59 protein-coding genes, 1 tRNA gene and 1 pseudogene (2 of these 61 only partly in view) are annotated in these 55,450 nt (G+C 64.1%); 26 read left to right on the top strand and 35 right to left on the bottom strand.

All coding sequences use genetic code 11. The annotated features are described in order from the left end of the window. The 3 genes in view from V5F68_RS02375 to V5F68_RS02365 are tightly spaced (at most 9 nt apart) and all read right to left on the bottom strand, a layout consistent with a single transcriptional unit that may run on beyond the window. Positions 1-506: the 5' portion of an ABC transporter permease gene (locus tag V5F68_RS02375; RefSeq protein WP_394014644.1), read on the bottom strand. It extends 337 nt beyond the left edge of the window; only the first 506 of its 843 coding nucleotides appear in the window; it begins with the start codon at positions 504-506; its stop codon lies beyond the left edge, outside the window. Continuing rightward, positions 503-1,294, bottom strand: coding sequence for an ABC transporter permease (locus V5F68_RS02370; protein WP_394014645.1), 792 nt, complete (start codon positions 1,292-1,294; stop codon positions 503-505). Before V5F68_RS02370 ends, V5F68_RS02375 begins: the two co-directional genes overlap by 4 nt. Before the next feature lie 9 nt (positions 1,295-1,303). After that, entirely contained in the window at positions 1,304-2,362 is a 1,059-nt protein-coding gene (locus V5F68_RS02365) for a carbon-nitrogen hydrolase family protein (protein ID WP_394014646.1), read from the bottom strand. 124 nt (positions 2,363-2,486) lie between these two features. On the opposite strand from V5F68_RS02365, the gene V5F68_RS02360 reads away from it, so the two are divergent. After that, entirely contained in the window at positions 2,487-3,428 is a 942-nt protein-coding gene (locus V5F68_RS02360) for a LysR family transcriptional regulator (RefSeq protein WP_394014647.1), read from the top strand. 2 nt (positions 3,429-3,430) lie between these two features. On the opposite strand, the gene V5F68_RS02355 is transcribed toward V5F68_RS02360, so the two are convergent. After that, positions 3,431-3,724 carry a glutathione S-transferase family protein gene (locus tag V5F68_RS02355; protein WP_394014648.1) on the bottom strand — a complete coding sequence of 98 codons (294 nt, stop codon included), beginning with the start codon at positions 3,722-3,724 and terminating at the stop codon, positions 3,431-3,433. Positions 3,725-3,743: 19 nt separating this feature from the next. Here V5F68_RS02355 and V5F68_RS02350 point away from each other — a divergent pair, with 19 nt between their 5' ends. Continuing rightward, positions 3,744-4,025, top strand: a complete 282-nt coding sequence (locus tag V5F68_RS02350; protein ID WP_394014649.1) for a hypothetical protein — start codon at positions 3,744-3,746, stop codon at positions 4,023-4,025. 21 nt (positions 4,026-4,046) lie between these two features. Here V5F68_RS02350 and V5F68_RS02345 read toward each other — a convergent pair whose 3' ends face one another. After that, on the bottom strand, positions 4,047-5,588 hold the full coding sequence (locus tag V5F68_RS02345) for a DUF1254 domain-containing protein (RefSeq protein WP_394014650.1): 1,542 nt from the start codon (positions 5,586-5,588) through the stop codon (positions 4,047-4,049). Positions 5,589-5,926: 338 nt separating this feature from the next. Here V5F68_RS02345 and V5F68_RS02340 point away from each other — a divergent pair, with 338 nt between their 5' ends. Beyond that, positions 5,927-6,109 (top strand): EthD domain-containing protein, encoded by a 183-nt coding sequence (locus V5F68_RS02340; RefSeq protein ID WP_394100481.1) that lies wholly within the window; start codon positions 5,927-5,929, stop codon positions 6,107-6,109. 75 nt (positions 6,110-6,184) lie between these two features. On the opposite strand, the gene V5F68_RS02335 is transcribed toward V5F68_RS02340, so the two are convergent. Together V5F68_RS02335 and V5F68_RS02330 are read right to left on the bottom strand one after the other, a co-directional pair. Beyond that, positions 6,185-6,496, bottom strand: a complete 312-nt coding sequence (locus V5F68_RS02335) for a hypothetical protein (RefSeq protein WP_394014651.1) — start codon at positions 6,494-6,496, stop codon at positions 6,185-6,187. Between the two features lie 280 nt (positions 6,497-6,776). Beyond that, positions 6,777-7,742: pseudogene (locus V5F68_RS02330) on the bottom strand (aldo/keto reductase); the annotation flags it as partial. A 92-nt stretch (positions 7,743-7,834) separates the two neighbouring features. Between V5F68_RS02330 and V5F68_RS02325 the strand changes: the two are divergent. After that, complete coding sequence (locus tag V5F68_RS02325) at positions 7,835-8,446, top strand: TetR/AcrR family transcriptional regulator (RefSeq protein WP_394014621.1); 612 nt, start codon at positions 7,835-7,837, stop codon at positions 8,444-8,446. Between the two features lie 399 nt (positions 8,447-8,845). After that, entirely contained in the window at positions 8,846-9,058 is a 213-nt protein-coding gene (locus V5F68_RS02320; protein WP_509274657.1) for a helix-turn-helix domain-containing protein, read from the top strand. A 52-nt stretch (positions 9,059-9,110) separates the two neighbouring features. Here the strand turns inward: V5F68_RS02320 and V5F68_RS02315 are convergent, their stop codons facing one another. Together V5F68_RS02315 and V5F68_RS02310 are read right to left on the bottom strand one after the other, a co-directional pair. Next, the gene (locus V5F68_RS02315) at positions 9,111-10,325 is read right to left on the bottom strand and encodes an efflux RND transporter periplasmic adaptor subunit (protein WP_394014653.1); all 1,215 of its coding nucleotides are present in this window, start codon (positions 10,323-10,325) and stop codon (positions 9,111-9,113) included. 84 nt (positions 10,326-10,409) lie between these two features. Next, positions 10,410-13,589 (bottom strand): efflux RND transporter permease subunit, encoded by a 3,180-nt coding sequence (locus V5F68_RS02310; protein WP_394014654.1) that lies wholly within the window; start codon positions 13,587-13,589, stop codon positions 10,410-10,412. A gap of 454 nt (positions 13,590-14,043) precedes the next feature. On the opposite strand from V5F68_RS02310, the gene V5F68_RS02305 reads away from it, so the two are divergent. From V5F68_RS02305 to V5F68_RS02285, 5 genes are read left to right on the top strand one after another with little or no spacing between them, the layout of a single operon-like run. After that, a complete protein-coding gene (locus V5F68_RS02305) occupies positions 14,044-14,931 on the top strand; it encodes a DUF6282 family protein (RefSeq protein ID WP_394014655.1) in 888 nt (295 codons plus the stop codon). A gap of 35 nt (positions 14,932-14,966) precedes the next feature. After that, positions 14,967-15,884, top strand: coding sequence for an ABC transporter permease subunit (locus V5F68_RS02300; RefSeq protein WP_509274656.1), 918 nt, complete (start codon positions 14,967-14,969; stop codon positions 15,882-15,884). A gap of 3 nt (positions 15,885-15,887) precedes the next feature. Continuing rightward, on the top strand, positions 15,888-16,736 hold the full coding sequence (locus tag V5F68_RS02295) for an ABC transporter permease (protein ID WP_394014656.1): 849 nt from the start codon (positions 15,888-15,890) through the stop codon (positions 16,734-16,736). A gap of 27 nt (positions 16,737-16,763) precedes the next feature. After that, entirely contained in the window at positions 16,764-17,891 is a 1,128-nt protein-coding gene (locus V5F68_RS02290; protein ID WP_348846595.1) for an ABC transporter substrate-binding protein, read from the top strand. Next, positions 17,888-19,024, top strand: coding sequence for an ABC transporter ATP-binding protein (locus V5F68_RS02285; RefSeq protein WP_394014657.1), 1,137 nt, complete (start codon positions 17,888-17,890; stop codon positions 19,022-19,024). Before V5F68_RS02290 ends, V5F68_RS02285 begins: the two co-directional genes overlap by 4 nt. Positions 19,025-19,034: 10 nt before the next feature. Here the strand turns inward: V5F68_RS02285 and V5F68_RS02280 are convergent, their stop codons facing one another. Then, positions 19,035-19,844, bottom strand: a complete 810-nt coding sequence (locus tag V5F68_RS02280; protein ID WP_394014658.1) for an aldolase — start codon at positions 19,842-19,844, stop codon at positions 19,035-19,037. Positions 19,845-20,111: 267 nt separating this feature from the next. On the opposite strand from V5F68_RS02280, the gene V5F68_RS02275 reads away from it, so the two are divergent. Both V5F68_RS02275 and V5F68_RS02270 read left to right on the top strand, forming a co-directional pair. Next, a complete protein-coding gene (locus tag V5F68_RS02275) occupies positions 20,112-20,798 on the top strand; it encodes a GntR family transcriptional regulator (protein WP_394014659.1) in 687 nt (228 codons plus the stop codon). 375 nt (positions 20,799-21,173) lie between these two features. Continuing rightward, positions 21,174-22,154 carry an aldo/keto reductase gene (locus V5F68_RS02270; RefSeq protein ID WP_394014660.1) on the top strand — a complete coding sequence of 327 codons (981 nt, stop codon included), beginning with the start codon at positions 21,174-21,176 and terminating at the stop codon, positions 22,152-22,154. A gap of 45 nt (positions 22,155-22,199) precedes the next feature. Here V5F68_RS02270 and wrbA read toward each other — a convergent pair whose 3' ends face one another. Beyond that, the gene (gene wrbA / locus V5F68_RS02265) at positions 22,200-22,799 is read right to left on the bottom strand and encodes an NAD(P)H:quinone oxidoreductase (RefSeq protein WP_394014661.1); all 600 of its coding nucleotides are present in this window, start codon (positions 22,797-22,799) and stop codon (positions 22,200-22,202) included. Positions 22,800-22,988: 189 nt separating this feature from the next. Between wrbA and V5F68_RS02260 the strand changes: the two genes are divergently transcribed. Beyond that, positions 22,989-23,885 carry a LysR family transcriptional regulator gene (locus tag V5F68_RS02260; RefSeq protein ID WP_394014662.1) on the top strand — a complete coding sequence of 299 codons (897 nt, stop codon included), beginning with the start codon at positions 22,989-22,991 and terminating at the stop codon, positions 23,883-23,885. A gap of 59 nt (positions 23,886-23,944) precedes the next feature. Here V5F68_RS02260 and V5F68_RS02255 read toward each other — a convergent pair whose 3' ends face one another. After that, complete coding sequence (locus tag V5F68_RS02255; protein WP_394014663.1) at positions 23,945-25,636, bottom strand: SulP family inorganic anion transporter; 1,692 nt, start codon at positions 25,634-25,636, stop codon at positions 23,945-23,947. 409 nt (positions 25,637-26,045) lie between these two features. On the opposite strand from V5F68_RS02255, the gene V5F68_RS02250 reads away from it, so the two are divergent. Beyond that, the gene (locus V5F68_RS02250; RefSeq protein WP_394014807.1) at positions 26,046-26,729 is read left to right on the top strand and encodes a cold-shock protein; all 684 of its coding nucleotides are present in this window, start codon (positions 26,046-26,048) and stop codon (positions 26,727-26,729) included. 47 nt (positions 26,730-26,776) lie between these two features. After that, the gene (locus tag V5F68_RS02245; protein WP_394014664.1) at positions 26,777-27,022 is read left to right on the top strand and encodes a hypothetical protein; all 246 of its coding nucleotides are present in this window, start codon (positions 26,777-26,779) and stop codon (positions 27,020-27,022) included. Between the two features lie 246 nt (positions 27,023-27,268). Here V5F68_RS02245 and yihA read toward each other — a convergent pair whose 3' ends face one another. The 12 genes from yihA to V5F68_RS02185 form a co-directional block, all read right to left on the bottom strand. Continuing rightward, entirely contained in the window at positions 27,269-27,925 is a 657-nt protein-coding gene (gene yihA, locus V5F68_RS02240) for a ribosome biogenesis GTP-binding protein YihA/YsxC (RefSeq protein ID WP_394014665.1), read from the bottom strand. A gap of 54 nt (positions 27,926-27,979) precedes the next feature. Beyond that, positions 27,980-28,498, bottom strand: coding sequence for a cytochrome b/b6 domain-containing protein (locus tag V5F68_RS02235; protein ID WP_509274655.1), 519 nt, complete (start codon positions 28,496-28,498; stop codon positions 27,980-27,982). Positions 28,499-28,545: 47 nt separating this feature from the next. After that, entirely contained in the window at positions 28,546-29,043 is a 498-nt protein-coding gene (locus V5F68_RS02230) for a YceI family protein (protein WP_394014667.1), read from the bottom strand. Between the two features lie 227 nt (positions 29,044-29,270). Then, positions 29,271-31,112 (bottom strand): membrane protein insertase YidC, encoded by a 1,842-nt coding sequence (gene yidC, locus V5F68_RS02225; protein WP_394014668.1) that lies wholly within the window; start codon positions 31,110-31,112, stop codon positions 29,271-29,273. Beyond that, positions 31,109-31,489, bottom strand: coding sequence for a ribonuclease P protein component (gene rnpA / locus V5F68_RS02220; RefSeq protein WP_394014669.1), 381 nt, complete (start codon positions 31,487-31,489; stop codon positions 31,109-31,111). Before rnpA ends, yidC begins: the two co-directional genes overlap by 4 nt. Before the next feature lie 24 nt (positions 31,490-31,513). Beyond that, positions 31,514-31,648 (bottom strand): 50S ribosomal protein L34, encoded by a 135-nt coding sequence (rpmH, locus tag V5F68_RS02215; protein WP_348846609.1) that lies wholly within the window; start codon positions 31,646-31,648, stop codon positions 31,514-31,516. Between the two features lie 165 nt (positions 31,649-31,813). Then, the gene (ybaL, locus tag V5F68_RS02210) at positions 31,814-33,721 is read right to left on the bottom strand and encodes a YbaL family putative K(+) efflux transporter (RefSeq protein ID WP_394014670.1); all 1,908 of its coding nucleotides are present in this window, start codon (positions 33,719-33,721) and stop codon (positions 31,814-31,816) included. Between the two features lie 197 nt (positions 33,722-33,918). Then, positions 33,919-34,524 carry a 3-isopropylmalate dehydratase small subunit gene (gene leuD, locus V5F68_RS02205; protein WP_394014671.1) on the bottom strand — a complete coding sequence of 202 codons (606 nt, stop codon included), beginning with the start codon at positions 34,522-34,524 and terminating at the stop codon, positions 33,919-33,921. 76 nt (positions 34,525-34,600) lie between these two features. After that, positions 34,601-35,158: a cytochrome b gene (locus V5F68_RS02200; RefSeq protein WP_394014672.1), complete on the bottom strand. Its 558-nt coding sequence runs from the start codon at positions 35,156-35,158 to the stop codon at positions 34,601-34,603. A gap of 64 nt (positions 35,159-35,222) precedes the next feature. After that, the gene (locus V5F68_RS02195; protein ID WP_394014673.1) at positions 35,223-35,663 is read right to left on the bottom strand and encodes a metallopeptidase family protein; all 441 of its coding nucleotides are present in this window, start codon (positions 35,661-35,663) and stop codon (positions 35,223-35,225) included. 338 nt (positions 35,664-36,001) lie between these two features. Then, a complete protein-coding gene (gene leuC, locus V5F68_RS02190) occupies positions 36,002-37,426 on the bottom strand; it encodes a 3-isopropylmalate dehydratase large subunit (RefSeq protein WP_394014674.1) in 1,425 nt (474 codons plus the stop codon). A gap of 72 nt (positions 37,427-37,498) precedes the next feature. Beyond that, positions 37,499-37,669 carry a hypothetical protein gene (locus tag V5F68_RS02185; RefSeq protein ID WP_348846615.1) on the bottom strand — a complete coding sequence of 57 codons (171 nt, stop codon included), beginning with the start codon at positions 37,667-37,669 and terminating at the stop codon, positions 37,499-37,501. A 218-nt stretch (positions 37,670-37,887) separates the two neighbouring features. Here V5F68_RS02185 and V5F68_RS02180 point away from each other — a divergent pair, with 218 nt between their 5' ends. Next, positions 37,888-38,139 (top strand): hypothetical protein, encoded by a 252-nt coding sequence (locus tag V5F68_RS02180; protein WP_394014675.1) that lies wholly within the window; start codon positions 37,888-37,890, stop codon positions 38,137-38,139. On the opposite strand, the gene V5F68_RS02175 is transcribed toward V5F68_RS02180, so the two are convergent. The 3 genes from V5F68_RS02175 to V5F68_RS02165 all read right to left on the bottom strand — a co-directional run bounded on the left by V5F68_RS02175 (position 38,100) and on the right by V5F68_RS02165 (position 42,060). Further along, positions 38,100-39,386 (bottom strand): MFS transporter, encoded by a 1,287-nt coding sequence (locus V5F68_RS02175; RefSeq protein WP_394014676.1) that lies wholly within the window; start codon positions 39,384-39,386, stop codon positions 38,100-38,102. The genes V5F68_RS02180 and V5F68_RS02175 overlap by 40 nt on opposite strands. 203 nt (positions 39,387-39,589) lie before the next feature. After that, positions 39,590-41,227: a phosphoenolpyruvate carboxykinase gene (locus V5F68_RS02170; RefSeq protein WP_394014677.1), complete on the bottom strand. Its 1,638-nt coding sequence runs from the start codon at positions 41,225-41,227 to the stop codon at positions 39,590-39,592. Between the two features lie 113 nt (positions 41,228-41,340). Next, entirely contained in the window at positions 41,341-42,060 is a 720-nt protein-coding gene (locus tag V5F68_RS02165) for a HugZ family pyridoxamine 5'-phosphate oxidase (RefSeq protein WP_394014678.1), read from the bottom strand. A 226-nt stretch (positions 42,061-42,286) separates the two neighbouring features. Between V5F68_RS02165 and V5F68_RS02160 the strand changes: the two genes are divergently transcribed. The 7 genes from V5F68_RS02160 to V5F68_RS02130 all read left to right on the top strand — a co-directional run bounded on the left by V5F68_RS02160 (position 42,287) and on the right by V5F68_RS02130 (position 48,256). Beyond that, complete coding sequence (locus V5F68_RS02160) at positions 42,287-42,988, top strand: response regulator transcription factor (protein WP_348846619.1); 702 nt, start codon at positions 42,287-42,289, stop codon at positions 42,986-42,988. A gap of 107 nt (positions 42,989-43,095) precedes the next feature. Next, entirely contained in the window at positions 43,096-44,901 is a 1,806-nt protein-coding gene (locus tag V5F68_RS02155; RefSeq protein WP_394014808.1) for a sensor histidine kinase, read from the top strand. 3 nt (positions 44,902-44,904) lie between these two features. Continuing rightward, a complete protein-coding gene (locus V5F68_RS02150) occupies positions 44,905-45,345 on the top strand; it encodes an HPr kinase/phosphorylase (protein ID WP_394014679.1) in 441 nt (146 codons plus the stop codon). A gap of 115 nt (positions 45,346-45,460) precedes the next feature. Further along, positions 45,461-45,862 (top strand): PTS sugar transporter subunit IIA, encoded by a 402-nt coding sequence (locus tag V5F68_RS02145; RefSeq protein ID WP_348846622.1) that lies wholly within the window; start codon positions 45,461-45,463, stop codon positions 45,860-45,862. Continuing rightward, complete coding sequence (locus tag V5F68_RS02140; RefSeq protein WP_394014680.1) at positions 45,849-46,187, top strand: HPr family phosphocarrier protein; 339 nt, start codon at positions 45,849-45,851, stop codon at positions 46,185-46,187. The genes V5F68_RS02145 and V5F68_RS02140 overlap by 14 nt, the downstream gene beginning before the upstream one ends. A 185-nt stretch (positions 46,188-46,372) precedes the next feature. Beyond that, on the top strand, positions 46,373-47,791 hold the full coding sequence (locus V5F68_RS02135) for a sensor histidine kinase (protein ID WP_394014681.1): 1,419 nt from the start codon (positions 46,373-46,375) through the stop codon (positions 47,789-47,791). A gap of 388 nt (positions 47,792-48,179) precedes the next feature. Beyond that, positions 48,180-48,256 (top strand) — tRNA-Arg (locus V5F68_RS02130). 250 nt (positions 48,257-48,506) lie between these two features. On the opposite strand, the gene V5F68_RS02125 is transcribed toward V5F68_RS02130, so the two are convergent. From V5F68_RS02125 to V5F68_RS02110, 4 genes are all read right to left on the bottom strand, one after another. Further along, the gene (locus tag V5F68_RS02125; protein WP_394014682.1) at positions 48,507-48,725 is read right to left on the bottom strand and encodes a hypothetical protein; all 219 of its coding nucleotides are present in this window, start codon (positions 48,723-48,725) and stop codon (positions 48,507-48,509) included. Positions 48,726-48,828: 103 nt separating this feature from the next. Continuing rightward, on the bottom strand, positions 48,829-49,065 hold the full coding sequence (locus V5F68_RS02120; RefSeq protein ID WP_394014683.1) for a hypothetical protein: 237 nt from the start codon (positions 49,063-49,065) through the stop codon (positions 48,829-48,831). A gap of 128 nt (positions 49,066-49,193) precedes the next feature. Beyond that, positions 49,194-49,394, bottom strand: coding sequence for a hypothetical protein (locus V5F68_RS02115; RefSeq protein WP_394014684.1), 201 nt, complete (start codon positions 49,392-49,394; stop codon positions 49,194-49,196). 155 nt (positions 49,395-49,549) lie between these two features. Next, entirely contained in the window at positions 49,550-49,819 is a 270-nt protein-coding gene (locus V5F68_RS02110) for a CsbD family protein (protein ID WP_348846632.1), read from the bottom strand. Positions 49,820-49,986: 167 nt separating this feature from the next. Here V5F68_RS02110 and V5F68_RS02105 point away from each other — a divergent pair, with 167 nt between their 5' ends. Further along, complete coding sequence (locus tag V5F68_RS02105) at positions 49,987-50,703, top strand: Crp/Fnr family transcriptional regulator (RefSeq protein ID WP_394014685.1); 717 nt, start codon at positions 49,987-49,989, stop codon at positions 50,701-50,703. Positions 50,704-50,829: 126 nt separating this feature from the next. After that, positions 50,830-51,213, top strand: a complete 384-nt coding sequence (locus V5F68_RS02100) for a response regulator (protein WP_394014686.1) — start codon at positions 50,830-50,832, stop codon at positions 51,211-51,213. Here the strand turns inward: V5F68_RS02100 and V5F68_RS02095 are convergent. From V5F68_RS02095 to V5F68_RS02080, 4 genes are all read right to left on the bottom strand, one after another. Further along, positions 51,210-51,950, bottom strand: coding sequence for a FadR/GntR family transcriptional regulator (locus V5F68_RS02095; RefSeq protein ID WP_394014687.1), 741 nt, complete (start codon positions 51,948-51,950; stop codon positions 51,210-51,212). The genes V5F68_RS02100 and V5F68_RS02095 overlap by 4 nt on opposite strands. A 191-nt stretch (positions 51,951-52,141) precedes the next feature. Further along, the gene (locus tag V5F68_RS02090; RefSeq protein WP_394014688.1) at positions 52,142-52,882 is read right to left on the bottom strand and encodes an SDR family NAD(P)-dependent oxidoreductase; all 741 of its coding nucleotides are present in this window, start codon (positions 52,880-52,882) and stop codon (positions 52,142-52,144) included. Between the two features lie 26 nt (positions 52,883-52,908). After that, positions 52,909-53,691, bottom strand: coding sequence for an SDR family oxidoreductase (locus V5F68_RS02085; RefSeq protein ID WP_394014689.1), 783 nt, complete (start codon positions 53,689-53,691; stop codon positions 52,909-52,911). Next, positions 53,688-54,692, bottom strand: a complete 1,005-nt coding sequence (locus V5F68_RS02080; protein ID WP_394014690.1) for an NAD(P)H-quinone oxidoreductase — start codon at positions 54,690-54,692, stop codon at positions 53,688-53,690. Before V5F68_RS02080 ends, V5F68_RS02085 begins: the two co-directional genes overlap by 4 nt. A 167-nt stretch (positions 54,693-54,859) precedes the next feature. Between V5F68_RS02080 and V5F68_RS02075 the strand changes: the two genes are divergently transcribed. Next, positions 54,860-55,450, top strand: the 5' end (the start) of a protein-coding gene (locus tag V5F68_RS02075; RefSeq protein ID WP_394014691.1) for an ABC transporter substrate-binding protein. 642 nt of this gene lie beyond the right edge of the window; the window shows 591 of its 1,233 coding nt (coding positions 1-591); it begins with the start codon at positions 54,860-54,862; the stop codon falls past the right edge of the window.

The following is a 55,450-nucleotide window of genomic DNA, read 5'->3' as shown; positions in this document are numbered from 1 at the left end:
CCGCGGAACGTGTTGATGACACAGGCCGCGAAGGCGCCGGAGAAGACGATCAGGATCGGCCCGCCGACGCCGGTACCGAACCACAGGGCCGCGAACGGCACCCAGGCGAGCGGGGCGATGAAACGGAACGTTTCGAAAAACGGCGTGATGGCGAAGCGGAACGGCGCGAACCAACCCATCAGAAGGCCCACCGGCACGCCCAGCGCCACGGCGAGGGCGAAGCCGGAGAAGAACCGCCCGAGGCTCGCCAGAAGATGCTGCTGGAGCGTTGCTCCGGCGAACGGCACGCCCATATTCCTGACCAGCGCTTGCGCCACGTCCCAGGGCGAGGGTAGCAGCATCTTGGGCAGGAGGCCCGACCCGGCGAGGCCAAACCACAGGCCGAGCGCGACAGTGATGCTGGCGGCGGACAGAAGCGTGAGGCGGATGCCCGCGCCCATTGCCCGGCGCGGCGGCTGCCTGCGCGCGGAGCGCGCTTCGGACTTGGCGAGGACTTCCATGGTCATGGCGTCACCTTCAGCCAGGGCATCACGCGTTGCTCAACAACGCCAAGGAGCCAGGTCATGGTCGCGCCGCAGGCCGCCACCGCCGCCATGGCCACCACGATCATGCCCGGGAAGATGTCCTGCGCTGCGGTCATCAACACCCGGCCGAGACCGAAGAAGGCGCCGATCAGCTCCGCTGCCACCAGCGCCATCCAGGAGGCCTGGAGCGACACGCGCAAACCCGAGAAAATGAGCGGCGCGGCGCCCGGAAGGATCACGTCCAGCAACAGATGGCGCGGGCCGGCGCCATGCACCCGGGCGGCGGCGATGATGGTGGGATCGACGTTACGCACGCCGGTGAAGGTATTGATGAGCGTCGGCACGAAGGCGGTGAACCAGATGACGAAGATCTTCGCCCCATCGCCGAGCCCGAACCAGATGATGGCCAGCGGGATCCAGGCGAGCGGCGGGATCGGCCGGATGAAGGCAACGATGGGCCCGAACACAGCCTCCGCGCTGCGGCTCATGCCCATGGCAAGACCCACGGGCAGCGCAGTGCCGGCGGCCACCGCAAAGCCCATGAACGCGAGCATCACCGAATGCAGGGTGTGCTCGACGAGCGTGCCGCCCGCATAGCCGGTGGTGGCGAGCTGCACGGCGGCATCCCATACGTCGCCCGGCTGCGGGATACGCATGGGGTCGAACGTGCTTGCCGATACCCACCAGGCGGCAAGAAATGCGAGCACCGCCGCGCCGCCGATGGCGGGTGCGCTGAGCCACATACGGCGGAGGGGAGTCGAGGCAGCCATGGCTTCCCCTTATTCCGCCGCCGCGCCGAAGGGCGCCGGCTGATCCATGTCCCCGTCGAAGCTGGACGGCTCGTCGCTCACGCTCTCCAGCAGGCGGGGGCGCTCGCGGCGCACGCGCAGGGAGAACAGCTCGTGCCGGTTGTAATACCCGGCCATGTCGTGGTGCTGCTTCAGCTCGACCAACATGGAAAGGTCAATCTCGGCCAGCACCAGCCCCTCCCCCTCGGGCGGCCGGTCTGCGAGAAGCTCGCCGGTGGGGCCGACGATCATGGAAGAGGCGCGCGGGCACGCCCGCATCATCTGCTCCACCTCCTCGTCGCCCTCGCTGGTGGCGGCGATGGTGGCCTCGTCGAGTACCCCCGCGGCAACCACGCAATAGACCTTGGCCTCGAAGGCATGGGCAGCGGTGCGGAAGCGGATGGCGTCCTTCAGGTTGTAGGGCGCGCCGGCCAATGGATTGCGGAACGGCCAGATGGCTGGATAGCAGGAGCAGTGGATCTCCTCGCCCTCGCTCATGAGCACATAGCGGGCGAGCGGGTTGTTGTTCTCGCCGCAGATGAGCCCGCCGATGCGAGCGAGCGAGGTCTGCACCACCCGCAGGCCCGCGGCGTCCCCCCGGTTCCAGGACAATTGCTCGTAGAAAGTGGGAACCAGCTTCCTGTGCAGGTTCACCACCTCGCCGGTGTCGGATATCAGCGCCTGCGAATTCCACATGCAGCCGGGGCTGGTGGGCGAGACCTCGCAGAAGCCAAGGCTAACGAAGATGCGGTGACGTGCCGCAGCGGCAGCGATCTCCCCAATGGAGCCGCGATCGGAAAGCAGAGCGTTCTCCGCGAAGCGGCGGAAGAAGCGGTGGGCGTCGATGGGCCTATAGAGGCCGGCCCAGATGGGGAAGCCGGGAATGAAGGATTCTGGGAACACGACCAGCCGTGCGCCGGCCCGCGCGGCCTCGGCGATGACCTCCACCGCCTTTGCCACCCCAGCGCGCAGATCGAAAGGCGGCGCTGCCACGTGCGCTGCAGCAACCACCGCTTTGCGACTGCCGGAGGACCCCGAAATGCCTTCCATACTATAGCTTCCTTCGAATAGCGCGGGGTGCGCCGCGCGCCGCGCTCTGGACCACTTGCAAGCATCGTATCGCGGGAGCAGCATTCGAAAAGACATAAGAAATAGAATAAGAGGTTCGGAATAAATGAACTGCTTTACGCTGCGTGCCCTGCGCACATTCGTGACGGTGGCCGAGTGCGGCACCATCTCAGCCGCGGCGGAGCGGCTGGGCCGCAGCCAGGGCTCGGTGTCGACCACCGTCAGCGAGTTCGAGGCACATGTCGGGCTGCAATTGTTCGTGCGGAAGCCGGCGAAGGGGCTCGCGCTCACACCTTCGGGCGAGCTGGTGGCATTGGAAGCGCGCGGGCTGCTCGCCCATGCAGACGAATTCGAGAGCATTGCCGGGGCGCTCGGTAACGCAGTGGAGGGCGAACTCACGGTCGGCTGCTTCACCAACCTCGCCCCGGTGGTGTTCGCCAACATCATGGGCTCGTTCTCGGCGCGCTATCCGAGCATCCGCATCCATATCGAGATCGGCGATCAGGAGGAGATCCTCCAAGGCCTCAAGAGCGGACGCATCGAGACCGCGCTCACCTTCGACCTCGGCCTCTCGGACCAGTTCCAAGCGGTGCCTATGGCATCGCTGCCGGCCTTCGCGGTGCTGCCGGAGAACCATCCTCTCGCCGGCCGGCAGAGCGTGCGGCTCGGTGAACTTGCCCCCGAGCCCATGATCCTCATGGATCTGCCGCACACCCGCGAGTATTTCCTTTCGCTGTTTTACGCCCACGGACTCGAGCCCAACATCCGCTTCCGCTCCTCCTCCTTCGAGGCGGTGCGGACCCTGGTCGGCAACGGGCTCGGCTACTCGATCCTGAACCTCAAGCCTGCACTTTCGACCACCTACGACGGCACGCGCATCGTCAACGTGCCGTTGGAGGATGGGGTTCGCCCACTCAAGGTGGTGCTGGTGACGCTAAAGCGCATCGCCAAGCGCCGCCTGACCATGACGTTCCAAGATTTCGTGCGCGGCTTCCTGGTGAACTGGAGCAAGGGCCAAACCGCTGCGCCCGGGGAGGGACCGAGCTGAGATCAGGGCACCGCCCCTTGTGCTGATCGCCTGCGATGCACGTCGGACCGGATGATCGGATACCAAAGCAGCGCCTTCGGCGGAGCGGGCTGGCGCAAGCTCGTATGGGGCTTAGAAGCCGAGGCGACCCGCCCATTCGGGCTCTTGAAGGCCTGCAACTCCGCCCCGAGGCCGGGCGTCGCATGTTGGAAATAATCGCCGACCGCATCGAGAAGCTCGGCTTCCGCCCGTTTCTGCACCATTGTTGACTGGATTATGCAGGTGCTGGCGCGGGCAAAGCCGGCCGAACCGGACATGGATTGACGGGAACGCGCAATGGCAATCTTCGCCTCTATCGAGGGAGCTCAGCTCGTTGCGGGCGGCTGCCAGGGCATCGGCATCTACGATCGGACAGTGAAAATTTATCGCACGACGGGCAATTTCCCTAAGGGGTCCTATTTTCGCGGAGCCATGAGCGCCGCCGCAAATACCGTTCGTGTTGGGCTCGGCACATCGCGCGCGGACCTGTCGGCGCAAGACCCCGCGCAAGCAGTCTTTCGTTTCGAGATCTTAGAGAAGCAAGACCGGAAGCCTGAACGGCGACCGACCTTGCTTTAGATGGATGTCGATAGAGAAGACCTAATCCACCCGGACAATGTCGCCGGGCTTCCAGCTCTTATCGAACCAGGGCTCCAGCGGGCCATAGAGGCGCAGCAGCGTGCTCCATCCCTTGCCCGGCATGGTCTGCACCCAGTTGTTCTCCTGGCCTGCCGGCGCCTTGGGGCTGAACCACACGGTAACGGAGCCATCCGCATTCGCCTTAAGGCCCGCGTGATTGCTGTCGACGCCGGCCGTGCGCTGGTCGGTCTCGAGCAGGGAGCGCGTCTGGCTATCGTAGACCACGAAGGACCAGAAATCCTTGGCGGGCACGGGGCCGGGCAACGTCACCTTGTATGTCTTCCCACCGTCGAGATACTTCCCGTCGGAATCGCGCAGCGCGACGGCATAGGCCGAGCCGGATCCGACCTTGGCCATCGACATGGCCGGTGTGATGCCGGTCGCGTAGTAGAAGAACATGGTCTGCGCGTCGAGCAGCCGCTCCGCGCCGTCGAGGAACTGGTAGCTGCCGCCGATGAACGGCGTGAACCACTGCCGGTCGGGATAGAATTTCGCCCGAGGGTCGCGGCTGTCGAACAGGATCGTTCGCGCCGTCGCGTTCCCAACCGCCACCGCGTCGGTGAGGATTGCCTTCATCCGGGCGTCCGGGGCGAAGGGCCGGCCCTTGCTGATGCCGATCGAGGCGAAGAGGCCGACTTTGTCCGGATCGAGGAAGTCGGCCGGCTCGGTCTGGATGACCTGGTTCAACTCGTCGTAGAAATGATCGTCATTGGCGCTGATCGTGTTGAACTTCAGGCCCGAGACGTCGACAAAATGGGTCTTTGGCTCGCCGCTTCCAGGCGGTCGCGGCGCATAGACCTTGGTCCCGCCCTTGGCACGCGCGACGGAACCGGCGAGATCGCCGTCCTGGACGAACACGCGGAAGAAAATCAGCAGAGTGTTCGTGCGCGGCTTCTGCACGAAATAGCCCTCGGACGGCACATCCCCCGCGAAGCCCGGCGGCACGAAAAGGTATTTCCCGCCGCGCCCCGCATCCGGCCCGGTGAGGCCAATATCCGTGACCCAGCGGAAATAGGCGTCATCGACAGGGCCCAGAACGCCGGGGGGAACCTCCAGCACCATCGGGCCTTCGCGCAGGTCCAGGCAGGCAACCGCATAAACAGTCGTGGTGTTGGGCGTCAGGAACAGCGAGCGGGCATCCATCAGTTGCTCGGTGATGGCGACGCCCCCGTTCGCCTTGGCGCCGACACCCCCGATGCCGTTACAGATCGCGCGCACGGAGGTCGCTGGCATCCCTTGCAAGAACGCCTCGACGCCCCGCGAAAAGTCGAGATTGTCGTAGACGAGCTTCGCCGTCGCCTCGTCTGGTGCGCCGTTGTGGAAGCGCAGCGTGCCAAGCCGGGTCGTGACGGCGTCTGGCGTCGTGATCTTGGACGGTACGTCCGCCGAATATCTCGGCGCTGCGGTCTCGGCCCAGACGGGGCGGACGCACAAGCCCAGAAGCGTTGAGACCGCTAGAGCGAACAGAGTCGCGCTGCGGCCAGGCCGAGCATTCGTAACCATTAAAAGGCTCCTGATCCTATTTCCCCAAGGCGAGACTGTTTTCGTGCCCCCGCGCACATCATCCCGCCTTCCGACGGCATTATTCTGAGCTTGCGAAAATATGAAAGCCACCGACCGCGTTGTCCCTTGCCATTTCATGACAAAATTCACCGGATTTCGCGGCATATCGCGAGGCCTGAATGGAGGTATCAACTTGCAACACCAGACGCCATACAGAAAAATAAATCACAGATAAAATATAAATTATTATTATTTTAGATATTACAGATAAAACTATTAAACTCGTTCTATATTGTTATATTTTGAAAGTATTTTCAAATATAAGTGAATGAAATATTTTGATAAAGCACATCCGTTTGATAAACGGGCATCCGAACCAGACGTTCGATGAATTCCGGGGCTATTGGATCAATGCGCACTCGGAACTGGTAAAAGGTGTGCTGCTGGGCCTACACAAATATGTTGCCAATTTTCCTGCCCGTTTGGGCGAGCCCAGCCCCCGGGGAGCGGCGGATATCTGACGTGTGACGCAATCGTCGAACTCCACTTCGATTCCCTCGAAGCGCTCCAGTCCGCGATGCGGTCCGAAGGATGGCTCAGCGAGCGGCGTCGGGCGAGCAGCGCCAGGCTGATGGTTCTCGAAAAAAAGCCTGCTCCTCATTGCCGATAAGGTGGTGGTCGAGCTCGACGCATGATCCGTTCCGCCACGAGCCGTTGGAGGCGGCTGGATTACCACAGCTTGAGGACGGGCTTAAAATCGTGGCGCTGGCGCTCGGGCTTTTTGGCATCGCCGAGTTCTTGAAGAGCGTCAACGCCGGCGGGAGGCGCTCGATGCCGACAATCATCTTCAGATCGGCGACCCGATCAAGCTCGCCGCCGCCATCGGCACGCTGGTCGCGGCCGAGCACCCGCCCGTCTGGTTCGGCGCGGGCTCGGACGCCTACGCGGTGTTCACCGCCAAGGCCGATGCGCTGTGCAAGAATGTGGAGGACTGGAAAGCGCTCATGGTCTCGACGGACTTCACCAGCTCCAGCTGAGATCGGAACGGCGGGCTGCAGGACCGGGTGCCGGTCCCAATGCCCGCCGCGTCCGAGGGAGGCCTCAGGATCACGCGGTCTTGAAGCCGGGGATCTGCGCCATGATGCGCTGAAGCTCGCGATCGTCCGAGATACCCTGGAAGTCGTATCGTGGGGTGTAAGGGGCTTCGAGAAGGCGAACCTCCTCATCGCTGAGCGTGATCGATAGCGAGGCGACCGCATCGTCGATCTGGCTCGCTGCGCTGGCGCCGACGATGGGGGCGCAGACGACCGGATTCGTCCTCAACCAGGCCAAGGCAACTTGTGCACGCGAAACGCCACGTCCCTCGGCCACATTGCCGACGGCCTCGACGATCGCTTTGTCGCTTTCGGCGGTTGCAGCCGTGTAGAGCATGTCCGCGAACGGATCACTGCCCGCACGTGCGGTCGCTTTCGCATCGCCCCACGCACGCGCCAGCCGACCGCGGGCGAGCGGGCTCCAGACCATGGTGCCGACGCCCTCGTCCTGGCAGAGCGGCAGCATCTCGCGCTCTTCCTCGCGGGCGATCAGATTGTAGTGGTTCTGCAGCGTGACGAAGCGCGCCCAGCCATTGGCTTTCTGCATGTGCAGGGCCTTGGAAAATTCCCAGGCACGCATGGACGAGGCGCCGATATAGCGGGCCTTCCCGGCCTTGACGACATCGTGCAGCGCTTCAAGCGTCTCCTCCAGCGGCGTGGCGGGGTCGTTGCGATGGGTCATGTAGACATCGACGTAATCGGTGCCGAGCCGGCGCAGGCTGTGGTCGATTTCGGCCATGATGGCCTTGCGGGACAAGCCCTTGCCGTTCGGCCCCGGCCGCATGGGATGGCGCACCTTGGTGACGATCACGACGTCGTCGCGGTTGGCAAAATCCTTCAGCGCGCGACCCAGGATTTCCTCGCTGGAGCCTTGAGAATAGAGATTGGCGGTATCGAAGAAATTGATGCCCTGCTCGATCGCGTGCCGGATCAGCGGCCGGCTGTCTTCCTCCCCCAGCGACCAGACCGGGTGGCCGCGTTTGGGATCGCCATAGGTCATTGCTCCAATGGCGATGGGCGAGATGTCCAGCCCCGTGTTTCCGAGCTTGATATAGTTCATGGTGGTCCCTATCGTTCGCGTATCGGAGAACTCTCCACTTTGATCGGATGGGCTTAACGGAGAATTCTCCGCTTATCAAGAGCCCATTGCCGATGCCATTCGAGGACGAGGTCGTGTCAGAAGGTCCCCCGACGGCGAAGCGCGCCGATGCGTTGAAAAACCGTGAGCATATTCTCGAGGTCGCCCACGACGCGTTCGCGGAGTCCGGGCTGATGTCGCTGAACGAGATCGCCAAGCGTGCAGGCGTCGGCGCCGGCACGCTCTATCGCCATTTTCCGACGCGGGAGGCGCTGATCCTCGCGGTCTACCAGCATGACATCGAGCGGCTGGTGGACTCCGTCCCGAGGCTGCTCGCGGCGCATCCGCCGCTAGAGGCCTTCCGCACGTGGTTCCTCACGCTCGCAGACTATATCCGCGTGAAGCACGGCCTGGGGGAGGCCCTGCACAGTCCGGCGGCACAGGATGCCATCCGCGGCACCTATGCGCCCGTCACGGCGGCGGTGGACGCGCTGCTGCGGGCCTGCGTTGCGCAGGGCAGCCTGCGCCCCGGCCTGCAGCCGTCCGACGTGCTCCTGCTCATGGGCTTTCTCTGGCGCATTCCACCCGGTGCGGAGGGCCAAACGCAGGCCCAGCGGATGATGGATCTGGTCCTTGCGGGTCTCGCAGGGGCAGCCAGCCTGCCAAAGAAGGGCGCCGATCGATAGGAATAGGCAATTATTCCAGCGGATTGGGCTAGCCGACGCAAGGCGCCGCTCCTATTTTCCGGGAAACTCAGCCTAATTCTCTATCAGTCCTGACGAGCACCATCGGGGCCCGTCTTCGTCAGGCGGTGCAGGTGGGGACGCGCACGAACAGGGTCGCGGCAGTGATCAAGCAGATGCGCCGGATGGGTGCCATGGCCCGCCGCGTGCTGATGGAGGCGGCAGCCAGGGAATGGGCGGTGCCGATCGAGGAAATCCGCACCGCCGACGGTGTGCTGCTGCACTCGCCTTCCGGGAGGGTGGCACGCTACGGAGCCCTTGCGGCTTTGGCTAGCACATTGGCCGCACGGGACCGGCATAGGGGTTTCGACGCTGCACCGCCATTTTCACGAGCTCACGGGCATGAGCCAGATCCAGTATCAAAAGCATTTCCGGCTACATGAAGCACGGCGACATTTGCTCGATGACGACGCCGATGTCGGCACCACAGCTTTCGGCGTCGGTAATGACAGCGCCACGCAGTTCATTCGCAAATACCGGCGCCTATTCGGCAAGCCGTCGTTGCGGGACGTCAAGGCGCTGCGCGCCGGAGGCGGGAACCCGTCCTTGGCCTAGGCTCGACCAGACCCGCGGTCCATCTTGAGGCCCGCGGGCGAGCCGGGCACGATCAATTCGGCTGGGTCTTCTTGTCCGCCTCGACAAGCGCGGGCCGCGGGTCCTGTTTGTCGGCGACACGCACCTTGTCGCCCGTGGTCAAGGTTTCCAGCGGCCCGTCCACCAGCCGGTCTGATGCCGTAACCCCGGAAAGCACTTCCACATCGCTGCCGATATCGTGCCCGATCTGCACGCGTTTCAGAGTGATCGTGTCATTCCCGTCCACAGTGGCCACCTGAATGCCCTTCTCGCCGAAAATCAGAGCGGTCGTCGGAATCCGCAGCACACTGTCGCTCGGATTCAGGTGGAAATGGACTTCGGCATAGGTGCCGGGCCAGAGCTTGCCGTCGGGATTGTCCGCCTGCAATTGTACCAATGCGGTGCGTGATTCCTGCGTGATGGCATTGGCCGTGCTCACCAAGGTCGCATCGAAATGCTGGCCGGGATACTGGATCAATTCGAGGGTCGCCTTCGATCCTGGCTTCAGGTCCGCAATGAAGGCCTGCGGCACGCGCACATAAACGCGCACCTTGCGCAGGTCTGAGATCTGGAACAGTGCGGTGCCGGTGTTGCCACCCGCATTGACCAATGCACCGACATCCAGCGTGCGCGCCGTCACGATACCGTCGAATGGCGCAACCAGAGACTTGAACGTCACCAGCGCTTCCACGCGGGCAAGATTGGCGCGGGCGGAATCGAGCGTCGCCTGCTTGGCGCGCGCATCGCCGGTTTTCTCGTCGTCGCTCTGCTGCGAAACCACCTGCTTGCCGACAAGCGTGTGGTAGCGCTTGGCAGTGGCATCGGCGAGCACCCAATTGGCTTCCGAAGTGGCGACGTCGAACTTGGCTTGGGCGTATTGCTGGTCGAGTTCCGGCGTGTCGATTTCCGCCAACACGTCGCCCTTCTTCACGTGAGCGCCGATGTCCTGGTAGAAATTCTTCACGTAACCGCTGGCGCGGGCGTAGATCGGCGCAGCTGCGAACGCCTGGATATCGCCCGGCAGCACCAGTTCTTCAGCACCCTTACCGCGCTGGGGCGTCACCACGGCGACGGACGGCAGGGATTGCTCCTTGGTCCAGCCCGCCAATTCCTCCTCCGTTTTCGCACGGCTGCGAACGCCACCGATCGCGACCGCGCCAGCAACGACCAGAATGCCAAGACCAATGAGCAGGAGCAGCCGCGGCTTCGGCTCGCGAATATCTTCCGGTTTGAAATCATCAGAGGACATTGGCAACTCCGTCGAATCTAAGAAACAGGTGCCCGACAACGGGGCGGACAGACAGGCGCGGGCAACGCCGCCGGGCGCGGCGCGTCATGGCAGTGCCCCTTCGGTCAGCGTGGGATGCGCGACTTCCTTGCGGACGTGGTCGCGCGCGTGAACAAGGCTGAACAAGGCGGGGACAAAGAACAGGGTGGCAAATGTCGCGAAGATGAGGCCACCGATTACGGCACGGCCAAGAGGTGCGTTCTGGCCCGGCTCGATGGCCATCGGCGCCATGCCGATGATCATTGCGAGGGCGGTCATGAGCACCGGGCGAAACCGCGTCGCTCCCGCCGCAAGCGCGGCCTTAAAGGCATCGGCGCCCGTCGCCAGTTGTTCCCGGGCGAAGCTGATGACGAGGATCGAGTTGGCTGTGGCGACGCCCATGCACATGATCGCGCCGGTCAACGCGGGAACCGAGAGCGTGGTGCCAGTGGCAAACAACATCCACACGATGCCCGCGAGTGCGGTCGGCAACGCCAGCACGATGATGAACGGGTCCAGCCAGGACTGGAAGTTCACGACGATCAGCAGATAGATCAGCACGATGGCGAACGCGATGCCGATGAACAATTGCTGGTAGGCGGAGAGCATGGTGGCGACCTGCCCGCGCAGTACCATCTGCGAGCCACGGGGAAGCTGCGGCGACATCTCCGTCATGATCTTGCGGATGTCCGAGGCCACCGCTCCGAGATCGCGGATTGTCGGTGTACCGTAGATGTCGACCACGGGCTGGATATTGTAATGGCTCACGACGGCATGGCTCGCCGTGGGCTCGAACGAGGCCAAACCGCCCAGCAATTGGGTATTGCCGTTGGACGACAGGGGCAGGTTGCGCAGCCCCTCCAGGCGGTCCATCGCATATTGCGGCGTCTGGATGGAGACCGGATAGGAGACCTGGTTGTCGGGATTGAGCCAGTAGATCGGATTGGTCTGGCTGCTGCCGGCCAGAGTCTGCAACATGCTCGTGGCCGCGCTCTGTTCGGTGAGCCCGACAAGCCCGGCAAGCGTCCGGTTGAAACCGACATTCAACGTGGGTTGAAGGAACGCCTGCTGCACGCGCACGTCAGCCAGTCCGGTCACCGTCCGCAGACGGCTTGCCAAGGCGTTGGCAAAGGCCCGGTTGGCGTCGATATTCGGGCCGACGATCTGAAGATCGATCGGTGCCGGCGATCCGAAATTGAGGATCTGCGAAACGATGTCCGCCGGCAGGAAGGAGAACACGGTGCCTGGGAATTTGCGCGGCAGGGTCTCGCGCAAGGTGCGCACGTAATCGGCCGTGGGGCCATGATCCTCGTTCATGCTGATGAGGATGTCCGCGTCCTCCACGCCTATGGTGCCGGAATTTCCATAGGCCACGTTGATGCCGCTGATCGGCAGGCCGATGTTGGCCACCACGCTGCGCAGTTCATTGGGGGGGATGACCTCGCGGATTGCCCCTTCGATGCGGTTGGTCAGCAAGGTCGTGCTTTCCAGCCGCAAGCCGGTCTGCCCGCGCACGTGCAGTTTGATCTCACCGGAATCAATGTCCGGAAAGAAGTTCGACCCCAGAAAGAATGTCAGACCGAACGAGGCGAAGGTAACACACAGAAACCCCGAGATCAGCCAGACCCGCTTGCGCAAGCCCAAGTGCAGCAGCCCCACATAGCGGCTGCGCACCGCCTCGAAGCCGCGTTCGAAGCCGGCCTGAAAGCGTGAGAACACGCCGCCCTTGCCACCAGAATTCCCGCCCTCCGCGCCATGGTGGGTTTGATGGCGCAGCAGGAAATTGGCCATGGTCGGCACCAGCGTGCGCGACAGGATGTAGGACGCGATCATCGCGAACACGACCGCCTCCGCAAGCGGCCGGAACAGATAGCCAGCCACTCCGCCGAGACCGAACATCGGCACGAAGGCAATGCAGATGCAGAGGAGAGACACCGTCGCCGGCACGACGATCTGCTGCGCACCGTCGAGAATGGCCGTCTCCACCGGCTTGCCCTGCTCGAGATGCCAATTGATGTTCTCGATGGTCACGGTGGCGTCGTCCACCAGGATGCCCACGGCAAGCGCCAAACCGCCCAGCGTCATCACATTGATGGTCTCGCCGAGCAACGAAAGGACGGTAATGGACGTGAGGATGGCGAGCGGGATCGACACCGTAATGATGAGCGTGGAGCGCCAGCTTCCAAGGAAGATCAGGATCATCAAGCCGGTCAGAGCGGCCGCGATGATGCCTTCCCGGATCACGCCCGATACGGCTTCCTGCACGAACAGCGATTGGTCGCCCACCAGGCGAAGATCGAGACCCGGCGGCAGGGTGTCCTGGATGGTCGGCAGGCGGGCCTTGATGCCGGCAATGATGTCCAGAGTGGAGGCCGATCCGGTCTTGAGGATCGACATAAGCACGCCCTTCTGGCCGTCCAGCTCGACGACATTCATTTGCGGCGGGCTTGCATCATGCACGTTCGCCACATCACGCATGTAGACGATCGTGCCGTTCACCGCCTTGATCGGCAGATCCTTGAACTCATTGAGACGCTTCGGTGCGTCATTCAGGCTGATGGTGTATTCGAATTTACCGATCTTTTGCGTCCCGACGGGCGTGATGAGGTTCTGCACCGTCAGGGCGGAGACCACATCCTGAGCCGAGAGGCCGTAAGAGCGCAGCGCCCGCTGATCCAGGTCGATCTGCATCTGCCGCGATTTGCCGCCATAAGGGTAAGGAATGGCGGCGCCAGGAACGGTCACGAGCGGCGGACGGATAACATTGAGCGCAGTATCGGCAAGCTTCTGCTCAGACAGGGTCTTGCTGGACAGCGCCACTTGAAGGATGGGCACGCTGGATGCGCTGAAGTTAAGAATGATCGGCGGCGTGATGCCCGCCGGCATCTGCTTGAGCACGGTTTGCGAGATGGCCGTGACCTGAGCATTCGCCGTGTTGATGTTCACGTTTGGCTGGAAGAAGATCTTGACGATGCCGTAACCTGCCAGCGACTGGGACTCGATATGCTCGATATCGTTTACCGTGGTCGTCAGCGAGCGTTCGTAAACCGAGATTATGCGTCCCGCCATTTCGTCGGGCGGCAGACCGCTGTAGCTCCACACGGCAGCGATCACCGGGATGCGGATGTCCGGGAAAATGTCTGTCGGCGTACGCAGGGCCGACATGACACCGAAGATCAAGATCAGCAGCGCCATCACCACGAAGGTGTAAGGGCGCGCGAGCGCCAGCCGGACAATTCCCACCATTGACGATTAGTCTCCGCCCATCCTGGCACGGATCAAGCGAATAAATCGCCGCCCCGCCGCCGGCCCCCGCAGGCGATGTGCATATTATCTATCCTCGGGACGATACCGAATAACATCTCGGTCATCTCGGCGGAATGGCCTTGTTCATCCCCAGTTCATATTTCCCCGTGACTTCAGGCTCCCACCCTTAGTAAAGCCACCCGCAACACCTTTCCTAACGTAAGCAACTTGCCGGAACGCACGTGCGGTGCGCGACGCCTGCCGAGCGGGCCTCGTGAGCCAGCACGACCCCTCCCGCTAGTTTTTAGGCGACGCGGCTTAAAACCGATCATGCACACCGATGGTGCATGGCGCAATTATGGGCACCCATCACATTGACAGGGTTAGATTGATTGCCGACAATCGACAATAATTCCAATCACGGCGATACGCCTTCCCCCCGAGGACCCTTCGGATGCTGAGCGTTAAAGGATTTTACGACCTTCACCTTCACTCGGCTCCGGCGCCTTTCGTGCGCCTTGGGGACAGCGCCGAGGTCGCTCTTTGGTGTGCCGAGGCCGGCATGGCCGGCATCGTCATCAAGAGCCATTTCGAAAGTACTGTCTCGAAGGTTCATCACGCGCGCACGGCGGTGAGGGACGCTTATCCCGATTTCAAGGTGTTCTCCGCCATCGCGCTCAATCGCGGCGTAGGAGGCGTCAATCCCGGCGCTGTGGAACTTGCCCTTCAGCAGGGCGCCAAGATCGTCTGGCTGCCCACCCTCGACGCCGTCAATCATGTGGCTGCGTTCGGCGCCGCTGGGACCTACGGCTTCGCCGGCATGACGCTGACGTCCAAACGCGCGGCCAAGCCGCAGCTCTACACTGTGGTGGACGCGAACGGGAAGCTGACGGCCGAGACCAAGGAGGTCATCGAGCTGGTGATCGCCTATGACGCGGTCCTGGCGACCGGCCACATCTCAAAAAGCGAGATCCTGGAAACCGTCGACTATGCGCTCGCCGCAGGCGCGAAGCGGGTTGTCATTACCCATCCGGAACTCGCCGCACCGAAGCTCGATCTGCCAACCATGGTGGATCTCGCGAAGGCTGGCTGCTTCATGGAATTCTGCGCCGTCGACCTGTTCCCGATGTTCCACTGCATTTCGCTGAACGGCCTCATTGAAGCGATCGAGGCGGTCACGCCCGAGCGCACCATCCTTTCCAGCGATGGCGGCCAGCCCTTCCATCCAAAGCCGCACGAATGCCTGCGCGTCATCGCCCACGGCATGCTGGAAAAGGGCGTTCCGATGGAAACAATTCAGAAGATCTGCATCGAAAATCACAAATACCTTCTGGGACTCTGACCTCTTCTTCCCGTCAACCGTGAGGATGTTCCCGCATGAGCAACGCACGGAATGTCCCGCAGACGGCACAAGCGGCGGTGCGGCGAAAGATGGCCGGGGGCGCCTCGCCCTGGCGGGGGGTGCTTTTGGCGACCCCCGCCCTGCTGTGGCTCTGCGTGTTCGCGGTGGCGCCGCTCGCGATCCTGGCCTTGATGTCGTTCTGGACCTCGACCATCTTTGGTCTGTCCACCGACTTTACCTTGGATAATTATCGTACACTCGTCGCTGATCCGGTCTATCTTCTAGTGTTGCTGCAGACGTTGCGCATCGCGCTGATGGTTACGCTGATCTCGCTGGTGCTGTCTTATCCGGTGGCGTTCTTCATCGCCAAGGCGCGAGGTGGACGGCGCACGGCGCTCCTCCTGCTCCTGTTCGTGCCGTTCTGGTCGAGCTATGTGGTGCGGACCTTCGTTTGGCTGCCGATGCTCGGCCGAAGCGGATTGGTAAACAACGTCCTGGTCCACCTTGGCTTGATCAGCGAGCCGCTGGACTGGCTGCTCTATAATGAAGGCGCGACGCAGATCGGCTTGATCTACGTTTACACGCTGTTCATGACCCTGCCGATCTACCTTTCGCTGGATCGGATCGACCCACAATTGATCGAGGCGGCATCCGATCTCGGCGCCGGCCCCGTGCGCAGCTTTCTTCGGGTCGTGCTGCCGCTGAGCATGCCGGGCGTGATTTCGGGTTGCGTCATGGTCTTCCTGCTGACCTGCGGCGCGTATGTCACTCCTCAGCTGCTCGGCGGCACGTCCGGCGTGATGATCGGCAATATCATTGCGGTTCAATATACCAACACAAACAATTGGGCACTCGGCGCCACGCTCTCGATCGCGCTCATCTGCGTCGTCCTCCTCATTCTCGTCCTGTTCGGCCGTCGCGTACGGCTGAACGATGTATTCCTGAAAGGGTGAGGCATGACTCTGGTTTGGACAGAAGCCCGCCCGATCAAAAAAACAAAGACGGCAAGCAGATTGCGATCCTATCTGCTGACGGCTTACGTCACGTTTTTTTTCTGCTTTCTCTACCTACCAATTTTGCTGCTCATTGCACTATCGGTGAACGATTCTCAAGTCATGACCGCCACGTTCCATGGTTTTACGTGGCGCTGGTATGAAACCGTCGTGGCCACCGAAGGTCTGGTGCGCTCAATCTTCAGCTCTTTGGTGCTCGGACTGGTCAGTTCCAGCATCGCGACCGGACTGGCAGTGCTGATGGCGCTTGGTTTCCGGCATGATTTCCCGCTGAAGCCGCTGATGATGAAGATCATCCTGCTGCCCATCCTCATTCCGGGCGTGGTGTCCGGTGTCGTTTTTCTCATGTTCTTTGGCTACGGCGGCATTCCCCAGGGACTTTGGACCACGGTGCTTCCCGCCCACGTCACCTGGGTCCTTCCGTTCGCCTTTCTCACCGTATTCCCGCGCATCAACGGGCTCGATCGGAGCCTGGAGGAAGCGGCGATGGATCTGGGCGCGACGCGGCCCATGGTGTTCCGGCGGGTGATCCTGCCGCAGATTCAGCCGGCGATCGTGGCGACCATCCTGTTCGGCTTCACCCTCTCGTTCGATGAATTCATCCGGACGTTCTTCATCTCCGGCCGCGACCGCACCGTGCCGGTCTATCTCTGGGAATTGCTGTCCGATCAGATGGCACCCTTCCTCCCGGCGGTCGGGGTCGTGGTCACAGCCATTTCGGTCTTCGCTTCGCTGCTCGGCTTCGTGGTCAGCGCCTGGGCCGGACGCAAGGGTGCCAACGCTTCTCACTAAAAACCAACCTAACCAGGGGATCTCCAAATGACCGATCACGGCAAGACTTCCGAACCGCCGGCCTATGCCCTGGCGCGGCGAGAAATTCTCAAGGGTGCCGGCGCGCTGGGGGCACTCGGCGTGCTCGGGATTCCGGGTGCGGCCCTGGCGCAGAGCGCGGCGAAGCCGATTGAGACTTTGGGGATCGGCGCGCTGTTCACGCCCGCTCTGAAGCCAATCGTCGAGAAAGAGGCCAACGTCAGCCTCTCGAACGGGGCGTTTCAATCTTCAGTCGATGCGGTTTCGCGCCTGACTGCCCCCGGCGGGACCCAATATGATCTCATCATCTCGTCCTTCGACTTTTCCCAGCCCGTGGTCATGGGGTTGAAAGCCGGCGACGAGCGAACCCAGCCGATCAAGACGGAGCTGGTTCCGAACATCAAGAACATCAATGAAGTGTCGCAATATGCCCTCAGCCCGAGGGACGGCAAATATTACATCGTCCCAATCTGCTGGGGCTTCGACACGGTGCTCTACAATAAGGATCACGTGCCGGAGAACGATCCCTACACTCAATCCTGGAGCCTCTTGTTCGAGGACAAATACGCTGGCCGCATCGCTTGGTGGGATACCTCGCTGAACATGCTGCTGGCGGCCGGTCTCTATCTGGGCCACGCCAAGCCCGACCTGATGGACCGCAAGGACCTGGACGAGGTGGCGAAGTTCCTCATCTCGAAAAAGAAGAATGTGCGCACCATCTTCACCACGTTCGCGCAGGGCACCAACCTGCTGGCGAGCGGCGAAGTGGTCGTCGCCTACGGCCTCGTGACCATGCGCGTGGAACTGGAGCAGAAGGGCGTCAACATCGCCGGCTCCTGGGCCAAGGAGGGCGTCCTCTCGCTGATCCAGAGCGGCTACATCCCGAAAAGCTCCACCCGCGCCGACACCGCCAACACGGTGATCAACACCATGCTGGACACCACCTATGCCGGCGCCCTCACCCGCGCCTGCGGCTATCTTTCGACCTCCAAGCTTGCCCAGCAGGAGTTCACGCCCGAAGAGCGCAAGCGCTACGGCTTCGGCATGTTCGACGGCACGGTGAAGCATTATCCGCAGAAGATGCCGCCCAACATGAACATGTGGATCGAAACCTGGTCGCGGGTGAAAAGCGCATGACCATCGCCATGGCCACCACCAGCCGCGCCAGCCCGACCGCTCCCCCGCCCGGCACGGAGGGGAGCCCTTGTGCTGTCTCGATCAAGGGCATTGCCCGGGTGTTCGCGGGAATTAAAGCGCTCGATCACGTTTCCCTGGATATCCGGCAGGGAGAATTCTTTTCCCTGCTCGGCCCCTCCGGCTGCGGCAAGACCACGTTGCTGCGGATTATCGCAGGATTCGAGATGCCCACCGACGGCGACCTGCACATCAATGGCCGCAGCGTGCTCGCCCTGGAGCCGTACGACCGTCGCACCAATATGGTGTTTCAACATGGCGCTCTGTTTCCGCACCTCAATGTGGCGCAGAACATCGCCTTCGGCCTCGAGATGAAGCGGGTCGCGGTGGCCGAGGTCCGCAAACGCGTGAACGAGGCCCTGGAACTGGTGCGCCTCGGCGGCTACGGCCAGCGGCGCATCGAGCAGCTCTCCGGCGGCCAGCGCCAACGCATCGCCCTGGCGCGCGCACTGGTCAACAAGCCGGAAGTGCTGTTGCTGGACGAGCCGCTCAGCGCCCTCGACCTGCAATTGCGCCTGCAGATGCAGGACGAACTGCGCCGCCTCCAGCGTGAAACCGGCGGCACTTTCGTGTTCGTTACCCATGACCAGGGCGAGGCGATCACCATGTCGGACCGCCTCGCTGTCATGCAGAGCGGCCAAGTGCTCCAGGTGGGAACTCCGCGCGAGGTCTACGAACGTCCCGCCCGGCGTTTCGTCGCCGAATTCATGGGCCATTCCAACTTCTTCCACGGCAGGGTGACACGCGCCCATACCGGTCGCGCGGACGTCTCGTGCGGCGGCTTCGGCATCGGGGGGCGCGCCCCGCAGGATATCCAGGCCGGCGACGAAGTGCTGGTCGCCCTGCGCTTCGAAAAGGTGGAACTCACCCCATCAAGCGGCCCGGCCACCCTCCACGATGGCACAGTCGTCGAGGAAATCTACATGGGCGCAACGGTGAGGCGCAGCGTCCGGATCGGCGATGGCCTCATCCTGGTGTCGGAGGCTTCCAATACTCAAGCCGCGCCAGACCTCGGCGTCGGGTGCCGGGTGCACGTCGGCTGGGCGGCCGATGCACCGAGCGTGCTCAAGGATTGAGACGAACGGCTCAGGTCCGGTAGGCTACTTCCTCGCGGTCCAGGGTGCGCTTGATGCTTTCGAGATGAAGCCGTCCAGATTCCGCATCGCCCGCCCGCATCTGCCGGGCGGCCGCCTCGGCGATCTCGGGCACCACCGGCAGCAGCTTGCGACCAGTGGAGAGCGCAAGGCACTGCACCTGGCAGGCCCGCTCCAGATAATAAAGATCGTCCCACGCCTCCGCGATGGTGCGGCCGAGAACCATGACGCCGTGGTTGCGCATGAAGATGATGTCGGCATCCCCGGTCGCGCCGGCGATGCGGTCGCCTTCTGCATTGTCGAGCGCGAGGCCGTTGTAATGCTCGTCGACCTTGGTGCGGCCGTAGAATTTCAGGGCCGTCTGGCCGGCGAATACCAGCGGGTCACCCTCGGTCATGCTAAGCGCCGTGGCATAGGGCATGTGGGTATGGAAGGCGGCGCGGGCGCGCGGCACCTTCAGGTGCATACGGGCATGGATAAAGAAGGCCGTTGCCTCAGGCGTACCTTCGCCCGAAATCACGTTGCCCTCGAAATCGCAGATCAGCAGGTGTGATGCGGTGAGCTCGCTGAAAGCAAAGCCATAGGGGTTAACGATGAAAAGATCGTCATATCCCGGCACCACACAGGAGAAATGGTTGCAGATGCCCTCTTCCATGCCCAGCCGCGCGGCGAAACGGAAGCATGCGGCGAGATCGACTTTCGCATTCCACACCTCGGCGCTATCCAATGCCGGACGATGGAGAGATCGTGCCTCAGCTGCGAGACATGCCGGTGCGGGGGTGGAACCGAGCGAATGGGCCATAGGCACTCCTGGCGACGCCGTTCCAAGATTGATGTGGAACGCAAGGGCGGGAACAGCGGTCAAATATCAAACGCACCTGAAATCCGGCATGCCAAGGTTGAACGGCGCCGCTCTCGCTGGCGCTGCCGACCCAAGGCCTCGAACCGAAGATATTGTCGATTGTCGGCAATCGATTGATTGTTGTCAATTGTGGCAAGTGGAATCACACGCTATTTTCACGTCGCAATGAAAGCTGCCGGCAGGTCTGGCGGCAGGGGAGATGCTTCGATGGCGGTTGCGCGCAAAGCGATTGTAAAGATGCCCGTCGAAGCCCAGGCGACAGAAGCACTGCGCCAGGACATCGTTTCTGGCGCCCTCAAGGCCGGCGAGCGGCTCACGGAAATGAAGCTGGCTGCGGATCTCGGGCTATCCCGCGCGACCATCCGCACCGCGCTGCATCAACTCGCGAAGGAAGGCCTCATCGTCCAAACGCCATATACCGGCTGGGCTGTGGTTAGCCTCACCGCGCAAAATGCATGGGAATTGTACACGCTGCGTTCGGCGCTTGAGGGGCTCGCGGCACGGCTCGCCAACGAAGCCATGAATGCAGCGGGCCGCAAAACCCTCGCGAGCGCCTTCTCCCGCCTTACCGAAGCCTGCGGGCGGGGGGATGCAGATGCCATCGCGGACGCCGACTTCTCGCTTCACAAGACCATCATTTCCCTCGCCGGCCATTCGCGGCTTGAGTTGCAATACCGCATCGTCGAGCAGCAGGTGAAAATGTACATCCGCTGCAGCGACGAACTGGTCACGCACCCGGCGGAGATCGTCGAGCAGCACCGCTCGATCGTGGAGTCCATTCTCAGCGGGACACCGGACGAGGCTGCCCGCGCATCCGAGAATCACAATCTCCAGGAAGGCAAAATCCTGGTCGGCCGCATCGAGCAATCGGTGGATTTCCCCCAGGCTGTGTGAGGCCATTTCCAGCGCTCCGCGGTCACGCTAACGCCCGATGCGGCCCGTTGGATCGCGCTGTGATCTGGAAGAGGATCTCCCTGCACCGGGTCGAGCGAGGCTGACCTTGCGCGAAGCGAGATACCGGGCGAAGCATTCACCGTAGTCGTTGCTCCTTTTGGGAGGAGCGATTAATACCGCCATTGCGATCTTGGATCATCCGCGCAGTCGGCCATGCTTTTTAGAAGCCCCTCCCCTCCCCCGATCTCGGCAAGCCCCCGGTGCGCGGACGCTCGAACGGCGGGCCTTTCACGATGATCCCGAACTCGCGGCCAATCTATTCGCATCACCGCCCATAGGGTTTGGAAACGCCTTGTGGCGCATAGGAGCGGCACCATGGACTATGTAAAACTCGGACGCACGGGGCTTGAAGTCTCGCGGCTGGCCCTCGGCTGCATGACCTACGGTGCGCCCGATCGCGGCAACCACGCCTGGACGATGAACGAGGAGCAGAGCCGCCCGCTGATCAAGCAGGCGCTGGAACTCGGCATTACATTCCTCGACACGGCGAACACCTATTCCGACGGCCATTCGGAAGAGATCGTAGGGCGCGCGATCAAGGACTTCACGCGCCGCGAAGACGTGGTGCTCGCCACCAAGGTCTATAACCGCATGCGGCCCGGGCCCAATGGTGCCGGCCTCTCACGTAAGGCGATCTTCGACGAGATCGATTCCAGCCTGCGCCGCCTCGGCACGGATTATGTGGATCTCTACCAGATCCACCGCTGGGACTACACGACACCCATCGAGGAGACCTTGGAGGCGCTGCACGACATCGTGAAAGCGGGCAAGGCGCGCTATATCGGCGCCTCGTCGATGCATGCCTGGCAATTCTCGAAAGCACTCTACACCTCCCGGGCGAACGGTTGGACGCAGTTCGTCAGCATGCAGGACCATTTGAACCTGCTGTATCGGGAAGAAGAGCGGGAAATGCTGCCGCTGTGCGCGGATCAGGGCATCGCTGTCATTCCCTGGAGCCCGCTGGCGCGCGGCCGGCTGACTCGCTCATGGGACGAAACCAGCGAGCGCCAGGAAAGTGACGCGGTGGGCAAGAATCTCTATGCCCACACCGCCCAGGCCGACAAACAGGTGGTCGAAGCGGTCGAAGCCATCGCGGAGGCGCGCGGCGTTCCCCGCGCCCAGATCGCGCTCGCCTGGCTCGCGCAAAAGAAGGGCGTGACCGCGCCCATCATCGGCGCGTCCAAGCCGAACCATCTCACGGACGCGGTGGCGGCACTGTCGCTCGCTCTCACCGACGCAGAAATCGCGGCGCTCGAAGCGCCCTACGTGCCCCACCGGGTGGCCGGGTTCCAATAGTCTGCCAATAGAGGGAGCGGCCGGTTCGGCCGCCCCCTCAGTGTGTCAGCCGAACAGCTTGGCCGCGGTCTTGGCGACGATCTCGCCCTGGTGGCGGGCGCCGGCAAGGTCGATCTCGGAGGGCTGGCGCGAGCCGTCCCCGGCCGCGATCGTGGTCGCACCATAGGGCGCGCCGCCGACGATCTCGTCGACGCTCATCTGGCCCTGGTGGCTATAGGGCAGACCGACCACCACCATACCGAAATGCAGAAGATTGGTGATGATGGAGAACAAGGTGGTTTCCTGGCCGCCATGCTGGGTCGCGGTGGAAACGAAGGCAGCGCCCACCTTGCCGTTCAGCGCACCGCGCATCCATAGGCCGCCGGCTTGATCCAGGAACGCCGCAAGCTGCGACGACATGCGGCCGAAACGCGTGCCCGTGCCGATAATGATCGCGTCATAATGCTCGAGATCGGCGATGCTGGCGACCGGGGCTGCCTGATCGAGCTTGAAATGCGCGCCCTTAGCGATCTCTTCCGGCACGGTCTCGGGAACGCGCTTCACGTCCACTTGGGCGCCCGCGGCGCGAGCCCCTTCGGCCACGGCGTTGGCCATGGTCTCGATATGGCCGTATGACGAATAATACAGAACCAGAACCTTAGCCATTTCGGCCTCCGAAAGCGCACATGCGGCCATCGCCGCGGAAAGAGGCCGCACATTCGCACCTCAAAACATCTGGATCTAGCCGAATAATCTGAACGATAATGATCGAAATTTTCGAATAGTTCGCATTCTGACCGCCACGGCCCAGGCCGCCATCTGCCAACGTCTCTTCCGGATTCCTGGACGCCGCCCATGGCCGACCCCGGCACCCCCACTTTCGATCAACTGGCGGTGTTCCTTGCCGTGGTGGAAACCGGCAGCTTCGCCGGCGCTGCGCGCAAGCTCGGCAGGGCCACGTCGGTCATCAGCTATTCCATCGCCAATCTGGAAGCCCAACTCGGCGTCTCGCTGTTCGACCGCGACACGACCAAGAAGCCGAGGCTCACGGACGCCGGCCGCACCGTGCTCGGCGAAGCACGCTCGCTGGCCAATGGCGTGCATGCGCTCCGCGCCAAGGTGAAGGGCCTGCTGCACGGGCTGGAGCCCGAAATTCATCTCGCGCTTGACGTGATGCTGCCTGCCGCGCGGGTGGTGGATGCGCTGAAGGCATTCAACGAGGCTTTCCCTACGGTCACGCTGCGCCTTTATGTGGAAGCGCTCGGCGCCGTGACACAGATGGTCCTCAATCGACAGGCGAGCATCGGCGTGAGCGGCCCACTCGACTTCGGTCTCGACGGGCTTGAGCGCATCGGCATCGGCGCGGTTGAACTTGTGCCCGTCGCGGCCCCGGGTCACCCTTTGGCGCGGGAAGCGCCAAACCCGCCCGGCGCGGGGCGAGACCATGTTCAACTCGTGCTGACCGACCGCTCCCCTTTCACAGAGGGCATGGACCTCGGCGTCATCGGCACTCGCACGTGGCGCCTGGCCGATCTCGGCGCGAAGCACACCTTGCTGCGCGAGGGTATCGGCTGGGGGAACATGCCCCTACCCCTCGTGCAGGAAGATCTGGACTCGGGCCGGTTGGTGAAGCTGGACATGCCGGACGCACAGGGCGCGCCCTATGCGCTCCAGGCAATCTATCGCAGCGACACACCGCCGGGCCCCGCGGGCGCCTGGCTCATCGCCCGGTTTGAAAACCAGCCGAAGTGATTTCGCGCGCAACCTGCTCGTCGCAATGATAGTGCGCGGCGCGTATCTTCAGCCCGGCATCACGCGGCGGCCGCCAGCGGCTGCGACAGGGCAAGCGCCGTCTCGAAATCCTTTGCCCAGCGCACGGCTTCGCCATCCGGCGCAAGACCCATGCGACGCAACACCTGTTCGGTCTGTGGCGCCAGCCCGCACAGGATCACCTGCGTTCCGCTGTGTCGGCAGCGCCGGACAAACTCGACAACCGCACCGACGCCCGTGGCGTCGATCATCGGGACCTCTTCCATACCCAGGATAAAGACGCGCGGCATCTGGCCGATCTGGTCCAGCACCTCGGAAAGGTGCGCCGCAGCGCCGAAAAACAGCGGGCCGCTGACATCGAACGCCTCAACGCCCGGCGGCAGCAGCGCCCGCACGTCGTCCTCGCCCTCGTCCCCGTTGGAGACCACCTCGACGCGGGTCATTGCCGCCATGCGATGCATGAAGATGACCGCCGCCAGCACCACGCCCACCGCGATCGCCACCGTGAGATCCACCGCCACCGTCAGCGTCAGGGTGGAGAGCAGCAGCAGACGGTCGCCGATGGGGGCGCTCATGAGATGGCGGATCTTGCCGATCTCGCTCATGTTCCAGGCCACCACCATGAGGATCGCGGCCAGGCTCGCCAAGGGCACGTAAACCGCGAGCGGCGCGAGCAGCAGCATGACCGCCAGCACGAACACCGCGTGCATCACGCCCGAAACCGGCGTGCGTGCGCCGGCGCGGATATTTGTGGCCGTGCGCGCGATGGCTCCCGTCGCCGGCAGGCCGCCGAATAAAGCGGAGGCGGTATTGGCGAGCCCCTGCGCCACCAGTTCCGCATTGGGACGGTGGCGCCCACCGGTCATCCCGTCCGCCACCACGGCGGAGAGCAGACTCTCGACCCCTGCGAGGAAGGCGATGGTCAAGGAACTCGGCAGCAGATCGCGAATGCGGTCAAATGTGATCGCCGGGAAGCTCGGAGCCGGCAGTGCGCCGGAGATCCCGCCGAAGCGGGAGCCGATGGTATCCACCGGCAAATGAAGAAACATCACCGCGAGCGAGCCCAGCAGCACCACGATCAGGAAGCCCGGAGCCTTGGGCGCCACGCGCCGCAGCACCAGGATAAGGGCGAGTGCGCCAATGGACAGGACGGCGGTGGCGAGCGAGACGGTGGGCGCCGCCGCAATCAGCGCTTCCCACTGGCCGATAAACTCCGCCGGCAGATGGGCAATGGTGAGCCCGAAGAAATCCTTCACCTGGCTGGAGAAGATGATCACCGCGATGCCGGCGGTGAATCCCGTCACCACCGGCTCGGGGATATAGCGCATGAAATTGCCGAGCCGGGCGAAGCCCGCCACCATCAGAATAATGCCGGCCATGAGCGTCGCGATGATGAGCCCGTCATAGCCGTGGGCGGCGATCACATTTGCCACCACCACCACGAACGCACCGGTGGGGCCGCCGATCTGGTAGCGACTGCCGCCAAAGGCCGAGATAATGAAGCCCGCAACGACGACGGTGATGAGGCCCTTGTCCGGGCTAGCTCCGGAGGCGATGGCGAGCGCCATCGCCAGCGGCAGCGCAACGATCGCCACTGTGAGGCCCGAAACCGCATCGGCTCGCAGGTCGCTAAATCGGTATCCCTGAGCCAGGGCGGTGAAGATCTTGGGAACGAAGCCCTGTCTCTGGGATCGCCGTCCCTGGCCGGGAACGGGCCCTGCCATATCGGTCATCTCGTCTTCCCCATATCGGCCCCGGTGCCGGCATGCGGAAAAACAAGCGCACGCGCAGCGTGGAATCAGGGCAAAAGCCGAACCCGTCTCGGCCTGCGAACGTGAGCCAGACAGGAACACGGCTCCCTAGCACTAAGTTTGCGCGCTGTGGGGTAAACATTCATGTACCAAATCGTCACAGAAGTGTGTTAGTGTTTAGAATGCCGATTTGTAGCGCGCATCTAGAACGGTTCGTGAAGCAATTTGGCTGTGTCCATTAGGCTGCGAGGCGAGAAACGGGTAGCGGACTTGAGGGTGTTTTGAAACTTCTTTTGAGTTGTTCCAAAACGTGTTCAGCACGCATCAGCAAGTTTAGCAATGGTGGATGGCCCTAGCCAGTATTGGCGACCTGACCTCAACGGAAATACACATGAGCCGTAACCGAGACTTCCGAGAGCCGCGCCGTCGTGGCTTTGATGACGACTTCGCCGCCCCGCCGCGCAGCAGTTTTGGAGGGGGCGACCGCCCCTTTTCTTCGCCGAGCAGCAGCTTCAGTGCTCCGGCTCCGTCTGGTCCGCCAATCGACGCCACCGTCAAGTGGTTCAACCCTGAGAAGGGCTTCGGCTTCGTCGAGCTCTCCGACGGTTCCGGCGACGTGTTCCTGCATGCCCGGGCCCTTGAGGCCGCGGGCCAGGAAAGCGTTCCTCCGGGTTCCAAGCTGAGCGTTCGCGTCGGCCAGGGCCAGAAGGGCCGTCAGGTCACGGAAGTGCTCGAAGTCGACACCTCGACCGCCGAGGCAGCCCCTCCCCGCCGTGAACGCACGGGCGGTTTTGGTGGCGCGCCCCGTTCGGGCGGCTTCGGCGCTGGCGCCGGCGCTGGCCCGCGTGCGGCTTCCGGCCCGACCGAAGAGCGTGTCGGCACCGTGAAGTGGTACAATCCCGATAAGGGCTTCGGCTTCATCGCCGTCGAAGGCGGCGGCAAGGACGTGTTCGTCCACGTCACCGTCGTGTCCCGCTCCGGCCTTGCCGATCTGGCCGAAGGCCAGCGCGTCGTGGTGCAGGTGGGTCAGGGCCCCAAGGGTCCTGAAGCCCGCGGCATCGAAGTCGCCGATTAATCACAGAATTTGGGGCGGGATTTCCCGCCTCGCTTCTCGAGACGGGCGTGGCCTCTGAGGTCGCGCCCGTTGTCGCTTATGACAAGGGATATAGCGTTAAAATGGCGCAGCAAGCCGAGGCAGACCTCCAGGGCCTCCTCGATAAATTGAAGACAGCCCAGCGCGAGCTTCTCCTCAATGCCGCTCGGTCCTCAACTTTTCCCTCGGATGGAGCGCTTCGCAAAATTTCCGAGATGGAAGGCGCAATCGCCGCGACCGAAGCACTTCTGCAGGAAACCGCGCCCAGGCGTTGATTGGGGTCAGACAGGGTAGGACAATCGGCCACCGATTGTCCCACGGGCGCGGACTTTAAGACCGAGGGCCTTTCCTGCGCCTGATTAGCCGACATGCGCGAGCGCTAGGGTTCTCAAAAGCCGCGCCTCGACGCCACCCCAAACTCTGGTTTCTGCGATCGCGCGGGCAAGTCCAAGCTCATTCCGGCCGGGCACGCGCCTCTATTCAGCTCGTGCGCTATGCGGCCCAAGCCGGAGGCCATTGCCTCAGCTCGCCCGCTCCACCAGCAGCTTCGCCACGGCGCCCCGCAATTCCGGGAGGCCCGCGCCCGTGTGGCTGGACGTCGCAAAGACGTGCGGATAGGCCGCCGGCCGCTTGCGAATCTTCGCCTCGGTCTCCGCGAGGCGCTCCGGGAAAGCGCTGGGCTTCACTTGGTCCACCTTGGTGAGCACGATGGCGTAGGACACCGCCGCCTTATCCAGCAGGTTCAGCACATCCTCGTCCACCGGCTTGATGCCGTGGCGCGCATCGATCAGCACGAACACCCGCGCCAGATTCACCCGCCCGCGCAGATAGTCGAGGATGGTCTGCGTCCAGGCCTCGACCTTCTCCTTGGGCGCCTTGGCGAAGCCGTAGCCCGGCATGTCCACCATGGTGAGCTGCGGGCCCACGCGGAAGAAGATCAGCTCCTGCGTGCGCCCAGGGGTGACCGAGGTCCGGGCCAGCGTCTTGCGGCCTGTGAGCGCATTGACGAGGCTGGACTTGCCCACATTGGAGCGGCCCGCAAAGGCAATTTCGAGCCCCAGCATGGGCGGCAGGAATTCCACCGTCGGGGCGGCGGTGAGGAAATTCCATTCTGCGGCGAAAAGAAGCCGCCCCTGTTCCAGGAGTTGCGCGTCCAGGTCTGTCGAAGGCTCGGTCATGCACGGCTTATCCGCTGGACTGGCGCGTTTCGCAAGTCTCGCGGGCTCCCCCGGTCACAGCCCCATGCGCTGCAGGGTAGCGTCGCGATCCACAAACCGATGCTTCAGCGCCCCGGCGATATGCAGGGCGAGCGCCGCGATCAACATATAGGCGAGAACCGCATGCAGCAGGCTGACTTTCGCATACAGATCCGCATTCGGCGCCACGAGATCGGGCAAGGTGAAAAGATTGAACGGCCGGGTCGGCAGATGGAGCGGCGATGAGGACACCACAAGCCAGCCGGTAAGTGGCAGCCCCACCATCAGCACATAAAACAGGATGTGCACGACGCGCGCCGCCGCCTCCTGCAGTCTCGCATAGCCACCCACCGCCGGCGTGCCTTGGGGTGGCACCGTGACAAACCTTAGCGCAAGACGCAGAGCCACCAGCGGAAGCACCAGCACGCCGAGGGATTTGTGCCATTGATACAGGGCGAAGGTTTGGCCGAGATCGAACGTGCCATAGGCCATGGCCAACCCGAGCCCGAGCAGACCGACCAGCAGCGCCGCCATCACCCAATGCAGCCACCGCATCGCCGCGGGCCATCGCTGCGCAGGCGTCGCTGAGGTCGCATCCGCAGTCATCGCGCTGCGACCTGCGCATAGACGGTGATGCGCACGTCATCCGACACCAGCGGCAGGCCGCCGGTCATACCAAAATCCGAGCGATGGATGGCCCCTTCAACCTGGAAGGCGAAGCCGTCGCGACTGCCAGCATGGTGCTCGGCGACATTCACATCGAACGCTTGCTCGCGAGTGACACCCAGCAGCGTCAGATTGCCCACCACCTCCACGGTCTTGTCGTCGAGCTTGCGCACGCGGGTGGAGACAAAGGTGATGTCGGGAAAGCGGGCTGAATCCAGGAATCCGGGGCCGCGAACATAATCGTCCAAGGCGGGCGCCTGGGTATCCAGCGAACTGGACCCGACGCGGAACATCACCTTGCTGCGCGAGGGCATGTCGAAATCGATATTGAGGTCGGCCGAGAATTTGCGGAAGACGCCTTTGGTGACCGGATAGCCCTTGGCGCCCACCTCGAAGCCGATCCGCGTGGCCGAGGGATCCACGGCAAAGGCCACGGGCGCCGCGGCCGCTGGCGCTGCACACAGCAAAAGAACGGCACATCCAAGAACCCGCAGCATCGTCATGTCCTTCATCTGAGAAGGACGGACCATACCTGTGCGATGTGCAGATCTAAGGCGGAGCCGTGCCTTTGTACGTGTCACCCATCAAACGTGAGTGAAGCGCCCCACCGTCAGGTGGCGCGCTTCAAATTTCACACGAAACGATGCCTGAAACTGCAACGTTATCCTTTGGCCGGCGCCTTCTTCTTGAAGACGCCTCGGATATTGTCCCAGAGTTCGATCTTGACGCCATTGCGCTTCATGATCGCCGTCTGCTGGAGCACCGAAAGCGTGTTGTTCCAGGCCCAATAAATCACCAGCCCGGCGGCGAAATGCGCCAGCATGAAGGTGAAGATGATCGGCATGTAGTTGAAGATCATCTGCTGGGTCGGGTCCGGGGGCGCCGGGTTCAGCTTCATCTGCACCCACATGGTCACGCCCATGATGAGCGGCCAAGCGCCGAGCATCAGATAGGAGCCGATCACCGGCACGCTGCTGGGGTCCCAGGGGATCAAGCCAAACAGGTTGAACACGGTCGTGGGGTCAGGCGCGGACAGATCGCGAATCCAGCCGAAGAACGGCGCGTGCCGCATCTCGATGGTCACGAACAGCACCTTGTAGAGCGCGAAGAAGACCGGGATCTGGATCACGATCGGCAGGCAGCCCGCGATCGGATTGATCTTCTCCTTCTTGTACAGCTCCATGGTGGCTTGCTGCTGTTTGACTTTGTCGTCCGCGAAACGTTCGCGAATGGCGACCATCTCGGGCTGCAAGGCCTTCATCTTGGCCATGGAGGTGTAGGATTTGTTCGCCAGGGGGAAGAAGATCCCCTTCAGCATCACCGTGACGATCAGGATCGCGACGCCGAAGTTGCCGACCACGTGGAAGATCCAGTCGATCACCTGGAAGAGCGGCTTGGTGATGAAATAGAACCAGCCCCAGTCGATCAGGCGGTCGAAGCGGTCGATGCTGTAGCGCGTGGCATAGCCGTCCACCACCGCAACGACCTTGGCGCCAGCAAACAGGCGGGACTGCGACGCCACCGTCGTGCCGGGCTCGATGGTCTTCGCGGCGGCGAGATAATCGGCCTGGAACGTCGGGACATTGCCGACCGTCGAGGTGGAGAAGCGGGCGTCCACCGCCACGCTCTGATCGGGAATAACGGTCGCGGCCCAATATTTGTCGGTGATGCCGAGCCAGCCGCCGGTGGATTTAAACAGGTTCGGCTTGGCCGCATCCATCTTGGCGTAGGTGACTTCCTGCAAGCCGGCATCGCCGAGCACGCCGATCAGGCCTTCGTGCAGGATGTAGAAGCCCTGGGTGTGAGGAATGCCGTGCCGCGACACCAGTGCGTAGGGATAGAGCGTCACGGCGGCGGCGGCGTTGTTCACCACCTCGTCCTTCACCGTGAACATGTAGAATTCGTCGATCGTGAAGGTGCGCTTGAAGATCAAGCCCTGGCCATTGTCATAGGTCAGCACCAGGGGCGCATTGGGCGTCAAGGTCGCGCCGGCGGGGGCGGTCCACACCGTGTCCGGGCCAGGCAGCGCGACCGAAGCGCCGGGCGCGGAGGTCCAGCCGAATTCCGCATAGAAGGGGTTCGGCGCGCCGGAGGGTGAGAGCAGCACGATGATGGGGCTGCTGGGATCCACCGTCTCATGATATTCGGCGAGCGAAATATCGTCGGCGCGGCCGCCCTTCAGGGAGATGGATCCCTTCACGCGCGGCGTGTCGATGGCCACGCGGGGGGAGAGGGCGAGCGCTTGCTCACGCGTCAGTGCCCGGCCGGGTGCGCCGGCCGCGTGACTCGCCGGCGGGGTCACGCCATCGGGGCCAGGGGTGGCCGAGGCGGCGGGAGTCTGGCTTTGCTGTTCGGTCTGCTGCTGCGCCTGCTGGAGCACGCGCTGCTGCTCGGCTGCCTGCCGCTGTTTCTCCGCCTGCGGAATGCCGATGAAATATTGCCAGCCGAGGAGGATCGCCAGGGACAAGCCGATGGCGATGAACATATTGCGATTGTCGGTCATGCCGGGCGGGCTCCGTCGGCGGGGGCGGACGTTTCTTTGGTTCTTGGCTTTCCGGCGCCATGCAGCCGGGACACGGCGCGCTCAAGGTCGCGCACCAGATCCGGAAAGGGCGCGTGCAAGGCGTGCAGCCGCGCCACCATCACATAATCGAAGCCCGGGCGGGCCTTTGCCGACAACACCTGCCGCGCCACTTCCCGCAGTCGGCGGCGGATGCGGTTGCGCACGACGGCATTGCCAACCTTCTTGGTCACCGTCAGGCCGATACGGGCTTCGCCCTGATCCCTGCGGTCACGCCCCTGCAACAGGAAGCCCGCGACACCGGCACGTTCTGCCTTTGCCGCGGCTAGAAAATCACGCCGCTTGAGGAGCCGATCCAAGATGAACAGCTCCGCAGGCGCAAATCACGCCGAAAGGCGCTTACGGCCATGTGCCCGACGGGCAGCGATGATCTTGCGGCCATTCATCGTCGCCATGCGCGCACGGAAGCCGTGCCGACGCTTGCGCACGAGCTTGCTCGGTTGGTAGGTGCGCTTCACGGTTCTTGTCTCCGGAGTTTTGACGGCGACATCCGCAATCCTGAACCCTTTCCATCGGCCGAAGCCTTTGGTGTCCGCCCGATATCAATCGGGTATAAGACAAGGTCCCAGGAGCCGGAGCCGCCCGAGTTCGGGGTCGGCTTATAGGCGGCGAAGCGCGGCGCGTCAACGCCCTTGGGTCGGTCCCCGCGCGTTGTCCCCGTTTGCCGATGCCATGTCCGCGCCGTTTTCCTGAGCGCTGGCATGGGCTGGCACGGGTTCATCCGCGGCCGTGGTCTCGGCCCCGGCCACTGCAGTTTCGCGTCCTTCGCCAACGGAAGATGCAGATTCCGGCGCCACCGGGCGGGCGGGCAGCGGACCGACGCTGGAGGGGGCATCGTCGGTGCCGTCGCGCAGAACATAGGCGAGCATGCCGCGCGCGACTTCCCGTTCGCCCATGATGATAAAGCCGGCACCGCCTTGGCGCAGATGCTCCACCTCCGCATCGGAATGGGCCCGAGCGATGATTTCAAGGCCGGGGTTGAGTACCCGCGCCTTGCGCAAAACGCTCGCAGCCTCGAAGCCGTCGGGAATCGCCAGAATCAGCCGGCGGGCACCGGGCAGGTTCGCGGCCGCAAGCGCTTCTGGAGCCGCCGCGTTGGCCGGCAGCACCTCGATGTTCGCCTTGCGCAGGGATTCCACGGCATCGCCGCCATCCTCGATGACCAGAAAGGGAATGCCGCCTCCCCGCAGCCCCTCGGCGATCAACCGGCCTACGCGTCCGTAGCCGACCAGGACCGTATGGCCGCTCTGGGACGTGGGAACGAGCACGGCGGGTTGCTCCTTGGCCGGGCGCTCCACGGCCGGCTCGGCCTTCTTGCGCGTCAGGCGCGGCCGCAACCGATCCAAGGCCATGAAGAAGAAGGGATTGATGAGAATGGAGAGGATCGCCGCCGCCAGGATCAAGTCGCGGCCCGCAGCCGGCATCAGGCCGAGGTCGACACCCAGCGCCGCGAGAATGAAGGAAAACTCGCCAATCTGCGCGAGGCTCGCCGAAATCGTCAGGGCGGTCAGCTTCTCGTAGCCGAACACCCGGACGATCATATAGGCGGCGACCGATTTGCCGATGATGACGATGAGCAACGTGCCGAGCAGTTCCAGCGGCTGGCGCAGCAGGATCGTCGGGTCCACGAGCATGCCGACCGACACGAAAAACAGCACCGCAAAGGCATCGCGCAGCGGCAGGGTTTCTTCGGCGGCGCGATGGGACAGCGGCGATTCGCTTAGCACCATGCCGGCGAAGAAGGCGCCGAGTGCGAACGACACGCCGAACAGCAGGGCGGAGCCATAGGCGACCCCCAGCGCGATCGCCAGCACGGCAAGGCGGAACAATTCGCGCGACCCGGTGTGGGCCACCGAGTGCATGATCCACGGAATGACCCGTCGGCCCACCACCAGCATGAGCACCACGAACGCGGCGACCTTCCCTATGGTGAGACCAAGCGTATATTCGATGTTGGACGAGCCAAAGAGCGCCAGCGCCTCGCTGTTCGCCACGCTGCGCCCGCCAAGCGCGCCGGACATGGCGGGCAGCAGAACCAGCGCCAGGACCATTGCCAGGTCCTCGACGATCAGCCAGCCGACCGCGATGCGCCCCTGCTCACTTTCCAGGAGACGGCGCTCCTGGAGCGCCCGCAGCAGCACCACGGTGCTGGCGACCGAGAGAGCCAAGCCAAACACCAGGCCGCCGCCAAGGCTCCAGCCCATCAGATGCGCCAGCCCCATGCCGAGGATGGTCGCTACCGCGATCTGCACCACCGCACCGGGAATGGCGATGGCTTTGACCGACAGCAGATCCTTCAGCGAAAAGTGCAGACCAACGCCAAACATCAGCAGAATCACGCCGATTTCGGCCAGTTCAGTTGCCAGATGCTGATCGGCCACAAAACCCGGCGTGAACGGCCCCGCCACGATGCCGGCCAGCAGGTAGCCGACGAGTGGGGAAACCCGCAGCCGTTGTGCCACCGTCCCCAGGATGAAGGCCAGGACAAAGGCCATCACGATGGTCGCGATCAGGGGAGTGGCATGAGGCACGATCAGGGCTCCGGCGCTAAGGCATTGGATATGCGGGGGGCCGCCCAGGGGGGGACGACAGTGCTAGGCCTGGAGGAGACCCAAGGTCAGCTTAGACCAAACGGTATGGCGACACAGGGACGAGACAGCGGAAAAATCGTCCTGGCGCATAAAAAAGGCGCCGCGGGGGCGGCGCCTGTTCTTGCGTAGCGGGAAGGTCACAGCCAGGAGCGCTGCTCCGCCGCCGTCGCCTCGTAGGTATTGATGCTGGCGCCCTTTTCCAGCGTGAGGCCGATATCGTCGAGCCCCTCCAGAAGGCAGCGTTTGCGAAACGGATCGATCTCGAACCGCACCGTGCCTCCATCGGGGCCGCGGATCTCCTGCGCCTCCAGGTCCACAGTCAGGGTGGAATTGGACCCGCGGCTGGCGTCGTCGAACAGCTTGTCCAGATCGTCCTGTGAGACCACCACGGGCAGAATGCCGTTCTTGAAGCAATTGTTGTAGAAAATGTCCGCGAACGAGGTGGAGATCACGCAGCGGATCCCATAGTCGAGGAGCGCCCAGGGCGCGTGCTCACGCGAGGAGCCGCACCCGAAATTATCTCCCGCCACCAGGATCTTCGCCTTGCGATAGGCCGGCGTATTGAGCACGAAATCCGGATTCTCGCTGCCGTCGTCTTTGTAGCGCATCTCCGCGAACAGGCCGGTTCCGAGCCCCGTGCGCTTGATGGTCTTCAGATAATTCTTCGGGATGATCATGTCGGTATCGACATTGACCATCTTCAACGGCGCCGCGACGCCTTCGACCGTGGTGAACTTTTCCATCGCCTTCCGGCTCCCTTCAGGGCCCGAGGCCCGCCTTATTCGTACAGCGTGAAAGCCGCGCCCGTTCGCCCGCGCCTTAGCGCCGGCCCATGCCGAACAACATGCGTTGCAAGACATCGTCCTTGCGGACGAAATGGTGATACAGGGCCGCGAGCGCGTGAAGCGCGGCCACGATCATCAGCAGGTTCGCGCTATTCTCGTGCACCCACAGAACCTGCCGCGCGAAATCCCGATCCGGGGTAAAGGGCGAGGCAATCGTCAGCAGCCCGAACAGCGAGATGCTCTGCCCCCGCAGGAAGGTCATGGTGATGCCGAGCACGGGCGTCGCGATCAGCAGCACGTAGAGGATCATGTGAACGGCGTGCGAGGCGATATACATAAGCCGCGACAACGCCGCAGACGGAGCAGGAAGCGGCCCCACGGCCCGCACCACCAGCCGCCACAGCACCACGACCAGGAGCACCAGACCGAAAGAGATATGCAGGCCCCACACCGCGCCGCGCTCGGGTGTGCCGCGCGCGAACAGGTCTACCACATAGGTCAGGCCATACACCGTCAGGACGAGCGCCACGGTCAGCCAATGCAGTGAGCGCATCATTATAGTATAGCGATTTTGGGCAACAAGATCACGCATCGCACCGTCCTTGTAAAAGCCTGGCCTGTGTACGCGAGCTCCGCCCGCCCCGTCCAGAACCCATCTAGTCCTCGACCTGCGATTCCACGCGTTCCATGTCCGCATCCGAGAGGCCAAAATGGTGCCCAATCTCGTGGATCAGCACGTGGGCGATGATCTCCCCGAGGGTTTCTTCATTCTCCGACCAATAGTCCAAAATGGGCCGACGGTAGAGAAAAACCATGTTCGGCAGGCGCCCGGTGTCGGCGATGGCCCCGGCTTGCGCCAGCCCCAGGCCCTGAAACAGGCCGAGCAGGTCGAACGGGGATTCGGCTTCCAATTCCTCGAGAACATCGTCCTCCGGGAAATCCTCGACCCGCAGAACCACACAGCCGCACAGGGTCCGGAAGCTTTCGGGCAGGCGTGCGAACGCATCCTCCGCGAGGATCTCGAACGCCTCTAGCGAAGGCGCTTCGCGGCTGCGCCAGGCGATGGCGTTGTTTCTCGCCGTGGACCCGTTGGGCATCGCTTTCCTGCTCCCGTCTCGCCGGCGCTGGTGCCGGCCCCCTACTCCAAGTCGCGCCTAAGGTCTCAAACCTGTGATTATGGTTTCGGAACCATTAACGCCGCCGGGATGTTTAATCACCAGAAGCATTCAGGAGAGTGACCATGCTGCGCAAATTGGCGGTCACCGTGGGTCTGGTGACAATTTTAGGCGTTGCCGCGTATCTGGCCCCGCAGGAAGCCCACGCGGCGACCTTCGCGACCTCGGCATTTTTCAGCTGACAGCCGGCGCTGTCAGACCTCAGCTGCGTAAGCTTAAGGGGCCGGTCCGGCGTATCGGGCCGCCCCCTTTTTGATTCATTAGCCGTTTGGCCAGTGGCGCACGTCCACGAAATGGCCGGCGATGGCAGCGGCCGCCGCCATGGCAGGCGAAACCAAGTGGGTGCGGCCCTTGAAGCCCTGGCGTCCCTCGAAATTTCGGTTCGAGGTGGACGCGCAGCGCTCCTCCGGCGAAAGCCGGTCGGCGTTCATAGCAAGACACATGGAACAGCCCGGCTCGCGCCAATCGAAGCCAGCGGCGAGGAAGATCTTGTCCAGCCCCTCGGCCTCGGCCTGCAGCTTCACCAGTCCGGACCCGGGAACCACCATGGCGTTGACGTTACCGTTGACGCGGTGCCCCTCGACGATCTTCGCGGCCTGCCGCAGATCCTCGATTCGTCCGTTGGTGCAGGAGCCGATGAACACCCGGTCGACATTGATGTCGGTGATCTTCGTGCCCGCAGAAAGGCCCATATAGGCGAGCGCGCGCTTCTTGGCGTCGCGCTTCACCTCGTCAGCGATCAGCTCGGGGTCGGGCACGAGGCCTTCCACTGAAATCACGTCTTCCGGGCTCGTGCCCCAGGAGACGATGGGCGGCAGATTGGCGCCGTCGATGTGAATCTCGCTGTCGAAACGCGCATCGGGGTCGCTGTAGAGGGTCTGCCAGAAACGCATCGCGGCGTCCCATTCGGCGCCCTTGGGGGCGCGGGGCTTGCCCATGATGTAGTCGAACGCCTTCTGGTCCGGCGCCACGAGGCCAGCACGCGCGCCGCCCTCGATGGACATGTTGCAGACCGTCATGCGCCCTTCCATGGAGAGGGAGCGGATGGCGTCGCCCGCATATTCGATCACATAGCCCGTGCCGCCGGCGGTGCCGATCGTGCCGATGATCGCGAGCACCACGTCCTTCGCGCCAACGCCTTCGGGCAGCGGTCCGTCGACCGTCACCCGCATGTTCTTGGCCTTTTTCTGGATCAGCGTCTGGGTCGCCAGCACATGCTCCACCTCGGACGTGCCGATGCCATGGGCCAGCGCGCCGAACGCGCCGTGGGTGGAGGTGTGGCTGTCGCCGCACACGATGGTGGTGCCGGGCAAGGTGAAGCCCTGCTCAGGACCCACCACGTGAACGATGCCCTGACGCACGTCGCGCTCGTTGAAATATTCCACGCCAAACTCAGCCGCGTTCTCGGCCAGAGTCTCAACCTGGAGCTTGCTCTCCGGGTCGTCGATGCCCTGGCTGCGGTCCGTCGTCGGAACGTTGTGATCGACCACGGCGAGCGTCTTGGCCGGCGCGCGCACCTTGCGGCCCGCCATGCGCAAACCCTCGAACGCCTGGGGGCTGGTGACCTCGTGCACCAGATGGCGGTCGATATAGAGAAGGCAGGTGCCATCCTCCTGCCGATGGACCACGTGGTCGTCGAAAATCTTATCGTAAAGGGTGCGCGGGGCGCTGGTTGGCTCGGTCATGAAGAATGTCCTGAGGGTCGTGCGCTCGTCCGCGCAGAGGCGGCAAGCCGAAACGATGACAGTTTGGAAAAGTCAGCGACCGAGCGCAGCCAGGGCGGCAGTGGTGAACCGACCGAAGAAACGGCCCGGCAGACGCACATGGTCCGGTACCGCAGCAAATTCCATCGTGGTGCGCGCGAACGGTCCGGCGGCGCAAAACGCCGCCTTGGACAGGCACATGCAGGATGGATCGGAGCGGTTCATGGCGCTTTTTTAGCAGTTCCAGCGTGGCACGACAATGGACAGACATATGCGCCGAACGCTGCGCTGCAATGGCCGCGCTTCGGGGATTTCCTGTCTCAGGTCTGCATTTCGTTCAGAGCGCCGCGAAAGGCCATGACAAAGCCCTTATTGCTGCGCTGCAGCAAATAGTGTTGCCTTTGGCATAGGTGAAGGGCATGCGGCGCTGGAGGAGAGACATCATGCGAGTGGAAGGCTTTGTCCTCAGTGCTCTCGTCATTGCGGCGAGCGCCGTGATTTTCGGCGATCTCGGACGCGCCGCCGCGCCCGACCAGGCCCAAATGGGGGACGCGGAGGATGCGGCCTACGCGCCTCAAGCGCCCGCCGCAGTGACTTTTACCACCGGCTGCCCCGCTGCGGGCGCGACGGCGCTTCGCTTCCTCGATCAGGGCGCCTACGGCTCCGAAGCCACCCCGGGCTGCGGGCTCCGCTGATCCTCGGCCGGCTGCGCACCGATGGCGGCGCGGATATAGGGCGAGGCGAAGACCCAGAGCAGGAGAGCGACGATCGCCACTCCGGCGAGCGCGAGGAATGCGATGCCGTAGCCGAACCGCGCGGCGAGAAAACCTGCGAGGGCTGGGCTTAGGGCCGCGCCGAGTCCCTGGCAGGTGAGCACGACCCCGAGGCCGACATTCGCATGCCCCGTGCCGCGCAGGATCTGGGCTGCGAGGCCGGGGGTCGCGACGCCGAGCAATCCTGCCCCGACCCCGTCGAGAATCTGCACCGGCACCAACGCATAGGGGCTCTGCCAGAGGCCGGCGATCAATCCCCGCACCGGCAGGGCCAAGAGGGCGAGCAGCAGCACCAGCCAATAGCCCCGCGTGCCGGCGAGGCGGGACGCCAGCAAGGCCATGGGGATCATGGTCAATTGGGCGATTACCACGGTCGCCGCCGTGTAGGCGCTCGGATCCGCACCGCCCTTCGCCGCGATCGCCTGCCCAAGGAGCGGGAGCATGGCGGCATTGCCGAAATGAAACAGCAGCAGGGTCGCCGCTACCACTTGCAAGGGAACGCAGGTGAGCAGGATCCGAAGTGGCGCAGGACCCTGCGCATCAGCCCCCGATTCCAGCCCCCGTGCCGACTGATAATCAATATCCTGGGGGCGAATGAAGGCGAGCGACACGAGCGACGCCCCGGCCATCGCTGCCATAATCACAAACACCGCCGTGACCCCGAAAAAATAGCCGAAGCCGCCCGCCAACGCTGCGGCCGCGAGATTTCCCGCATGATTGAACGCTTCGTTGCGCCCGAGTTGGTGCGCATACCCGCGCTGCCCCACGAGGCCGAGCGTCAGGCTCGCGATCGCCGGGCCGATCGCCGCCGCGGCGATGCCGGTGGCGACCTGCGAACTCGCGGTCAGCCAGAAGCTCGGGGACGCGAGCAAGGCGAGGGAGGCGACCATCACAGCGAGCGCGCACGCCGCGATCAGCATCCGCTTGTGACGCGTGGCGTCCGCCAGGGCACCAAGAGGCGTGGTCGCCAGCATCCCGGCAAGGCCGCCGACGGTCATCACATAACCGATGGTATCGGGCGCCCATCCCCGCCCCACCAGAAAGATGCCCAAAAACGGCCCGAGACCGTCGCGCACATCGGCAAGGAAAAAATTAACCGCTGAAAGGGCGCGCGTGGAGCGACGCAAGCTGGGAGCAACCGCAACACCAGATACCACAATCGTCTGCATGATCCCTCGCCGCCCAAAGCGTTCGCACGCGGCTTTGGTCGCCACGGGCCCCCGGTCGGCGAACGGGCCGGGTTTTCCCGGCCCGCCGTCCCGACACGGCTATAATATTGCGAGGACCAAGCTTGTTCCCCCTCTCTGCGTCAGCGCAGAAAAAAACGGCCCGCCCTTCGGCGAGCCGTCAATTCGTCGCGGGGCGGCGCGCCTCACTCGGCGGCGAGGCGCACTTCCGGCTGAGCCGCACGTACCGCCGCATCCACGTGCTTTTCGAACTTGGCGAAATTGTCCTGGAACATCGCCACCAGCTTGCGCGCCGTGGCGTCGAACTCGCCCTTGTCCGCCCAGGTCTTGGAGGGATAGAGGACGTGCGGCTCGATGCCCGGCACCGAGGTCGGCACGGCGAAGCCGAAATAAGGATCGGTACGGAAGGAGACATCCTTTAGCGAGCCATCCAGCGCCGCCGAAAGCAGGGTGCGCGTGACCTTGATGGGCATGCGCCGGCCGACCCCGAACTTGCCGCCAGTCCAGCCGGTGTTCACCAGCCAGCAATCCACCCCGTGTTCGGCGATGAGATCGCGCAGCAGATTGCCATAGACGGAGGGGTGACGCGGCATGAAAGGCGCGCCGAAGCAGGTGGAAAAAGTCGCTTCCGGATCCTTCACACCCTTTTCGGTGCCGGCCACCTTGGCGGTATAGCCCGACAGGAAATGGTACATGGCCTGGGCCGGAGTGAGCTTGGCGATGGGAGGCATGACGCCGAACGCGTCCGCCGTCAGCATGATGATGTTCTTGGGCTGGCCTGCCCGCCCGGTGGGGCTGGCGTTGGGGATGAAGTCCAGAGGATAGGCGGAGCGGGTGTTTTCCGTCAGCCGCCCGTCGTCATAATCCGGCACGCGGGTAATGGGATCGAGGATCACATTCTCCAGCACCGTGCCGAAGCGGTCGGACGCGGCGAAGATCTCCGGTTCTGCCTCCTTGGACAGGCGGATGGTCTTGGCGTAGCAGCCGCCCTCGAAATTGAAGACGCCGTCCGTGCCCCAGCCGTGCTCGTCGTCGCCCAGCAAGGTGCGGGCCGGATCTGCCGAAAGCGTCGTCTTGCCGGTTCCGGACAGGCCGAAGAACACCGCCACATCCCCCGCCGGCCCCGCATTGGCCGAGCAGTGCATGGGCATGACGCCCTTCGCGGGCAGCAGATAATTCAGGAAGGTGAAGACCGACTTCTTCATTTCGCCGGCGTAGGAGGAATTGCCGATCAGGACGATCTTGCGGGTGAAATCCACCGCGATCACCGTATCGCTGCGCACGCCGTGGCGCGCCGGATCCGCCTTGAAGCTCGGCAAATCGATGATGGTCATCTCGGGCACGAAATCAGCCAGTTCCGCGTGCTCGGGCCGGCGGAGCATGGTGCGGATGAACAGCGAGTGCCACGCAAATTCGGTATAGACGCGGGTTTTGATGCGATAGGTGGGGTCCGCGCCGCCGTAGAGATCCTGCGCGAACAAGGTCTTGCCCTCGGCCGCGGTGAGGAAATCCTGGTACAGCGTTTCGAATTGTTCCGGCGTGATGGCACCGTTGTTGTCCCACCACACCTCGGCCTCGGTCGCGGCGTCGCGCACCACGAACTTGTCCTTCGGACTGCGGCCGGTATGCACCCCGGTCTCGGCCATCAATGCGCCACCAGCGGCGAGGCGCCCTTCCAGACGCTCCAACGCGTGCTCGTACAGCGCCGGCGCATTCAGATTCCAGTGCACGCCCGTCAGATGGCGCAGGCCGAAGCTATCAGCGCCGCAGGCGCTATTGCGAAATCCAGTTTCGAGCACCGAAGTCTCCCTCTTCCGCAGCATGATGCCGGGCGTTTTGTCGCCGCGGGCGTTGTTCCCGCAGGAGGGCGCAGACTAAATCGGTGTTCCGTGCGTGTGAACTCACTTCCTCTGCGATCAAAACGATTAAATTGAATTTAAGCTGCGTTGCGAGCACGCTCAGCGAGTGCAACAAGAACTTGCCGCACTGCAACAACATTTGTAACGCGCTCCGGAAATTCCAGCCGCCGCACCTCGTCGCGGCGCTTGAGATCGCATCCGAAGGGATCCAGTGCCAGCATGGTCCAGCCATCATCCTGTGCCCCAAGAAGCTTGAGCGCATACAAGGCGTTGGCGTCCGCATGGTCGGCGTTCATATGGGCGACGATCCCCGCCTGCACCCCACGGAGCGGCTCGGCTCCGGTCCAGTCGGTGGTGACCTCGGAACCCGGTACGGTCAGGATCCGGCCAAACCCCTGCACGAGGTGCGCTTCCTCCACACGCACCCGATAGAATGCGAAATCGGTGAAATCCGCATATCCCCCCGCCGTTTCATGCCGGGCCAGGAAGCGGGCACGCGCATCGGCGTCTTCTGTTTCGGATATCCGGCCGAGCAGGCTGGCACGCCCGGCGTTGAGGGGATCGGCTGTGGCCGGCGCGGTCACAAGCACCGAGACCCGATCGTCGCGCAGGAAGTTGCGGGTGTGTCGAGCAAGGCGCGAAAGCAGCAGCAGCGGCTGACCCTCGTCATCAAGCGCCATCGCGACCAGCGAAGCATAAGGCGCCCCGCTTTCCTCGAGCGTGGCCAGGGCGGCAAAACCGGCCTCGTGCATCAGGATGCGAACAGCGCGCGCGCCGGTATCCATGTCGCTTGTCATGGGGGTGTTTCCTCCGTGCGGCGCATGTTCCGCTCGCACCCGTCGCGGTCAAGTCCGGGAAGCTCCGGACCCGATAACGGGGCGCGGAAGCGATCCATTTGGAAATTCCCAGTTTTCCCGCTATTTTGGTGGGAGATTCTCACATGGTGTCACATTTCGGCCACGGGAAACGGGTTCACCCCCAAGAGGGTCGCACAACGGCCCACAAGACCTTGAAAGAGGTGTCATGCCCACTATCGCCCTCGTCGACGACGATCGTAACATTCTCACCTCGGTCTCCATCGCTCTGGAAGCGGAGGGGTATCGGATCGAGACCTATACCGACGGGGCGTCCGCGCTCGACGGCTTCAAGACCTCGCCGCCCGATCTCGCCATCCTCGATATCAAGATGCCGCGCATGGACGGCATGGAGCTGCTGCGCCGCCTGCGCCAGAAGACCGACATGCCGGTGATCTTCCTCACCTCCAAGGATGAGGAGATCGACGAATTGTTCGGCCTCAAGATGGGCGCGGACGATTTCATCAAGAAGCCGTTCTCCCAGCGCCTGCTGGTGGAGCGCGTGAAGGCGGTTCTGCGCCGCGTCGGCGCCAAGGACGGCACCGTTCCGCGCGAGACCGACAGCGCCAAGGTACTGGAGCGCGGCCTGCTGCGCATGGACCCCGAGCGCCATACCTGCACCTGGAAGGGCGAACCGGTCACTCTGACTGTCACCGAATTCCTGATCCTCCAGGCGCTCGCCCAGCGCCCGGGCGTGGTCAAGAGCCGCAACGCCCTGATGGACGCGGCCTATGACGACCAGGTCTATGTGGACGACCGCACCATCGACAGCCACATCAAGCGCCTGCGCAAGAAGTTCAAATCGGCCGACGACAATTTCGAGATGATCGAAACCCTGTACGGCGTCGGTTATCGGTTCAAGGAAAGCTGAGGTCGGGCGCCGCCCGGCGCCCCGCGCCCATGAGCATATTCCAGAAGCGGACCGCCGCCGCCAAGGCCGCGCCCCCCTCTCCCGATGCCGATGCGGCGGAAGAGGAGATGCGCGTCTATGAGGCGCGGGGCCGCAAACGCAGCGACGATACCGGCGTCGGCGATCTCTCGGCCGACGGTGCGCCGCCGAAACCGCGCAGCCTGCTCGCCAATCTCGGCCGGCTGCCCCGCTTCGTTGCGTTCAAGAGCTTCTCCAGCCTCACGCGGCGCATCGTCCTGCTGAATCTGGCGGGCCTGTGCGCGCTCGTTTCCGGCATCCTCTATCTCTCCGAATTCCGCGCCGGCCTGATCGATGCCCGCGTGCAGAGTCTGCTGGTGCAGGGCGAGATCATTGCCGGGGCCATCGCGGCCTCGGCGCAGGTCGAGACCAATGCCATCACGATCGATCCGGAGCGGCTCCTGGAGTTGCAGGCCGGCGAGAGCTACGGCCCCTCGGAAGAGGGGTTCGCGCCGCTGGAATTCCCCATCAATCCCGAGCGGGTGGCCCCGGTGCTGCGCCGCCTTGTCGGACCCACCCGCACGCGCGCGCGGATTTATGACCGTGAAGGCGTGATGCTGCTCGACACGCGCTCGCTCTATTCCAAGGGCGAAATTCTGCGCTTCGATCTGCCGCCGCCGACCCAGCCGCGCCCTGGCCTGCTGGAACGCACCTGGCGCGGCTTGCAGAGCTGGATCGGGCGCGGCGACCTTCCGCTCTATAAGGAGCTGGGGCCGCAGAGCGGCAAGGATTATCCCGAAGTCGCCTCCGCCGCGCTCGGGCAGAAATCCAGCGAAGTGCGGGTGGATGAGCGCGGCCGCGTCGTGGTCTCCGTGGCCGTGCCGATCCAGCGTTTCCGGGCCATTCTCGGCGAATTGCTGCTCTCGACCCAGGGCGGCGAGATCGACGAGGCGGTGGAGGCGGAGCGCTTCGTCATCGTGCGCGTGTTCCTGGTGGCCGCCGCTGTCATGGTGCTGCTCTCCGTGCTGCTCGCGGGCACCATCGCCGATCCCGTGCGCAAGCTCGCCGATGCCGCCGAGCGGGTGCGCCGCCGCATCAAATCGCGCGTGGAGATCCCCGATTTCACGTCGCGCTCGGACGAGATCGGCCATCTTTCCGGCGCCCTGCGCGATATGACCAGCGCCCTCTACAACCGCATCGAGGCGATCGAGAGCTTCGCCGCCGATGTGGCGCACGAACTGAAGAACCCCCTCACCTCCCTGCGCTCGGCGGTGGAGACGCTGCCGCTGGCGCGCAACGAGAATTCCCGTAACCGCCTCCTTGAGGTGATCCAGCACGACGTGAAGCGGCTCGACCGCCTCATCTCCGACATTTCCGACGCCAGCCGGCTGGATGCCGAGCTTCAGCGCCAGGAAGCGGTGACGGTGGATCTGAAGCAATTGCTGGAGATGGTGGTGGGCATGGCGCAGGACGTGCGCAAGGACGATGGGGTGAAGGTGGCTCTGAAGTTCGAGCGCGCGCCCGGCGCCGCGGCCGACTTCACCCTCGTGGGCCATGCCTCCCGCCTCGGCCAGGTGGTGGACAATCTGGTCTCCAACGCCCGCTCCTTCTCGCCACCCGGCGGCACTGTCACGGTGACCTGCCGCCGCCTGAAGGATGGTGCCGAAATCGTGGTGGACGACCGGGGACCCGGCATCCGGCCGGACGCCCTCTCCCGCATCTTCGAGCGCTTCTATACCGACCGTCCGGACCATGGGTTCGGCCAGAATTCGGGCCTTGGCCTCTCCATCTCCCGCCAGATTGTCGAAGCGCACGGCGGCAAGATCTGGGCGGAAAACCGCACCGCACCGGCGAAGGACGGTGCGGAGGAGACCGTCACCGGTGCCCGCTTCGTCGTGCGCCTGCCGAACGGCTAGCCCATGCCGCCCGTGAGCATTCATGCCAGCTGCGTGCGGGTGGGCGAATGGGGCGTGCTGATCCGTGGTCCGTCGGGCAGTGGAAAATCCACGCTCGCGCTGCGCCTGATCCTCGATCCGCCCCGTGCCCTCCCGCCTGCTGAGCTGGTCGCCGACGACCGGGTGTTGCTCACCGCGGATGCGGAAGGCGTGGTTGCTGCACCGCCGCCGGAACTTGCAGGGCTCATAGAGGTGCGCCGCCTCGGCATCCGCCGTTTGCTGCACATTGATGCAGCGCGGCTACATCTGATCGTGGATCTTGCTCAACCGGATACCCCGCGCCTGCCCGCTGCTTCGGATTTGAGTGCCCAACTCCTCGGCTTCGACCTGCCCCGCGTTGCATTTTCGCATGAAACTGACGCCGCACTGATGGTCGCGGCGGCATTTAAGACGTTCTCTTACTGATTCGCCCTGTGCTTTTGTGCGATGCACCCCTTGCGTAATTTTTGAGCCGCTCTGAATATGACCACCCCGCAGCGCGGGAGGCCTCCATCGCTTTGATGATGGAGGCGGAGGCAACATGATCGGTCTCGTACTCGTCACCCACGGCCGCCTGGCCACGGAATTCTGCTCCGCCCTGGAGCATGTCATGGGCCCTCAGGCCCAGATTGCAGCCGTTACCATTGGTCCCGATGACGACATGGAGCGACGGCGGCATGACATCATCGACGCCGTGGATCGGGTGCAATCGGGCCAAGGCGTCGTCATTTTGACCGACATGTTCGGCGGCACGCCCTCCAACCTTGCCATTTCGGTGATGAATGCGCCGGATGTGGAGGTCGTCGCGGGGATCAACCTGCCCATGTTGGTCAAGCTCGCGAAGGTTCGCGGCGAGATGCCCCTCTCCGAGGCGGTGGACATGGCCCAGGAAGCCGGGCGCAAATACATCAACATCGCGAGCCGTGTCCTTGCCGGAAAATGACGCTTCCAATGCCCAGCAGGTGAGTGAGGCCTGTGGCGCGCCTGCGCCCGCAGGCGCCCTCGTGCGCGTGCTGCCGATCATCAACAAGCGCGGCCTTCACGCCCGCGCCTCGGCCAAGTTCGTGCAGACGGTGGAGCGCTTCAACGCCACGGTCACGGTATGTCGCAATGGCGAGGCGGTGGGCGGCAATTCCATTATGGGGCTGATGATGCTCGCCGCCGCACCCGGCACCAGCGTAACGGTAACAGCGTATGGAGAGGAAGCGGTCGCGGTGCTCGCCGCCCTCCAGGACCTGGTGGCCGATCGCTTTGGCGAGGGCGAATAACGCGGCAAAACCGTGGCTTGCTCTTCCAATCGCCTTCCGAAGGGCACATTTGCGTGAACAGAGATAACATTCGTCGGCGCGTCGCCTAGGCGCGCCGCGTCGTTCGTCAGTCGAGTATGCTCACGCACAGCACAGCGCCGCAGGATACCGAACCGCGCACACCCACAAGGCGGGTGCGCTTCGGCTTGTCCGGCAAGCTTCTGCTGCTCACCCTGGTGTTTGTGACCGCGGCCGAGCTCGCGATCGTCGTGCCCACCATGGCCAATTTTCGCATCTCCTGGCTTTCCGACCGCGTGGCCGCGGCCCGCATCGCGGCGCTGGTGCTGGATGCCGCGCCGGAGGAGACCATTCCCCCGGACCTCACCCGACAGCTTCTCGCCAACGTCGGAGCCCAGCTCGTTGTGGTGAAAGCACAGGACACCCGGCGCCTGCTCGCCATGTCCGATATGCCGCCAACCGTCGACCAACACCTCGACATGCGTGAAATCACGCCCTGGCACGCCGTGTGGGATGCCTTCGGCACGCTTTTCGCCACCCGGGAGCGGACCTTGCGCGTGGTCGCCGAGGCGCCGCGTGGCGAGGAGTTCCTGGAAATCGTGCTCTCGGAAGCGCCTCTCCAGCGCGCCATGTGGCGTTTCGCGACCACGGTGCTGACCATTTCTCTCCTGGTGTCGGGCCTTGCCGGCGCCCTGGTGTATTTCAGCCTGCACCTGCTGTTCGTGCGCCCCATGCGGCGCCTGACGGAGCGCATGAGCGCCTATCGGGAGGCGCCCGAGGATGCCTCGCGCATCATCACGCCCAGCGGGCGGGGCGACGAGATCGGCATCGCCGAGGAGGCGCTGGCCGAATTGCAGCGCGAACTCTCCCACACCCTCACGCAGAAGAGCCGGCTGGCGGCGCTCGGTCTCGCGGTTTCCAAGATCAATCACGATCTGCGCAACCTGCTCGCCTCCGCGCAGCTGATCTCGGACCGCTTGCTGTCCCTGCCCGATCCGGCGGTGCAGCGCTTCGCGCCCAAGCTGGTGGCGGCGCTCGACCGCGCCATCGCCTATTGCGAGCAGACGCTATCCTACGGGCGCGCGCAGGAGCCCCTGCCCGACCGGCGCGACGTGGACCTCGGCGCCCTGTTCGACGAGGTGCGCGACATGCTGGGCCTGCATCCCGGCGCTGAAGGCAATGTGGATTGGGTGGTGACGCTCGATCGCCCATTGACCGCCGATGCCGACCCGGACCAGCTGTTCCGGGTCATTCTCAACCTCTCGCGCAATTCGCTCCAGGCCCTGGAAGGGCGCAAGCCGCGGCCGGCGGGACGGGACCAGATCCGCGTGGCGGCGCGGCGCCGCGATCATATGGTCGAGATTGAGATTTCCGATACCGGCCCCGGCATTCCGCCAGCCCGGCGCGATCGGCTGTTCTCGGCCTTCCAGGCCTCCGCCCGGGCCGGCGGGACCGGGCTTGGCCTGCCCATCGCCGAGGAACTGGTGCGGGCCCATGGCGGCGAAATCCGCCTTCTGGATCAGCCCGGCGGGGCGACATTCCTGATCACCATTCCCGACCGGGCGCAGGAAGCGCGGCCGCGCGGGCAGCGCCTGCGCGCAGGCTGACTGTTCCATCCGACACCGGCCGCTTGCCGACGAACCCCGGTTTAGGGGCGCTTTCCCGTAGCTTCTCGGTGCTTCAAACCGCACATTCGGCGAAATTTGGCGCGCGACATTTCACTCGCTCCGCCGAAGCCTCAAAAACCCACCCGCCCACTCCCAGCGCGACCGGTCTTCGGACCGAAATCCGCGTTCGGGGAAGCTGACAGGCAGCCTCCCCGCCGCGGCCGGGATGCAGGGAAATATCCACAGGGCGGGAAATGGCGCAGCGCACTTTGCCCTTGCCAGGGTAAAATAAAAGCTGTAGCTCACACTTCCTCGCAAGCGGGTCGCCGCTTCGAGCCCTCGGGGCCTCGGCCCCAGGCGATCTTCGGATCGGCAATGGGAAAACAATGCGCCCGTAGCTCAGCTGGATAGAGCACCAGACTACGAATCTGGGGGTCAGGAGTTCGAATCTCTTCGGGCGCGCCATTGTTTTCAAAGATTTAGCGGATTTGAGAAAAGCGCATCCCCGCGCGCATCCGCAGCTTTCCCCCATCACCAACTTCGTTACAACAAAGCCGCACGGGCACCCCATCCACCCGGACATAGCCTTCCCTATTCCCCGTAACCGGGAGCACGGGCGCGCCTGATGCGGCGGTGCCTCGGTCCGTTCGGTGGCTCAGGACGGTCTGAAGGGATGTGGCATCGCAGGCCGCCTGCTCTTCGCGGGCGGGCGCATTCAGTCCCGAAGATGGGATGACAGCAACAGGTCGAGCTGTTGAGAGGCCTCCTCGGAGGAGGCCGCACTGTCCTGCTCGGCGGCTCGAACCAGGCTTTCGACGGTACGCCGCACAGCTTGCGAGCGGACACCCTCGAACCGGCGAATGATGAAGAGCGCAGCATCGTGCAACGTCACGAGCGTCTCGGCACCTTCGTTGCCGGCGACGGAGATGGGCAAGGCGAGCTTTCTATTCCAATTGGCCATGCCAGAGGAACGCGGCGGATGCCCATTGGTTGCACAGCAGATGCGCGACCCGCGCGCAACCGGTGCGCAGCGCGCCTCAGAGGGCGGCGCGCATCATTTCCAAGCGGTTGCGGAAGGCGATGAGGGATTCGGGCGCGTCCGCATCCAGGCCGGCGAGCAGGAATTCGCCCAGCGCGTCCGCATCCTTCTCGTGCAGGAAGCCCATGGCTTCGTCGAGCGAGGCGACTTCGCGATCCTCAGTGCCGATGACGAGGCGCAGGGACGAGGGAGCGGCAGTGATACGGGAGAACGAGCCCATCTTGGTTCCTTCCATTCCATTCACGGCGCGCGTCGCGCCGGCCGCATAGTAAACGCGCCACTAAGGCTGCGGTTCCGCCCAAGAAAAACCCCGCCTCTCGGAGGAGAGGCGGGGCTTCCTGATGCGGCATATGGGATGCCGGCTTAGCGCTGATCGGGATTGCGCTTCTGGTCGGGGCGCTGCTGGTCGGAGCCGTGCTGGCCCTGGCCGCCGCCGGTCTGGCTCTGCTGGCCGGAGCCGGGCTTCTGCCCGCCCTGCTGACGGTTGCGCTCTTCCTGGGCGCGCTGGCCCTCCTGCTCAGTCTGATTGCGGTCGTCAGGATTGCGATCGTTGGGATTGCCCATGGGACGTTTCCTTATGGTTGAGGGGAATATTCCCCGTTTCATCAACCGACGCTCGTCCGGCCCGTTCCAGCTTGGCGGCAAATAAAGCCGGCGAAATGAAAACGCCCGGCCTCATGGGGCCGGGCGCAAAAGCGTCAGCGAGACGCGAGACAACGTCAGCGAGAGGCGAGATAGCCGAGCACGAAGCCGACGGCACCCGCCATCAGCAAGGCGGGCAAGGGCTGCTGTTCCACCTGCCGGCTGATCTTGCGGCCACCCGCGCGCACCACGTCGGCGGTATCGCCAAGGGCGCGCTGGGCCGAGCCGGCCACCTGGTCATAAACCCCTTCCGCCTTCAACGATCCGTCGCCGACAATGGCTCCGGCAGCTTCCTTGATGCGTCCACCCGTCTCGGTGGCTGCGCCCTTTAGCGTATTCTGGTCCATGGTTCGCTCCTTGCGTGTCCGGGAGAGAAACGGAAGCTGGGGCGGCAAGTTCCTTGCACGGTGGAGAATGACGCACGGCTTGCGATCGCCGCGCGGCGGCCGGCGCTCGGGCCTCGCCTTGTGGCCCCCGCCGCCGACCGCTAAAACGCGCAAGTGAGGGGCGTTCGATGACCAATCCACTTGTCCGCAGGCTTGAACATTACGATCAGGTGTCCAGCGCGGAACGCGCGCTCCTTGAAAGCATAACGACGCATGTCATTTCGGTTCCCGCTGGCACGGACGCGGTGCGGGAGGGGGACCGGCCGGGTGTCAGTACGCTTCTGCTGGACGGCCATTGTGCGCGCTACAACCTCACCGAGGACGGGCGCCGCCGCATCACCGCCCTGCACATCGCCGGCGATTTCGTGGACCTGCACGGCTTCATCCTGCGCAAGATGGACCACAGCGTCGGCGCGTTGACGGACTGCGCGTTCGCCTGCGTCGACCATTCCATCGTCAAGGACATCACGGAACATCACCCGCACATCACGCGCCTATTCTGGCTCAGCACGCTGGTAGACGCGGCGGTGCACCGGCAATGGCTCGCCATCTCCCATGCCTCGGCCGCCAAGCGGGCGGCGCATCTGTTCTGCGAGCTTCTGATCCGCAAGCGCACGGTCGGCCTCACCTCGGGCGACAGCTATTTCCTGCCGATCACCCAGGCCGATCTTGGCGACGCGCTGAGCATTTCCAAGGTGCACATGAGCCGCACCATGAAGGAATTGCGGGCGAAAAATCTCATCACCTGGGAAGAGGATCGCCTGACCATTCCCGATTGGGATGCGATTTCCGAATTCGCCAATTTCGATCCGACCTATCTGAGCCTGTCGAAAGAGCCGCGCTGACCGCTCCGCCGCGCCCGGCGAAACGGTATTTCTTCCAGCCAAGTTAACCTGCGTTATCTCGCCCCGGCTGCGCTTCTGTCACACCGGCGCATGGAAACACAGATCGCGCAGGATATGGGGCGGGTTTTGAACGGGCTTCGGCATCGGGTGCTGCTGATCGGCGACGAATACGTATTGTCCAGCGATATCGCCGGCATTCTCAGGCGCCACGGATTTGATGTGATCGGGCCGCTGACCTTCGCAGCGGCACAGGACTTCCTGCGCGACGGCCTGCATGCCGATTGCGCGGTGGTCGATATTCATCTGCATCAGCCGCTCCTGGAGCCGATCGCGGGGCATCTGCGGGCGGCGAACGTGCCCATGCTGTTCGCGGCGACGCTCGGCATTGCCCGTGTGCCGCCCTCGCTCGCGGATGTTCCGGTCTGGGGCGATGCGTTCGATCATGAAAGCATCACCAGCCATCTGCGCGCCCTGCTGGCGTGGCGCAGCGAGTCCGGATCGGGGGCCTAGTCCGCCCCCGGCTTGGCGCCGCGCGGCGCCAGATAGAGGGTCAGCCGCGCGGCGGCATTCTCCAAATGGGTGATGGCGGCGGCCTGGGCGCGCTCCGAATCGCCGGCGGCGACCGCATCGAAGATCGCCTGGTGCTCGCGCTGCACCGCCTCGGTCAGGCCCTGCATGCGGGCGGTGTTGGAGCGGGCGGCGCGGATGAAGGTGCGCACGCGCCGGTCGAGAAAGTCCGAGAGATCGCGGAAGAACGGGTTTCCGGTCGCCTCGACGATGGCGCGATGGAAGGCGACATCCTCGTCCACGCCCGGGTCGCCCCGGTCGATGGCGGCCTGCATGGCGTCGAGCTGGGCCTGGATCTGCTCCAGGTCATGCGCCGTGCGGCGCACCGCGGCATGGGCCGTGGCGGTGGATTCGACCGCCATCAGCAGTTCCACGATGTGGCGGATCTCATCCTCGTTGTGGAAGTCGGAAATATCGATGCGGAACGTGGACACCGCGCCCGGCTCGGCCACGAAGGCGCCGGCGCCCTGGCGCGTCAGCACCAGGCCGTCATGCTTCAGCCGCCCCACGGCCTCGCGCACGATCGGACGGGAGACGCCATAGGTGCCGGCCAGCTGCTGCTCGGTCGGCAGCCGCTCGCCGGGGCGCAAGCGGCCCGAGGAGATTTCTTCACGCAAGCGCTGCGCCAGGGTATCCGCCAGGGAGGGACCGCGTCCGATAATGTCGTGGGTCCGGCTCATCCTCTACACTCCAGATCGCGCCCTGCCCCCGAGCGTGGGACCGGCCGCAACGCGATCGCCTGGGCGATTCCGCTGCAAGCCTAAGTCCATCACGCCAGCGAGGGATAGAGCGGGATTAACGTTGCGGCCGCCGCTGAGCGACAGCGCCCGATCTCACGTCCCGATCTCCTTGAGGCGGAGCCCTCTCCGCCTCAACTCGCGATATACAGACCGCCATTCACATGCACCGTCTCGCCGGTGACGAAACTTGCCCAGTCCGAGCACAGGAACGCCACCACGCGGGCGATTTCCTCCACCGTGCCGAGGCGCTTCATGGGCGTCTGATCCAGCAGTGCCGCGCCCTTCGCATCCATCAGCCCGCGCACCATCGGCGTGTCGATCAGGCCCGGCGACACCGCATTCACCCGCACGCGCGGGGCAAGCTCGATGGCGAGCGAGCGCGAGAAGGCGAGCACGGCGCCCTTGGCAGCGGAATAATCCGCATGGGCGAAACTGCCACGATGACCCGCCATGGAGGCGAGATTGACGATCGCCGCCCCCTCCGCAAACAGCGGGATCGCCCGGCGGCAGGTATAGAACACGCCGTCCAGATTGACCGCGATGCCCTGGCGCCAATAGGCATCGTCCATCTCCGCCACCTGCCGCGCGCGGTAGAGCCCGGCGGAGGTGACGAGGAAATCCAACGTCCCGAACCGCGCTTTGGCCAGCGCGAGCGCACGGTCGGCGTCGTCGGGATCGGCGGCATCCTGGCGGGTCGCGACCACCCGCGTGCCGCTCGGGTCGAGGGTCCGGGCGAAGGCCTCCATTCCCTCGGCATCGAGGTCGGTCAGCACGCAATTGGCGCCGCATTCGAAAAAAGTCTGCGCCACCGCGCGCGAAATCCCGCCATTGGCGCCGGTGAGAAACAGGGTCTTGCCGGTAAAATCGAACATGGAATCAACCGTTTCTTGCGCGCAGGTCAGGTCAGAAGCCAGCCGCCGGCCACGTCCACCACCTGCCCAGTCACAAAGCTCGCCTGCTCGGAGGTCAGAAACAGGCATGTGTCCGCCACATCCTGCGGCGAGCCGAGACGGCGCAGCGGGGTCGCCATGCGGGCGGCCTCATTGGCTTCCGGCGCCGTGCCGCGCATCAGCGGCGTGTCGATGCGGCCCGGCGCCAGCGCATTCACGGTGATGCCGAGCGGGCCGAGTTCCCCCGCCAGATGCTTGGTGAAGCCGATGAGCGCGGCCTTCGAGGCGGCGTAATGCACCGCGACGATGTCGCAATAGGTGCGCCCCGCCACAGAGGAGACATTGACGATGCGCCCGCGTCCCAAGTCCCGCATGCCCGGCAGCACCACGCGCGTGCAGTTGAACGCGCCGGTGAGGTTCACGTCGATGACCCGCCGCCATTCCGCCGGGTCCATGGCGAAGGCGTCCACGCGGCGCTTGTCGGCGCCGCTCTTGGGTGAGATGCCGGCATTGTTCACCAGCACGTCGATGGGGCCGAGCGCGGCCGTCGCGATCGCGACGGCGGCGGCGACCGCGTCGTAATCCGCCACATCGGCGGAAACCGCGACAGCCTTCACCCCGCGCGCCGTCGCGCTGTCGGCGGCTTCCTGGGCAAGGGCGGGATCATGGTCGAGATAGGCGACCGCCGCGCCGGCATCGGCATGGGCATCGGCCATGGCCCGGCCGATGCCGCGCCCCGAGCCGGTGATGAGAACGACGCGGCCGCAATGGGTGCCGGCCTGCGCACTCACTTGCCCGTCTCCAGCATGATCTTGCCGGAATGGGCGCTCGATTCCATCAGGGCATGGGCGGCCTGCGCCTGCTCCAGCGGGAAGGTGGCATGGATCACCGGCCGCACCGCGCCGCTGTCCAGCAGCGGCCACACATCACGCCGCAGATGATCGGCGATCGCCGCCTTCAGCGGCACCGAGCGGGCGCGCAGCGTGGAGCCGGTGATGGTGAGGCGCCGCAGCATGACGGGCATCAAATCGATGTCCACCCGGCTCGGCTGCAGGAACGCGATCTGCACCAGCCGGCCCTCCAGCGCGAGCGCGGAGAGATTGCGGGCGATATAGGGGCCGCCGACCATGTCGAGGATCACATCCACGCCCTTGCCGTCGGTGAGGCGCTTCACCTCGGCGACGAAATCGGCGGCGCGATAGTCGATGGCCGCATCGGCGCCCAGGGAGAGGCAGAATTCGCATTTGTCCGGCGAGCCGGCGGTGGCGAACACGGTGGCGCCGGCGTGCTTGGCAAGCTGGATCGCGGTGGAGCCGATGCCGCTCGACCCGCCATGGACCAGGATCGTCTCGCCTTTGGCCAGCCGGCCACGGGTGAAGATGTTGTCGTAGACCGTATAGTAATTCTCCGGCAGGCCGGCGGCTTCCAGCAGGGAAAGCGGCTTGGGCACCGGCAGGCACAGCGGCGCCTCCGCCACGCAGTATTCAGCATAGCCGCCGCTGATCACCAGGGCGCAGACTTCATCGCCGATCTTCGGGGACGTGACGCCTTCACCGAGCGCGACCACGCGCCCGCCGATCTCCAGGCCGGGGATGTCGGTCGCGCCGGGAGGCGGCGGATAGCCGCCGGCGCGCTGGAGGCAATCGGGGCGGTTGACGCCCGCCGCCACCACTTCCACCAGCACCTGGCCGGGGCCGGGCGCGGGAACGGGCGCGGTCTCCACGCGAATGACTTCCGGCCCGCCCGATCCTTCAAAACGGATCTGGCGCATGGTGGTGGGCAAATCTGGCATGGGCAATTTCCTCCGTGCAGCTCTTGTAGAATGGCGGGCCGCAACTCGGATACGAAGTTAGCAATTTCCCACTTGTCAGGCAACTTGGTTATCTGCAAAGTTAGAGGGAAGGTCGCTCCCGAGCGGCCGCTGATGTCGTCGGTCTACGGCGCTTTATGGAGGAAATGATGAGGACGATTGCGCGGGCAGCGCTGGCTGCCGCTATGGTTTTGAGCGCGGCGCCGCTTGCCGGCATCACGCCCGCCGCCGCCCAGCAGACCATCAAGTTCGGCGCGCTCTACCCGTTCTCGGGCGGACTTGCGCTGCTCGGCGATGAGAGCTTCCGCGGCCTGGAAATCGCCGTCGAGGAGCGCAATGCCGCCGGCGGAATCAACGGCAAGACCATCACCCTCATCAAGGGTGATGCGGTGGACCCCAACCAGGCCGTGGGCGAAGCCCGCCGCCTGACCTCGGTGGACAATGTCTCCGCCATTTTCGGCACCTATTCCTCGTCCCTGTCGCTCGCCGCGACCCAGGTGGCCGAGCTGGCCGGCGTGCCCTATTTCGAGCTGGGCGCGGTGTCCGACCCGATCACCGAGCGCGGCTTCAAGAATGTCTTCCGCACCAATGCGACCGCGAAGGATTTCTCGGTCCGCATGGTCGATTCGATCCCGGATGCGATCGCCCCGGCGCTGGGCAAGAAGCCGGAAGACTTGAAAATCGGCATCATCTACGAAGACTCGCTCTACGGTCAGACCATGTCGGGCTATCAGAAGTCC

It is taken from the genome of Roseixanthobacter pseudopolyaromaticivorans (assembly GCF_043195145.2).
In the GTDB taxonomy this organism is placed as follows: Bacteria; Pseudomonadota; Alphaproteobacteria; order Rhizobiales; family Xanthobacteraceae; genus NCEH01.
Note: the sequence above shows the minus strand (reverse complement) of the source record. Positions and strands in the feature narration are given on the sequence as shown.

Coding starts and splice junctions, on each gene's coding strand:
- leuD (WP_394014671.1), bottom strand. CDS start 34,524: ATGGAAAAGTTCACCACGGTCGAAGGCGTCGCGGCGCCGTTGAAGATG.
- V5F68_RS02255 (WP_394014663.1), bottom strand. CDS start 25,636: ATGACCGATATGGCAGGGCCCGTTCCCGGCCAGGGACGGCGATCCCAG.
- V5F68_RS02320 (WP_509274657.1), top strand. CDS start 8,846: ATGAGCCAGATCCAGTATCAAAAGCATTTCCGGCTACATGAAGCACGG.
- V5F68_RS02345 (WP_394014650.1), bottom strand. CDS start 5,588: ATGGTTACGAATGCTCGGCCTGGCCGCAGCGCGACTCTGTTCGCTCTA.
- V5F68_RS02305 (WP_394014655.1), top strand. CDS start 14,044: ATGCTGAGCGTTAAAGGATTTTACGACCTTCACCTTCACTCGGCTCCG.
- V5F68_RS02290 (WP_348846595.1), top strand. CDS start 16,764: ATGACCGATCACGGCAAGACTTCCGAACCGCCGGCCTATGCCCTGGCG.
- V5F68_RS02235 (WP_509274655.1), bottom strand. CDS start 28,498: ATGCGGTGGCTGCATTGGGTGATGGCGGCGCTGCTGGTCGGTCTGCTC.
- V5F68_RS02350 (WP_394014649.1), top strand. CDS start 3,744: ATGGCAATCTTCGCCTCTATCGAGGGAGCTCAGCTCGTTGCGGGCGGC.
- V5F68_RS02180 (WP_394014675.1), top strand. CDS start 37,888: ATGCGAGTGGAAGGCTTTGTCCTCAGTGCTCTCGTCATTGCGGCGAGC.
- V5F68_RS02260 (WP_394014662.1), top strand. CDS start 22,989: ATGGCCGACCCCGGCACCCCCACTTTCGATCAACTGGCGGTGTTCCTT.
- V5F68_RS02080 (WP_394014690.1), bottom strand. CDS start 54,692: ATGCCAGATTTGCCCACCACCATGCGCCAGATCCGTTTTGAAGGATCG.
- V5F68_RS02370 (WP_394014645.1), bottom strand. CDS start 1,294: ATGGCTGCCTCGACTCCCCTCCGCCGTATGTGGCTCAGCGCACCCGCC.
- yidC (WP_394014668.1), bottom strand. CDS start 31,112: ATGACCGACAATCGCAATATGTTCATCGCCATCGGCTTGTCCCTGGCG.
- V5F68_RS02365 (WP_394014646.1), bottom strand. CDS start 2,362: ATGGAAGGCATTTCGGGGTCCTCCGGCAGTCGCAAAGCGGTGGTTGCT.
- V5F68_RS02315 (WP_394014653.1), bottom strand. CDS start 10,325: ATGTCCTCTGATGATTTCAAACCGGAAGATATTCGCGAGCCGAAGCCG.
- V5F68_RS02090 (WP_394014688.1), bottom strand. CDS start 52,882: ATGTTCGATTTTACCGGCAAGACCCTGTTTCTCACCGGCGCCAATGGC.
- V5F68_RS02120 (WP_394014683.1), bottom strand. CDS start 49,065: ATGGAAGGAACCAAGATGGGCTCGTTCTCCCGTATCACTGCCGCTCCC.
- V5F68_RS02250 (WP_394014807.1), top strand. CDS start 26,046: ATGAGCCGTAACCGAGACTTCCGAGAGCCGCGCCGTCGTGGCTTTGAT.
- leuC (WP_394014674.1), bottom strand. CDS start 37,426: ATGACCGAGCCAACCAGCGCCCCGCGCACCCTTTACGATAAGATTTTC.
- V5F68_RS02170 (WP_394014677.1), bottom strand. CDS start 41,227: ATGCTGCGGAAGAGGGAGACTTCGGTGCTCGAAACTGGATTTCGCAAT.
- V5F68_RS02285 (WP_394014657.1), top strand. CDS start 17,888: ATGACCATCGCCATGGCCACCACCAGCCGCGCCAGCCCGACCGCTCCC.
- V5F68_RS02270 (WP_394014660.1), top strand. CDS start 21,174: ATGGACTATGTAAAACTCGGACGCACGGGGCTTGAAGTCTCGCGGCTG.
- V5F68_RS02175 (WP_394014676.1), bottom strand. CDS start 39,386: ATGCAGACGATTGTGGTATCTGGTGTTGCGGTTGCTCCCAGCTTGCGT.
- V5F68_RS02105 (WP_394014685.1), top strand. CDS start 49,987: ATGACCAATCCACTTGTCCGCAGGCTTGAACATTACGATCAGGTGTCC.
- V5F68_RS02295 (WP_394014656.1), top strand. CDS start 15,888: ATGACTCTGGTTTGGACAGAAGCCCGCCCGATCAAAAAAACAAAGACG.
- V5F68_RS02200 (WP_394014672.1), bottom strand. CDS start 35,158: ATGCGTGATCTTGTTGCCCAAAATCGCTATACTATAATGATGCGCTCA.
- V5F68_RS02360 (WP_394014647.1), top strand. CDS start 2,487: ATGAACTGCTTTACGCTGCGTGCCCTGCGCACATTCGTGACGGTGGCC.
- V5F68_RS02095 (WP_394014687.1), bottom strand. CDS start 51,950: ATGAGCCGGACCCACGACATTATCGGACGCGGTCCCTCCCTGGCGGAT.
- V5F68_RS02275 (WP_394014659.1), top strand. CDS start 20,112: ATGGCGGTTGCGCGCAAAGCGATTGTAAAGATGCCCGTCGAAGCCCAG.
- V5F68_RS02310 (WP_394014654.1), bottom strand. CDS start 13,589: ATGGTGGGAATTGTCCGGCTGGCGCTCGCGCGCCCTTACACCTTCGTG.
- V5F68_RS02300 (WP_509274656.1), top strand. CDS start 14,967: ATGAGCAACGCACGGAATGTCCCGCAGACGGCACAAGCGGCGGTGCGG.
- V5F68_RS02145 (WP_348846622.1), top strand. CDS start 45,461: ATGATCGGTCTCGTACTCGTCACCCACGGCCGCCTGGCCACGGAATTC.
- V5F68_RS02185 (WP_348846615.1), bottom strand. CDS start 37,669: ATGAACCGCTCCGATCCATCCTGCATGTGCCTGTCCAAGGCGGCGTTT.
- V5F68_RS02280 (WP_394014658.1), bottom strand. CDS start 19,844: ATGGCCCATTCGCTCGGTTCCACCCCCGCACCGGCATGTCTCGCAGCT.
- V5F68_RS02110 (WP_348846632.1), bottom strand. CDS start 49,819: ATGGACCAGAATACGCTAAAGGGCGCAGCCACCGAGACGGGTGGACGC.
- V5F68_RS02150 (WP_394014679.1), top strand. CDS start 44,905: ATGCCGCCCGTGAGCATTCATGCCAGCTGCGTGCGGGTGGGCGAATGG.
- V5F68_RS02165 (WP_394014678.1), bottom strand. CDS start 42,060: ATGACAAGCGACATGGATACCGGCGCGCGCGCTGTTCGCATCCTGATG.
- V5F68_RS02325 (WP_394014621.1), top strand. CDS start 7,835: ATGCCATTCGAGGACGAGGTCGTGTCAGAAGGTCCCCCGACGGCGAAG.
- V5F68_RS02115 (WP_394014684.1), bottom strand. CDS start 49,394: ATGGGCAATCCCAACGATCGCAATCCTGACGACCGCAATCAGACTGAG.
- V5F68_RS02355 (WP_394014648.1), bottom strand. CDS start 3,724: ATGTCCGGTTCGGCCGGCTTTGCCCGCGCCAGCACCTGCATAATCCAG.
- V5F68_RS02160 (WP_348846619.1), top strand. CDS start 42,287: ATGCCCACTATCGCCCTCGTCGACGACGATCGTAACATTCTCACCTCG.
- V5F68_RS02155 (WP_394014808.1), top strand. CDS start 43,096: ATGCGCGTCTATGAGGCGCGGGGCCGCAAACGCAGCGACGATACCGGC.
- V5F68_RS02195 (WP_394014673.1), bottom strand. CDS start 35,663: ATGCCCAACGGGTCCACGGCGAGAAACAACGCCATCGCCTGGCGCAGC.
- wrbA (WP_394014661.1), bottom strand. CDS start 22,799: ATGGCTAAGGTTCTGGTTCTGTATTATTCGTCATACGGCCATATCGAG.
- yihA (WP_394014665.1), bottom strand. CDS start 27,925: ATGACCGAGCCTTCGACAGACCTGGACGCGCAACTCCTGGAACAGGGG.